41 protein-coding genes and 3 tRNA genes (1 of these 44 running past the window's edge) are annotated in these 57,671 nt (G+C 44.9%); 20 read left to right on the top strand and 24 right to left on the bottom strand.

Features of this window, described 5'->3' with window-relative positions:
* The first annotated feature begins 779 nt into the window (after positions 1-779).
* Positions 780-1,469 carry a hypothetical protein gene (locus H3S94_RS11050; protein WP_198241107.1) on the top strand — a complete coding sequence of 230 codons (690 nt, stop codon included), beginning with the start codon at positions 780-782 and terminating at the stop codon, positions 1,467-1,469.
* Between the two features lie 299 nt (positions 1,470-1,768).
* On the opposite strand, the gene H3S94_RS11055 is transcribed toward H3S94_RS11050, so the two are convergent.
* Positions 1,769-1,906, bottom strand: a complete 138-nt coding sequence (locus H3S94_RS11055) for a hypothetical protein (RefSeq protein WP_198241109.1) — start codon at positions 1,904-1,906, stop codon at positions 1,769-1,771.
* Between the two features lie 532 nt (positions 1,907-2,438).
* On the opposite strand from H3S94_RS11055, the gene H3S94_RS11060 reads away from it, so the two are divergent.
* Both H3S94_RS11060 and H3S94_RS11065 read left to right on the top strand, forming a co-directional pair.
* Positions 2,439-5,936: a DEAD/DEAH box helicase gene (locus tag H3S94_RS11060; protein ID WP_198241111.1), complete on the top strand. Its 3,498-nt coding sequence runs from the start codon at positions 2,439-2,441 to the stop codon at positions 5,934-5,936.
* A gap of 1,374 nt (positions 5,937-7,310) precedes the next feature.
* The gene (locus tag H3S94_RS11065; protein WP_198241112.1) at positions 7,311-7,613 is read left to right on the top strand and encodes a hypothetical protein; all 303 of its coding nucleotides are present in this window, start codon (positions 7,311-7,313) and stop codon (positions 7,611-7,613) included.
* Positions 7,614-8,437: 824 nt separating this feature from the next.
* On the opposite strand, the gene H3S94_RS11070 is transcribed toward H3S94_RS11065, so the two are convergent.
* From H3S94_RS11070 to H3S94_RS11080, 3 genes are read right to left on the bottom strand one after another with little or no spacing between them, the layout of a single operon-like run.
* Positions 8,438-9,397, bottom strand: coding sequence for an alpha/beta hydrolase (locus tag H3S94_RS11070; RefSeq protein ID WP_198241113.1), 960 nt, complete (start codon positions 9,395-9,397; stop codon positions 8,438-8,440).
* A 3-nt stretch (positions 9,398-9,400) separates the two neighbouring features.
* On the bottom strand, positions 9,401-10,870 hold the full coding sequence (locus tag H3S94_RS11075) for an NAD(P)/FAD-dependent oxidoreductase (protein WP_198241114.1): 1,470 nt from the start codon (positions 10,868-10,870) through the stop codon (positions 9,401-9,403).
* A gap of 22 nt (positions 10,871-10,892) precedes the next feature.
* Positions 10,893-11,507 carry a hypothetical protein gene (locus H3S94_RS11080; RefSeq protein WP_198241115.1) on the bottom strand — a complete coding sequence of 205 codons (615 nt, stop codon included), beginning with the start codon at positions 11,505-11,507 and terminating at the stop codon, positions 10,893-10,895.
* A gap of 781 nt (positions 11,508-12,288) precedes the next feature.
* On the opposite strand from H3S94_RS11080, the gene H3S94_RS11085 reads away from it, so the two are divergent.
* Positions 12,289-12,636 carry a hypothetical protein gene (locus tag H3S94_RS11085; RefSeq protein ID WP_198241116.1) on the top strand — a complete coding sequence of 116 codons (348 nt, stop codon included), beginning with the start codon at positions 12,289-12,291 and terminating at the stop codon, positions 12,634-12,636.
* A 322-nt stretch (positions 12,637-12,958) separates the two neighbouring features.
* Here H3S94_RS11085 and H3S94_RS11090 read toward each other — a convergent pair.
* A tRNA-Phe gene (locus H3S94_RS11090) sits at positions 12,959-13,034 on the bottom strand.
* A gap of 163 nt (positions 13,035-13,197) precedes the next feature.
* On the opposite strand from H3S94_RS11090, the gene H3S94_RS11095 reads away from it, so the two are divergent.
* A tRNA-Glu gene (locus tag H3S94_RS11095) sits at positions 13,198-13,272 on the top strand.
* 160 nt (positions 13,273-13,432) lie between these two features.
* Here H3S94_RS11095 and ureG read toward each other — a convergent pair.
* The 9 genes from ureG to H3S94_RS11140 form a co-directional block, all read right to left on the bottom strand.
* Positions 13,433-14,059, bottom strand: a complete 627-nt coding sequence (gene ureG, locus H3S94_RS11100; RefSeq protein ID WP_198241117.1) for an urease accessory protein UreG — start codon at positions 14,057-14,059, stop codon at positions 13,433-13,435.
* Positions 14,056-14,715, bottom strand: a complete 660-nt coding sequence (locus H3S94_RS11105) for an urease accessory protein UreF (RefSeq protein ID WP_198241118.1) — start codon at positions 14,713-14,715, stop codon at positions 14,056-14,058. The genes ureG and H3S94_RS11105 overlap by 4 nt, the downstream gene beginning before the upstream one ends.
* Positions 14,715-15,179: an urease accessory protein UreE gene (locus H3S94_RS11110; RefSeq protein WP_198241119.1), complete on the bottom strand. Its 465-nt coding sequence runs from the start codon at positions 15,177-15,179 to the stop codon at positions 14,715-14,717. Before H3S94_RS11110 ends, H3S94_RS11105 begins: the two co-directional genes overlap by 1 nt.
* A 7-nt stretch (positions 15,180-15,186) precedes the next feature.
* Positions 15,187-16,896 carry an urease subunit alpha gene (gene ureC, locus H3S94_RS11115; RefSeq protein ID WP_198231738.1) on the bottom strand — a complete coding sequence of 570 codons (1,710 nt, stop codon included), beginning with the start codon at positions 16,894-16,896 and terminating at the stop codon, positions 15,187-15,189.
* Complete coding sequence (locus tag H3S94_RS11120; protein ID WP_198231746.1) at positions 16,896-17,201, bottom strand: urease subunit beta; 306 nt, start codon at positions 17,199-17,201, stop codon at positions 16,896-16,898. Before H3S94_RS11120 ends, ureC begins: the two co-directional genes overlap by 1 nt.
* Before the next feature lie 44 nt (positions 17,202-17,245).
* A complete protein-coding gene (locus H3S94_RS11125) occupies positions 17,246-17,851 on the bottom strand; it encodes a HupE/UreJ family protein (protein WP_198231737.1) in 606 nt (201 codons plus the stop codon).
* Between the two features lie 39 nt (positions 17,852-17,890).
* Complete coding sequence (locus H3S94_RS11130; RefSeq protein ID WP_077993865.1) at positions 17,891-18,193, bottom strand: urease subunit gamma; 303 nt, start codon at positions 18,191-18,193, stop codon at positions 17,891-17,893.
* A 13-nt stretch (positions 18,194-18,206) separates the two neighbouring features.
* A complete protein-coding gene (locus H3S94_RS11135) occupies positions 18,207-19,001 on the bottom strand; it encodes an urease accessory protein UreD (protein WP_198241120.1) in 795 nt (264 codons plus the stop codon).
* 150 nt (positions 19,002-19,151) lie between these two features.
* Entirely contained in the window at positions 19,152-19,589 is a 438-nt protein-coding gene (locus H3S94_RS11140; RefSeq protein ID WP_198241121.1) for a hypothetical protein, read from the bottom strand.
* 107 nt (positions 19,590-19,696) lie between these two features.
* Between H3S94_RS11140 and H3S94_RS11145 the strand changes: the two genes are divergently transcribed.
* The 4 genes from H3S94_RS11145 to H3S94_RS11160 all read left to right on the top strand — a co-directional run bounded on the left by H3S94_RS11145 (position 19,697) and on the right by H3S94_RS11160 (position 24,066).
* Positions 19,697-20,563: an NmrA family NAD(P)-binding protein gene (locus H3S94_RS11145; RefSeq protein ID WP_198241122.1), complete on the top strand. Its 867-nt coding sequence runs from the start codon at positions 19,697-19,699 to the stop codon at positions 20,561-20,563.
* 109 nt (positions 20,564-20,672) lie between these two features.
* Complete coding sequence (locus H3S94_RS11150; RefSeq protein ID WP_198241123.1) at positions 20,673-21,836, top strand: phosphoserine transaminase; 1,164 nt, start codon at positions 20,673-20,675, stop codon at positions 21,834-21,836.
* A 75-nt stretch (positions 21,837-21,911) separates the two neighbouring features.
* Complete coding sequence (serA, locus tag H3S94_RS11155) at positions 21,912-23,516, top strand: phosphoglycerate dehydrogenase (protein WP_077993856.1); 1,605 nt, start codon at positions 21,912-21,914, stop codon at positions 23,514-23,516.
* Positions 23,517-23,541: 25 nt separating this feature from the next.
* The gene (locus tag H3S94_RS11160) at positions 23,542-24,066 is read left to right on the top strand and encodes a GNAT family N-acetyltransferase (protein WP_198241124.1); all 525 of its coding nucleotides are present in this window, start codon (positions 23,542-23,544) and stop codon (positions 24,064-24,066) included.
* Between the two features lie 902 nt (positions 24,067-24,968).
* On the opposite strand, the gene glpT is transcribed toward H3S94_RS11160, so the two are convergent.
* Positions 24,969-26,312 (bottom strand): glycerol-3-phosphate transporter, encoded by a 1,344-nt coding sequence (glpT, locus tag H3S94_RS11165; protein WP_077993851.1) that lies wholly within the window; start codon positions 26,310-26,312, stop codon positions 24,969-24,971.
* A gap of 1,995 nt (positions 26,313-28,307) precedes the next feature.
* On the opposite strand from glpT, the gene H3S94_RS11170 reads away from it, so the two are divergent.
* Positions 28,308-29,600, top strand: a complete 1,293-nt coding sequence (locus H3S94_RS11170) for an adenylosuccinate synthase (RefSeq protein WP_077993850.1) — start codon at positions 28,308-28,310, stop codon at positions 29,598-29,600.
* A gap of 194 nt (positions 29,601-29,794) precedes the next feature.
* On the top strand, positions 29,795-31,762 hold the full coding sequence (locus H3S94_RS11175; RefSeq protein ID WP_198241125.1) for a hypothetical protein: 1,968 nt from the start codon (positions 29,795-29,797) through the stop codon (positions 31,760-31,762).
* 349 nt (positions 31,763-32,111) lie between these two features.
* On the opposite strand, the gene rpoH is transcribed toward H3S94_RS11175, so the two are convergent.
* The 6 genes from rpoH to H3S94_RS11205 all read right to left on the bottom strand — a co-directional run bounded on the left by rpoH (position 32,112) and on the right by H3S94_RS11205 (position 38,906).
* Positions 32,112-33,041, bottom strand: a complete 930-nt coding sequence (gene rpoH / locus H3S94_RS11180; RefSeq protein WP_077993848.1) for an RNA polymerase sigma factor RpoH — start codon at positions 33,039-33,041, stop codon at positions 32,112-32,114.
* Positions 33,042-33,207: 166 nt separating this feature from the next.
* The gene (locus tag H3S94_RS11185; RefSeq protein WP_198241126.1) at positions 33,208-34,206 is read right to left on the bottom strand and encodes an RluA family pseudouridine synthase; all 999 of its coding nucleotides are present in this window, start codon (positions 34,204-34,206) and stop codon (positions 33,208-33,210) included.
* Between the two features lie 85 nt (positions 34,207-34,291).
* The gene (locus H3S94_RS11190) at positions 34,292-35,722 is read right to left on the bottom strand and encodes an aldehyde dehydrogenase family protein (protein WP_198241127.1); all 1,431 of its coding nucleotides are present in this window, start codon (positions 35,720-35,722) and stop codon (positions 34,292-34,294) included.
* A 509-nt stretch (positions 35,723-36,231) separates the two neighbouring features.
* On the bottom strand, positions 36,232-36,429 hold the full coding sequence (locus H3S94_RS11195) for a hypothetical protein (RefSeq protein WP_198241128.1): 198 nt from the start codon (positions 36,427-36,429) through the stop codon (positions 36,232-36,234).
* Positions 36,430-36,515: 86 nt separating this feature from the next.
* Positions 36,516-37,946 (bottom strand): aldehyde dehydrogenase family protein, encoded by a 1,431-nt coding sequence (locus H3S94_RS11200; RefSeq protein WP_077993846.1) that lies wholly within the window; start codon positions 37,944-37,946, stop codon positions 36,516-36,518.
* 327 nt (positions 37,947-38,273) lie between these two features.
* A complete protein-coding gene (locus tag H3S94_RS11205) occupies positions 38,274-38,906 on the bottom strand; it encodes a hypothetical protein (RefSeq protein ID WP_198241129.1) in 633 nt (210 codons plus the stop codon).
* Between the two features lie 494 nt (positions 38,907-39,400).
* Here H3S94_RS11205 and proP point away from each other — a divergent pair, with 494 nt between their 5' ends.
* Positions 39,401-40,891, top strand: coding sequence for a glycine betaine/L-proline transporter ProP (proP, locus tag H3S94_RS11210; RefSeq protein ID WP_077993844.1), 1,491 nt, complete (start codon positions 39,401-39,403; stop codon positions 40,889-40,891).
* A 113-nt stretch (positions 40,892-41,004) separates the two neighbouring features.
* Here proP and H3S94_RS11215 read toward each other — a convergent pair whose 3' ends face one another.
* A complete protein-coding gene (locus H3S94_RS11215; protein WP_198231726.1) occupies positions 41,005-41,475 on the bottom strand; it encodes an Lrp/AsnC family transcriptional regulator in 471 nt (156 codons plus the stop codon).
* 176 nt (positions 41,476-41,651) lie between these two features.
* On the opposite strand from H3S94_RS11215, the gene putA reads away from it, so the two are divergent.
* The 3 genes from putA to H3S94_RS11230 all read left to right on the top strand — a co-directional run bounded on the left by putA (position 41,652) and on the right by H3S94_RS11230 (position 51,631).
* The gene (gene putA / locus H3S94_RS11220; RefSeq protein WP_198241130.1) at positions 41,652-45,320 is read left to right on the top strand and encodes a trifunctional transcriptional regulator/proline dehydrogenase/L-glutamate gamma-semialdehyde dehydrogenase; all 3,669 of its coding nucleotides are present in this window, start codon (positions 41,652-41,654) and stop codon (positions 45,318-45,320) included.
* A gap of 160 nt (positions 45,321-45,480) precedes the next feature.
* Positions 45,481-48,780 (top strand): DNA translocase FtsK, encoded by a 3,300-nt coding sequence (locus H3S94_RS11970; RefSeq protein ID WP_246791218.1) that lies wholly within the window; start codon positions 45,481-45,483, stop codon positions 48,778-48,780.
* 298 nt (positions 48,781-49,078) lie between these two features.
* Entirely contained in the window at positions 49,079-51,631 is a 2,553-nt protein-coding gene (locus tag H3S94_RS11230) for a PAS domain-containing sensor histidine kinase (protein ID WP_198241131.1), read from the top strand.
* 343 nt (positions 51,632-51,974) lie between these two features.
* Here H3S94_RS11230 and mscL read toward each other — a convergent pair whose 3' ends face one another.
* Both mscL and H3S94_RS11240 read right to left on the bottom strand, forming a co-directional pair.
* Positions 51,975-52,388: a large conductance mechanosensitive channel protein MscL gene (gene mscL, locus H3S94_RS11235; protein WP_077972829.1), complete on the bottom strand. Its 414-nt coding sequence runs from the start codon at positions 52,386-52,388 to the stop codon at positions 51,975-51,977.
* 158 nt (positions 52,389-52,546) lie between these two features.
* Positions 52,547-52,942, bottom strand: a complete 396-nt coding sequence (locus tag H3S94_RS11240; RefSeq protein ID WP_198241132.1) for a hypothetical protein — start codon at positions 52,940-52,942, stop codon at positions 52,547-52,549.
* A 109-nt stretch (positions 52,943-53,051) separates the two neighbouring features.
* Between H3S94_RS11240 and H3S94_RS11245 the strand changes: the two genes are divergently transcribed.
* The 5 genes from H3S94_RS11245 to H3S94_RS11265 form a co-directional block, all read left to right on the top strand.
* Positions 53,052-53,399: a DUF952 domain-containing protein gene (locus H3S94_RS11245; protein ID WP_198231722.1), complete on the top strand. Its 348-nt coding sequence runs from the start codon at positions 53,052-53,054 to the stop codon at positions 53,397-53,399.
* Complete coding sequence (locus tag H3S94_RS11250; RefSeq protein ID WP_198241133.1) at positions 53,396-54,484, top strand: quinone-dependent dihydroorotate dehydrogenase; 1,089 nt, start codon at positions 53,396-53,398, stop codon at positions 54,482-54,484. The genes H3S94_RS11245 and H3S94_RS11250 overlap by 4 nt, the downstream gene beginning before the upstream one ends.
* Positions 54,485-54,992: 508 nt before the next feature.
* Positions 54,993-55,069, top strand: a tRNA-His gene (locus H3S94_RS11255).
* A gap of 698 nt (positions 55,070-55,767) precedes the next feature.
* Positions 55,768-57,195: a glutamine synthetase family protein gene (locus tag H3S94_RS11260; protein WP_198241134.1), complete on the top strand. Its 1,428-nt coding sequence runs from the start codon at positions 55,768-55,770 to the stop codon at positions 57,193-57,195.
* Between the two features lie 11 nt (positions 57,196-57,206).
* On the top strand, positions 57,207-57,671 hold the start of the coding sequence (locus tag H3S94_RS11265; RefSeq protein WP_198241162.1) for an FAD-binding oxidoreductase. The gene runs 813 nt beyond the window's last position; only the first 465 of its 1,278 coding nucleotides appear in the window; it begins with the start codon at positions 57,207-57,209; its stop codon lies off the right edge, out of view.

Here is a 57,671-nt window from a genome sequence, read left to right on the forward strand (position 1 = left end):
GCTTCAGGAAAAACAAGTTCCGTCACTTTTTATCGAAACGCACGTCAAAAATATCCTGCCAATTGCCCCTCTTGGTGATAATCCCATTGCGGGGTATCTGCATTTAAAATGGTTGCGTGATATCTCCCTCCTCATCCGTCGCTAGTCGATAAAGTAGTTGTGGGTATCAGAACGGTAACAGACTTTACGCTGTTCATCTACTGTTTGGAGAAAGCTCTCTAGTGGGAGTTAGTCTCTTTGCCTCAAGTTTAAATTCGTCTGCTTAACGTCATTAGAAAGAATGGTTTTAGGCGTCATACAAATAGAATAGACAATATCCGGTTTCTCGCCGATGTCGTTTAAAGCCTTGCTTAAACGTATCAGAGATACGAAGGAAAAGAATCGGATGCAGCGCCGCTTCTCTCGCATCATCTGTTGCCTGCATGACTAGGACGATTGAACTGATATTTTCTGCACTGTGAGAAGTTGGAATAGTTTTGTTGCTGGTTAGTGGGGCACTATCCATGGCAGGGCGCATAGGTTGTTAGGCAACAACTGACGTACAGCTCGTCAATGATGAAATGATAAATGCGTTTCTTTGATATCGGATATCTAGTTGGTTTAGTCGTCCCAAGAGCGATAATCTGAACCGAATGAGCTTTAGGTAAAAAAACGCAATTAGGCAAGTAGTAGTCTTAGCATGAAAGGCTGAACCTTGCGGATTGAAACAATTTCGAATTGTATACATAGTGACGTTTTACTCCTTAACGGAAGATATACGTCACAAGGGAGGTATTTATATGTTTTTATTAGAAAACATCTCAGAAATTGGTAAGTGTTTATTAGAAAAATTTTCAAGCGGAGATGCTGTAGTAACGCTAATTGTGGCAGTCGTAAGCGCTGTTGCGAGCGTTGCTAATTGTTTTTTTACCCGTCTTCTAAATCGAAAAAGCGAAAAGATAAAATACAGTTTAGAACTCACCCATATTGAAATAGATAACAATAATAACCGTATTAATGAGCGGTTCTCACAATTGAATACAGAATTGAAAAGGATGGAAGTGGACCAAACAGCCCGATTCAATTTCTCAAATCTCTTATTGCAAAGACATCAACAGTTGCAAACAGCGTTGGCTGAGTTCCAGGCATATTTATTTACATATCATGATATGGAGCTTCGAGCTGATAAAAAAGTTATGCTACGTGTCAATCATCTAAAAAGTATTATATCGCTTTATTTAACACCAAAAGGTGAATTTGCTGAAGAATTCAATATCGAAATGAACCATATATTGGCGTTTTTTGAAACCGGCAGAACTTATTGGGGGAGGTTTGGCGGGTATACCAACTTCATAGTCGCATTTAATCTTAATTGTTGGACGCTGATAGATGAGGATTATAAGCGTATTATTGATCTTTTGGAGACTGGCGTAGAATTTCGACCATCGGAACGAAAGCCACAGCGCCCACCTTTGCGTATGGTTCGATGATGAGCAGTCTCAAGTAATAACGGACGCTATTCGTCACAGGACTTCTTTTCTATATCAAAATACCATAGTTGTTGTTTTTAGAGATAATCAATCGTTAGAAGACTGCCGGTTTCCGCTTTAATTGGTAATTTCGACACCGCTTTTGCGTAAAATGAGAAGCAAATAGGTTGGTTTCGAATGTGGCTTCATAGCCTGCTTTGTTATTTTTGAGTGGCAACAGTTAGCGTCAATTGTTGATAAAAGAGCGGCACTGACTGACTAGAAGCTTTCACTCTTTTTTAGGCGCGTCATTATGTTTATTAGCTCCGCCACCTTGAAAGATCAAAAGGCAATTCTTTGCGCGAGAATGTCCTATTTTCACGTTCATCATGGGCGAGCGAGAGAGAATTGTGAATATTCATCAATGCTTCATTACTGTAGTAGCTCCAGCCATTCATGAAATCATGCGGCCATTTTTGGCTGATTGCCTCAAGCGACTGGCAACAATGCCGTTTTTAATCGTTGAAACCATGCCTGAACGTCTTAACTTAAAAACACCCTTTTAAAGCTATATCAAAAACCTTTGGATCAGTTCCAATTTTGTTGCAAATAATCCCATGTTACATTTCGGTTATGAAATTGCCCAAGCTGTTTTTGTAATAGGTGCTTAATTGTTGCAATATGTCTTTTACTATGGCGTTGCTTTTTTGGCAGTCTCGTCAAATGTTTTTTTGTAAAAAAGGGCGCTCGAACATTAAAGACAACGAAAAGCTGCGTTAATTTTGAAGCGCGTCCCACACGACCCCGATTTTGAATTTTATTTATTTCATTTTAAAAAGATATTGTAAATAATTTTAACAACCTAGAATGAAACACAACTCCTTTAATTTAAATAAATGTTTTTAAAATATCTATCTTTAAAGTTAAAAAGAATTGTGTTTTGATACGATACTGGTTTTTAAAAGAAAAGAAAATTCGATTATAGTTCATATGTCCACAAGACCATTTTTTAGAAAAGGAATAGCCGAGCTTGAAAAACTGTTCAAGGATAACTGTAACGATGCGGCATTTCTTGATCTTTTGTTGGCCGAGCTTTCGAACAGAAAAACCCAGCGGTCGCAATTATTGAAAAGAAAGGTTCAATTAGCGCGTTTAACGACGAATAAAGGATCTTATGTTCAGCCGAATGAGCCGGAGCCGATACAAGAAAAAAATGCGATGCCTTTATCTGAACCAGAAAAACAGCCAGTAACTTCACAATCTTTAAAACCAGCGTTTAAAGTGCCACGTAAAATATTGCGTCATCCAGCTATTGAAAATGATCCAAACGATGTACTTTTGTCTTGGACCGCAATGGAAGTTCTTTCTCCTCCTTCTTTTCGCCAACCGAAAGATCTTGCGGGCGGGGATCAAAAAGCAATAGCACAACTAAATAAACAATGGATGCCTTGGGAACGTGGTGGAGAAAAGAGCCGTCCCAACTATAGGCTCTATTATCAGATTGTCCTTGGTAGCATTGATATGCTTAAGGCAACTTCGGCTTTGTTGGAAGTCTATGGGGACAATAGAGCCGAGATGCCGCGAGCTTATGGAGAAGCAATTCTTGCGACAATTATGCTTGATCGCGACGGGCGTCCGGTTGAAACGGATCCTGTTGCAATTTCCAGTTTTGGATGGGGGCTTTCTGTTGCTTTAAATGGTAAATTAGAAGAACTCGGGCAATGGTCGGAAGTTGAACAACCACTTATGGAGGGATTAAAAGACAAAATAGTCAAGTTTGATGACGAAGATGGAGAAGTGCTTCCGCTTGATCATGATGGGATTATCGACGCATATAACTGGCTACTAGGACAAATAAAATTACCCGACCATTTTACCAAAGCACCATCTTTTGCAGTCAGAGTCTACCAATATTATAAAATACCGGACCCTCCGGAAGCATTGATATTAAATTCCTTTTTTCTAGACGATTTGGACTGGGCAAGAAAGATGATCTCCGCCCAACAGACGACTCCCAATCTTGAACGTTATTTGGGTATCGTAAAGCCTGAAAACCGGAAAGATATGTTGAACGACAAAGCTGCAATTGTCGAAGCCCTAGAGCCACAAAATTTTCCGTCAGGCTCATGGCCGGGAAAAGGGCTCTTTCCACTTGCTCTTCTTCAACAATGTGCTGTTAACCTCGCACTTAAAGACTTGGAAACCGATGGCATCATGGCGGTCAATGGCCCTCCAGGAACGGGTAAAACAACTCTGCTTCGTGACGTTATTGCAGCACTTGTGACAAATCGTGCAGTGGCGCTCTGCAAATTTGATGACCCGGAGGAAGCTTTTATAGATTCAGGAGATCGTATAAAGAAGAATCAGGCATCCGTAAAAATTTATAAATTAGCTCCTGAAATAAAGGGGTACGAGATGATCGTTGCCTCTTCCAACAACAAAGCCGTTGAGAATGTCAGTGCCGAGCTACCCGCCCAACAAGCCATTGCTGAAAAAAGTACATTACGATATTTTAAAACGGTGTCTGATAAATTGTTGGAACGAGACAGTTGGGGCGCCATTGCTGCAGTTCTCGGCAATAGTAAAAATCGTAGTGAATTTCGCCAAAAGTTTTGGTGGAACGAAGACCACGGGTTACAAAAATACTTTCAGGAGGTTTCCGGCAATCCCCAATTTATTCGGGAAAAGACTGAGGCTGGAGAGATTGAAAGAAAACCACGTGTCATAGTTGATGAAGATGCTCCTGAAGATCATGAAGAAGCATTACAACGATGGGATGATGTTCGATCAGAATTTCTGGAATGTCTTGAAGCTGAACAATCTGCTTTGGGCGATTTGGAAAAGATACATCATTTGTTGCAATTGTTGGAACAGAAGCAAGCTGAAGCAAAACAGATTTCCCAGATTATTTCTAAGGAGAAATTGCCTCTAAGCGGCCTTCTTCAAGAAGTGGAAAAACTACAACAGAAGCTGGAAGAGCAGAAGTACAGAACCAATAAAGCTCAACAGGAGTATGATAGCACTTGGGCAAAACGACCGGGCTTTTTTTCCCGTTTATTCGGCACGCAAAGTTATAAGATATGGAAAGAATCATTTAATCCTAGAAAGAAAGAACTCGTTTCCCAAAAAAAGCTATTCACCGATTTATCGAATGAGTTGGAAACAAAACAGCTCAAAGTGTCTAAAATACAAGACGTAATAGCGGAAAAACAGATATTACTTGATAAAATCAATGACGTAATAAAAAATAATAAAAATAGCTTGAAGGAATTGCAAGACCAATATCCCGGAACTGTTATTTCAAAAGAATTTTTCAAAAAATCACATAATGAACGTCAAAAAAGCGCGCCTTGGTTGGATAATGTAACAGCGGGTTTACGAAACGAAGTTTTTGAAGCCGCTATGGAGCTTCATAAAGCGTTCGTTGATTGTGCCGCTAAACCAATTCGTCATAATATGAATGTGTTGATGGATTGTTTTGGTATGCGATCATTGGGAAGTGATGAAAAAGACGCCCTCATTCCTGATCTTTGGTCTACATTGTTTCTATTGGTACCTGTGATATCCACGACATTTGCATCGGTTTCCCGTATGTTCAAGAAAATCGGGCCGGAAGCCTTTGGGTGGTTATTAATTGATGAAGCCGGGCAGGCCTTACCCCAAGCTGCTGTAGGGGCTTTAATAAGAACAAAAAGGGCAATTATTGTTGGCGATCCAATGCAGATCGAGCCAGTTGTTGTTTTGCCAAAACAATTGACGGAAACAATATGTCGCCAATTCGGCGTTGATCCTGTAATTTATAATGCTCCGGAAGCTTCAGTACAAACACTTGCCGATAGTGCAACGAAATATTATGCGACTTTTGAAACGACTGATGGTGAACGTCAGGTTGGAGTGCCACTTCTGGTACATAGACGATGCACTGATCCAATGTTTCGCATTTCGAATAGCATTGCATATGACAATATGATGGTACAGGCCAAGATTGATAAATCATCGGACATCAGAGATATTCTTGGTCCATCTTGCTGGTTTCACATTGAAGGTCAAGGTGAGGACAAATGGTGTCAAAAGGAAGGACAAAAAATACTGTCCTTGTTGCAGGAGTTAAAGGAACATAACGTTAAGCCCGACTTCTATATTGTTACTCCTTTTGTTGTTGTGCAAGATAATATGCGTAAAATGCTTATTGAAAGTCATTTGCTTGCAGATTGGGTCACGGATTTGGATCCGCGCCGATGGGTCTATGAACATGTCGGAACAGTTCATACGGTCCAAGGGCGAGAAGCGGAGGCTGTATTTTTTATTCTTGGGGCACCCAACGCCGAGCAGACAGGTGCACGAAACTGGGCAGGTGGCAGACCTAATTTGCTCAATGTCGCAGCAACGAGAGCCAAAGAAGCATTATATGTTATAGGTAACAGAAAACTTTGGAAAAAAGCTGGCGTGTTTCAAACACTTGATAAATATATGGATGCTCAAAATTGATTTAAAAATATAATTTTTAATTTATATAGTAAGATACATCATGAATATTTGTTAGTTTGTTTCAAAGTAAATTATTGTTTTAAAATTTTAAGATAATAATTTTTAAAATTATATACTTAAACATGTAGAAACGTATTTCTTGTTCATATTATATGAATATTTTTCCGGTCACTTTTTCCCATGTGTAAAGAGCATTGAATTTTAGGGGCAAGCCACATCAATTAAGATAGAAGATGACTTCAAGCGGCGATGTATATGGTCGAGAAAAAGCGAGTGTACATCTGTCGTAGCGTTTCGCAAAAAGCCGCCGGTCTTCGAGTTTTGCAAAACAGATGTTCGATTTTGCATGGTGGTTTAAAGCCGCTTCCAAATCACACTCATTTGGCCGGAGAGGAAAGTTTGACAATCATAACGTTACTGCTAACTGCAAAACTATCGTAAACTGACAATCTTCATCCAACCGGCAGCAGAGAACTTTTACGGTGGGGGCGGAATGACGACAGAATTTTCTACATTATATTCTATAAAACCGGCGAAAATTTCTTCGATATAATTTTCTTCTATAACGTTTCGATCGAATGTTCGATTACCAAAGAGAGAGGCTCATTTCGGGCGAATAAGAATAGTAATATCTCGATTAATTTCATTCCGGATCAGAATAGGCGTCAATATAGAGACTTGTTCAAGCGCAATTATTGTTTAGTTCAACAGTTGTTGTCTGATGTTATATTCGAAACTTGTTCTGAGATTTAAGGAAAACTTCTGGAAAAAGGTTTTAAAAAAAATGTGTCAAGTTCCGGAGCGTAATGGATCATTGTGTAAGCGTTCAATCCAACAATGTGCGTAAAATTCTGAGACAATATATTCGATTTTGTGTTGTTGATATCGAGTTATAATTTGGAAATACTTTTTAATGTTTATGAATTAATTTTTAAATACATACAATCTTGTTGAATTTTTATTAGCGTATTTTTCGAAAAAAAGGCAGATAAAAGGTGCAGCTAAACAATTTTTTTAAAGCTATAGCATTTTTGTTCTTTATGATGTTTTTCGTTATCTGTCAGCTGTGCAGAAGATTCAAAGACACTTGATTTACCCAAATTGCCTCAACGCAGCGAAAAGCTTGAAGACTTTGTTCCCTACTTTTGGAACATAGAATTTATCCGGCAAGACGATCTCAATAAAGATGGCCAATTGGATACGGTCATGGTTGTGAAAGATCGGAACGATTCAAATTTTATTCGGCCTGTGAATTGTGACAGTTGTGCGCCGATTGATACCAATCCAAGAATATTGATCGTTTTATTCGCTGACGGGAAGAGCTGGTGACTTATCAAGCAGAACACTACTTTCATTCAGCGTGTTACCGCAAGTATGGATAGCCAAGACCCGTTTAACGGCGTAGTTTATGGTGAAGTTTATGCGGGTAATGGCACCTTTGTTATCAGAATTGGCTGGTTCAGCAACTCATTGGGTTATAATGTCTATACATTTCGCTGGCAGGATAATGATTTTTATCTGATTGGATATGATCCTTCTGAATTGAACAGAGTATCGTTGGAAGTAACCACTTATAGCTATAATTTTTTGACTTGGCGCCAAAATATCATCACGGAATCTGCGAATGACGAGAATTCGGATAAAACGAAAAAAATCGGTTTGGAAGCGCCTGCATAAGCAGCCGCTTGTGACACTGGATCAATTGACTAAAAGAAATACCGTCATTTATCTTCTGTTCGGAGTTGACAATGAATGGAGAAACAACTTGCAATAGTCGCATCGCCAAAAAAAGCGTTCATAACAGACACCGTTCAACTCAATCTGGTAACGTTACTTCTTCTTGAAAATTACGTTTTGTTTTGGTCAATATAGCTTGAGAAATGCATCAAACGCTGCATTGATTGGATCCGCTGTGGTTAGCATGTACTAATCATCCATTTGATGTGTGGAATGTTTATCAAGCAGGCAAGTGGAAAAGCCGTTTCGCATAGTGGCTGACGAGCAGTACGTATCGTCAAAACCGATAAAATGTTGCTATTTTGTGCGCTGACTTGTTTGCGCATAGCTGCCACTTGAGACAGCTTTTGATTACCGACAAGTCTTCTATAGAAAATTAACGAGGTTACACCAATAAGCCGGCATATAAACGAAATCCGGAATTTTTTAAAATCGGACAAAGCTATATATGTGCCGCTTTAAGAGTAATATTAAAGAGCCGTTTCATCGTGATCTCGATCAGCATGAATGACGCTTCAATAACGGACTACATGAAAATCTGATAACAATATTACTCATATAGACTGGATGATTATACCTAAATTGTTACCTATACTGTTTCTGGAAATTTCAAGTGATGAGCAAAAATGAATTCACTTTTGTAGAGAACGATTGGCGACTTTAAGTTTATTAATAACACATTAAAAGAATATATATCATAAAAGCGATAATTGGGCGGTATTCAAAATACCGCCCATCTTGAATATTATCTTTCATAATACCAATCAGGATGAAAGCCGATCCTCAATAAAACGAGCGGCCATTTTTAGCATTTTTTTCGCGGTTTTCACTTTTCCGGCAGAGGTGAACATGCCATGCATATGATGAGGCAAATGGTGGTGTTCCAGTTCTGTGCCACTTTTTGCGGCAAGATTTGCATAATCACAACCTTCGTCTGCTAGCGGATCCAGTCCAACTGTAACAATGAACATCGGAGGTTGTTTGTTATGGTTATGAAACAGGGGCGAAAGACGAGGATCTTTCAAATCTGTTTTTTCCGGAACATATTTCTCTCGAAACCAATACATAGTTTTATCAACGAGTGAAAATCCTTGTTTTATTTTTTGATAAGAAGGTGACGATGCTGTCAAATCGGTGACAGGATAAAGCAATATTTGAGATATAATTTTTATATCCTGACTGATGTGTTTTTCGTTGGCAAGTATCGTTGCCATATTACCGCCCGCGCTATCTCCCATGATGATCGTTTTAGAACAATCGAGTTTTAAAGCTTGTTGATTTTGTGCAAGCCAATTCAAAGCATCAACGCAATCCTGATAAGGAACAGGAAAAACATGTTCCGGAGCTAGCCGATAATTGACGGCTACAACATTGGCAGATGTCTTTTTTGCCATATATCGACAAATTCCGTCATGTGTATCAAGATCGCCGATGACCCATCCCCCGCCATGCAAATAAAGCAATAACGGTCTGTGCTTGTCGTCGCCTTTTGAATAATGCCGCAATTTGATCGTAGCGCCCGTTACTTTGCAATCCACGTCAGTTACCGAGAGTTTTTCGTCCACTTGAAGTTGATATATGCTACACGACTGACGATAACCTTCTCGAACCTCTTCCAAAGGTAAATCCTGAAATGATATTTCGCCATTATCTCGAAATGCTTTGACAAGATCTCTCGCATCGGCAGCGACCTCTTCCAGAGGAATAAATGTTCCTTTTGTCATTTTTCAACCTGCTCTTTCGACCCAATCAAAATCGTTATCATTCCATTTTGCCAATTGACGATAATCTTCCACAGTTCCCGACCAGTTATTGATGACACGGCCGGCAGCATTTTTATACCAACTGCTGCATGACGATGAAAAAGCCGAGTCTTTCATCTCCTCCTGAATATTGTCATTATAACGGTTGAAAACATCAATTTTTACAGAAGCAGCTTGCCCGTTATCAATATGGTTCATTGCCTGAACAATGTAATTTTGCTGAATTTCAAGCATAGCAAGAATTGAATTATGGTTGAGATTTGTGTTTGGTCCATAAAGAACAAACATATTGGGAAAACCGGGTATATTCATGCCCAGATAAGCTTGTGCGCCGTCTTGCCATACCTGATCGAGTGTCACATTATCCTGACCCGTAATGACCAGATCGCCCTGAAATGCCTGACTTGAAAATCCTGTACCGAAAATGACGACATCGAATTTGTGTTCGACACCTTCTTTGGTGACGATACCATCACTGGTAAAATGGTCAATCGGCGCAGTTTCGAGATAAACATTTTTACGCATCAAGGCAGGATAATAATCATCGGTACGCAAGATACGTTTGCAAGCGAATTCAAATTCCGGAGTGAGTTTTTTTAGCAATTCTTCATCGCTAATTTGTTTGGCCAGGTGCGCCTTGGCCATTTTAATACCTTCCTTTTGTGCGACGGAATTATGTTTGGTTCGTTGGAACCCTTCTTCCCGCAATTTATACACTTGTCGCCGGCTCTCCCAAAACGTTTCCGGATGTTTTTCAAAATTATCCAGTTCTTCTTCGGAAAAGAAATATTGGTTACGCGGCATTATCCAATTGGCACTACGTTGAAAAACAGTCAGATGGCGAACAATTTTCGCAATTTCCGGAACATATTGCACGGCACTTGCAGCGGAACCTACGCTTGCAACGTTTTTTCCGTTAAGATCAATCGAATGATCCCATTCAGCGGAATGGAATATCGGATTTTTAAAATCGCTTAGTCCCTTAAATTCCGGAATTTTAGGCGTATTCAATTGCCCCCAGGCGGGCACAAAAAATGTTGAGGTAAAATGTTCTTTACCATTAACCTCAAATTCCCATTGATTGGTTTTTTCGTTCCAGACAGCCGACGTTATTTTATGATTACAAAAAATGTGTTTTTCGAGATCGAAATGATCGGCAAATCTATGCAGGTAGCCCATTAACTCGTCGCGCTCCGGAAACATACTACTGACACGCAAATAAGGAAAGTAGCTGTAACAATAGAGATGGGCTTCCACATCACACGCAGCACCCGGATAGCTATTGTCGCGCCATACACCCCCGAGTTCCCCGGCCTTTTCAAAAATAATAAAATCGTCGTCTCCGGCTTCCTTCAGAGTGGCTCCCATACCTAAACCACCGAAACCAGCACCAAGTATAACCGTGCGAAAGTGTTTTTTATTCCGATCAAACATGTCTATCCTCCCAAAAATAATTTTAACAATTTTCTTCCAAAAGCGGGCTAGCCCCACGTTTTCCAAGATATTTTTCGTCAACCATATTCAGTCTCAGGTGACGCGCCTCATGAAGGCAAAGCAATGCTACCGTAGATATTCCGCAGACAAAAAATAGATAAATAGTAACGGGAATTGTCGCGTTATATTTTGCGAGTAGAATTGCACCACCCCATTCGCCACTGAGGGTAAAGCCTTGTACGAACCCCAGCACTATAATTGTAAAAGGTGCACGCAAGCCGATCGACGAGAAAGTAGGGATACAACCCATAAGGAAAGTTGAAATACCGACCTGAAAAAGGCTGAACGGAAGCCAGTTTTTTCGCCCCGATCTGTTACCATAGTGACCAAAAATCAAATCCCCAAGGGGGCGGGCTGCAAAGTCTATCGTGTAAGTGGCAAATGCTGCCATAATTCCGGCAAGCGGGCTATCCACTTTCGCTAAAAACAGCGTTCCGACAACCGGTATAGTTGAAACACCATAAATAAGGGTTTCATACCATTCGGCAATTGTACCTGCCTTTGACGCTGTAATGACTTTTTTAATGTTGACGGGTGGCGCTGTTTCGCTTTTTCCCGTCGAAAATCCATGTGACATGATCTCTCCTCCCAAAGCGATCAAGTTGCATATAGGATATATTTCAAATTACAGTTTTATTATCAAATAAGTTACCTCCGACTTTTCGATAGTAAGATTTTTTGAATTTAAAATTCGTCTTGTTTATTTTTTAAATTCGGGTCTATGAACCGGATTTTATACAGCGTCGTTCCGCCACAGCAGAAAGATGTACAAGAAATTTTCTTTGCTGCCACAACTTCAATATTCAAATAACTAATTGAATTTGTATAATTATTTAAATTTCCCTCCACAATATTTTTAATTTAAAATTATTTCATTATAGTGAAATAATTCCGATGTTTTGTATATTGCGTAAGATATTTCAGTTTGTCAATAAAATGTATATCATGTGAATGTTATTAAAAATTACAATATCTAGGCCTTAAGCAGATCAGTATAAATTCTTGATTTACTGGAAAAAATACGCACAGTTTAACTGCTGCCGATATTGTGAAACGCCTGAGAATACCGAAAAGTACGGGACATGGTCTGTGTCCCATGTCATGCTGGAACCGGAGATGATCCAGAGAAACATAGACTGTATATTTACTTGAGGCCCACGATCAAAGAATGAGGGATCGTTTTTTTGGTTAACGTCGATTTACTTGAAGCGCTCAACAATATTGCTAGTGAGACGAAATGGCTGTTGGGCGATATGTTGAATTTATCGGTATCGGAAAAACATGACGACATCTATATAGCGTGCCGGAATAGCTAATCACCACTTCGTTTCACTTTCAAGATGGTTATGTAGTTACCGATGATTTTTACCGCGACCGATAAAGCGATGACGGTTACCTGTCCGGATTTTGAACTGGAAGTGTTTGAAAATACATATGCCTTGCCTGAACCATTAACAAAGCACAGCCGATATCAATGGATTACATTCATACAGGAGGTGGGCGCTACCCGTAAACGCGATTTTTATATCTATTGTTGCAATATCAGCCCATTTTTGAAAAAGCATCACGATGCTGTGGTTTTCGGTAGCCATCTCTATGAAAGATATTCAATATGTTCTATGTGTCCGACATGTGAGAGTTCTATGAGTATGGATCCTTTTGCAACCGGATTGGTAGCGCTTTTTATTGCGCTGCATCAACTTTGACCCTGTCGAATAACACGATCGATACATCACTGACGAAGTACAATTTCAAAAACAAAACAAATGGCGATTACATTACAACGTATAGAGAGTGTGTTTTCGCCGATCAGAATCGTGATGGAGTTACCCTTGGGGTTATTGTCAGGACAGCGACCAAGATAATTCGGGAAGCGATTGGTGCAATCCGGTTAAAGTTTGTTGCCGAGTTAGACTAGAGCGGGATTTTAAATGGAAAGCTATGAGCTTTTATCGAAATTGTTTAATTTGATAAAACAAGGGGTTAAAGCGATCTGCTTATAGAAACTAAACATATAAAAATTGAAGATGGTGCCCAGACGCGGAATCGAACCACGGACACGCGGATTTTCAGTCCGCTGCTCTACCAACTGAGCTATCTGGGCAAATCCGATTTTTTAACCGGAGCGCTTGGGTTTATAACATTAAAATTTTGGGTGTCTAGCCTTCAAAACAAAAATATTCAAAATTTGCCCCGATAAGTTCATTTTTTTGGGGATTTGGCATTGCTCTTTGAGTAAACAAGGCTTATTAGCGGCTTTACACCGTGCGCCTATCGTCTAGCGGTCAGGACGCCGCCCTCTCACGGCGGAAACAGGGGTTCAATTCCCCTTAGGCGTACCAGTTAATTTTTCTGAACATATCTCTCGTGAAAATGTCTTAGAAAAATTCCGGCAAATATTGTTTTGCCTTTGGATGAGCTCTTTGACACTATCAGCCTTGTTCATGTGTGAGTAAAATTTTTAAGCCGTGAAAAACATTTTTCGCGTGGGCGTTTGTTTATTTATCGGTTAAAGCCGCCTGCCAGTTCGATAAATCGAATAATATCCTGAAGCCCTTCGCGGCGCAGCATATCCGTGAAAACGAAAGGTTTGTCGCCGCGCTGGATTTTGGCATCGTGTTTCATCACATCAAGATCGGCGTGAACATATGGGGCAAGATCTTTCTTGTTGATGATAAGCAAATCAGAGCGTGTAATGGCGGGACCGCCTTTGCGCGGTATTTTTTCACCTTCTGCCACCGAAATAACGTAAAGCGTCAAATCGGCGAGATCAGGGGAAAATGTTGCTGCGAGATTATCTCCGCCTGATTCGATAAATATCATATCAAGGTCGGGATGCCGGTTTAAAAGCTCGTCAATAGCTTGCAAATTGACAGTTGCATCCTCGCGAATAGCCGTGTGCGGGCAACCGCCTGTTTCCACACCGATGATGCGGTCTTCTGGCAGTGCCTGAACGCGATTGAGGATCAGCGCATCTTCTTTTGTATAAATATCGTTGGTAACAACGGCGACCGAGTAATGATCGCGCAAGGCTTTGCATAGCATTTCCGTCAAAGTTGTTTTTCCGGACCCGACAGGGCCTCCAATGCCGATACGTAACGGACCGTTTGGTGAATAAGAAGATGTCATGAACGGAAAATCCTTGAATAAAGTGTTTCGTGGCGCATTGCCATGATGTCGGATAGAAAACAACATGAACCGAGATTATCAAGTGTGAGCTTATCGCTGTTATCGGTGATAGCAAGAATTGTCTTTTCGAGCTTTGCCATTATTTTGACCCCGTCGCTTTGGCCAAGCGGAACGAGTCTTATAGCTGCCTGCACCAGATTTGACAGAAATGTGTGGAGATAGGCCGTCAGGACAGATGGCAATGAAATTTCTATTTGATGTCCGAGAACGCCGACAGCAACCGGATAGGGAAGAGCTTTATAGATTTCTTTTGAAAAACCGGTTTGGGCAACCGAGGTACAAAAAGCACGGCCTTGTAAATCAATTTCCAGAAAGCGTTCTTTCGAGGCAGCATTCGCATTGGCTATTTCGACAAGGGCAATAATGGATTTTCCTTGATCGGTTGATCTCCACGCTTCGGCAATAAAAACCACATCATTATGGAGAGATCCGTAATTGGCAAGAGCATCAAGCCAATCAAACAAATCTTCGGCATTTGTGATAAAATTTTCATGGACGGCCTGTTCGAGACCATGGCTATAGGCAAAGCCTCCGACCGGAAAGACCGGCGAAAAAAGCGTCATCAAGCGCAGTAAAGAGGCGTCACCCTGCAACATTAATGATGGTGCCCCGCATGGTCGTGATATGCTCCGTGGAGAGGTTGAAAAGGAGCCTCGATCTCCTCAATGGTTGCGCCTAAACCTTCAAGCATAGCGCGAATAACCGGATCGCGAGACACGAAAATCGTGTTTTCTTTGATTTCGACTGCTTGATGACGGTTGCCCAAATGCCAGGCAAGTCGGGTAAGTTCGAGTGGAGTTGCCGCTTTGACAGAATAAAGTGGTTCATTGGCTGCGTGGATGAGAAAATATTCACCGTTTTCAGCTTCAAGAACATCGCCTTCTTTGAGATGGACGGGTTCTTTCAAATCCACCATAATCATATCGCCATTGGCAAAATGAAGTAATTTCCGGCGGATATGGCGCTCGTCATGGGAAAGTGAAAGCGCACCTGAAGTTTCAACCCCTTTGGCATCGGACACCGGTATATATTTTGTTGCTCGAAAAGTTTTATAGGACATTTAAACCTCAATAAAGGAAATAGCGCTGTGCCATCGGAAGTATCTTTGCCGGTTCGCAGGTTAATAATTCACCATCTGCGCGCACTTCATAAGTTTCAGGGTCAACGTCGATATGCGGCGTTGCAGAATTGAGTTTCATGGATTTTTTGGAAATTGTGCGGGTGTTTTTGACGGCAACGAGTTCCTTTTCAAGCCCTAGCTTTTCGGCTAGCCCATTATCAATGGCGGCTTTGCTCGTAAAGGTGAGAGATGTGTGTTTGACAGCCTTTCCGAGAGCGCCGAACATTGGCCGGAAGTGAACCGGTTGCGGTGTTGCAATAGATGCATTGGGGTCACCCATGGGTGCCGCCACGATCATTCCGCCAAGCAAAACCATATCCGGTTTTACACCGAAAAAGGCGGGCGACCAGATGACAATATCGGCACGTTTACCGGTTTCTATCGAACCGGTGACATGACCGATTCCTTGTGCAATGGCCGGATTGATTGTGTATTTTGCAATGTAGCGTTTCACGCGCTCATTATCGTTGAACCCGCTATCTTTTCCCAAATAACCACGTTGTTTTTTCATTTTATCGGCAGTCTGCCAGGTGCGGATAATGACTTCTCCGACACGTCCCATCGCCTGACTATCCGACGAGATAATAGAAAAAGCACCGAGATCATGCAGAATATCTTCGGCCGCGATTGTTTCCTTGCGTATGCGACTTTCGGCAAAGGCGACATCTTCGGGTATTTTTGCCGACAAGTGGTGACAGACCATGAGCATATCGAGATGTTCGGCAATGGTGTTTTCCGTATAGGGGCGTGTCGGGTTGGTGGAGGCAGGCAATACATTTTCAAACCCGCAAACACGGATAATATCGGGAGCATGCCCCCCGCCGGCACCTTCTGTATGGAAGGCGTGGATTGTCCGGCCTTTGAATGCCGCGATTGTATCTTCGACAAAACCCGCTTCATTCAATGTATCGGTGTGGATCATAACCTGCACGTCATAATCATCGGCAACGCTCAAACAATTGTCGATTGCCGCCGGAGTCGACCCCCAATCTTCATGAAGTTTGAGCGAAGAAGCACCGGCATTGACCATTTCGATCAAAGCAGCAGGGGAAGACGAATTGCCTTTACCGGCAAGGCCGATATTCATTGGCAAGCTGTCTACCGCTTGTATCATGCGCGCCAAGTGCCAAGGGCCCGGTGTGCAGGTGGTCGCAAGCGTTCCGTGCGCGGGCCCCGTGCCACCGCCAAACATGGTTGTAACGCCGGAATAAAGTGCTTCGTTGACCTGCTGGGGGCAAATAAAATGAATGTGTGAATCAATTCCGCCAGCGGTTACAATTTTTCCCTCCGCCGCAATAATTTCGGTTGCAGGACCAATGATAATATCGACATTTGGTTGAATATCGGGATTGCCTGCTTTACCGATTTTTTCGATAAGACCGTCTTTCAAACCGATATCGGCTTTGTAGATGCCGGTATAATCGACAATAAGGGCATTGGTGATAACTGTATCCATAGCCCCTTGTTCACGTGAATACTGGCTTTGTCCCATCCCGTCGCGGATAACTTTACCGCCACCGAATTTGACTTCCTCGCCATAAGTTGTCTTGTCATCTTCGACAGTTACAAAAAGGTCTGTATCGGCAAGGCGGATATGGTCACCTTTTGTAGGCCCGAACATTTGCGCATAAGCAGCACGCGAGATTTTGTGGCTCATTAAAGATCCCCCTGAATTTTTGCACGAAAACCGAAAATGCGACGTTTTCCCGCTAATGGTATGAGGAAAACATCTTTTTCCTGTCCGGGTTCAAACCGGACTGCTGTACCGGCCGGAATATCAAGGCGCATTCCACGGGCTTTTTCGCGGTCGAATTGAAGGGCAGGATTGGCTTCATAAAAATGATAATGTGATCCCACTTGAATAGGGCGGTCGCCGCTATTGCCGACTTTGAGTTTTATCGCGCTACGGCCGGCATTCATTTCAATATCGCCTGCCTCTGTAATCATTTCTCCGGGAACCATCATATTTCTTTCCGATTGTTAGAACGGGTGGCGGGAATTCGACGTCATGCGGCAGCAAATGCCAGATAAAGCCCTGCAAGAGTGGTCGCAACGCCGCCGATTCTGATTGCGGTTGCGCCATTTGACTGGCCAAAAATTTTGCCTGCTCCCAAGCCGATTGTAATACCGACGCCGTGAAGCAATGCTGTGGCAATAGAAAAACCGGTTCCGTAAGCATAGGCTTCCGAATTTTCGAGTTCGAGACCATGCGCATAACCATGAAAAACAGCAAAAGCACCGACGACGAGCATGGCGGGCATAATGGGAAGATGAACGGCCATTGCCGCAAAGAGCCCCATTGCAATAACGGAAGCAAGAATGACCGGTTCGACATAAGGTAGGGCAATGCCCTTTGTGGCAAGCCAAAAACCGATTGCCATACACACAACAAAACTTGCCGGAACTGCGAGGATCGATTTTCCACCGAGTTGAGCTGCCCATAGGCCGACTGCAACCATAACAAGAATATGATCGAATCCGGTTAACGGGTGTAAAAAGCCGCTTGTAAAAGAGCTATGGTCATGTGGAACACCGGTAAGGTGGGCAAAAGCCGGTGTCGATGTTAAAATCATCAAAGCTGTTATGATTGTCGATTTTGACAAGAGTTTCATGAGAGTTCCCCTAAGTTTTATATTTTTCAATTGTCAGGCTTAACGGATCGGATGGTGGACAGTGACAAGTTTTGTCCCGTCGGGAAATGTTGCTTCAACCTGAATGTCTTCAATCATTTCAGGAATGCCTTCCATGACCTGATCGCGGCGCAATACATAAGCGCCCTGTTCCATGAGATCGGCAACGGTGCGGCCATCGCGCGCACCTTCCACGACAAAATCGCTAATCAGTGCAACAGCTTCCGGATGATTGAGCTTCACTCCCCGTTCAAGTCGTTTGCGAGCAACCATTGCTGCCATCGAGATCAACAATTTGTCCTTTTCTCTTTCGGTAAGTATCATTATTCACCCATAGTTAAATTGACCAAAATTTCGGCACATCTGCACCTTTTGTTAGCAGTTTTACCAAAGGAGCAAGTTTTTCCCTCAAAGAATAGGAGTCCTTTTCAATCATCCTTGCAAGAAACTTGCCATTCCACGCAGAGACCCCTCCGGATTGTCCGATAATCTCTCTCGCAGCCGCTTCGTGCCTCTGATAATCATCGGCAATGTAGAGAATTGTGGCAATGGCCTGATTGGCGTTGAAAATTGCAGGGCGGGTTGATTGCTGTAAAATATTGCCATTGATTTTAAAGGCTTCAAAATGGACAAGCTCATCGCAAAAACGCACCTGCCACTCGTCATCAATAAAGCCGTTGACAACTTTCTCTCCCATTAATTTCCGGCCGAAAACAAAAGCTTCTACCAGAAGAAGAGCCGCACCTTCTTCCATCTCGACGGTGATTTTGCGTTTTAATGCGCCACGATTGAAAAAAATTGTCTCCTGCGGGAGCCAGAACAATGTCGAGTTTTTTCTTAAATTTAGCGAAATATCGATCTCGGCCGGCATACCATCAAGCGAGCGATATATTTTTTCGGCGGCTTGTGTGGTGATGGTTGCTTTTGTTTTTTCACCGAGTTCGCATTTCCAGAAAAGCTTGTCGCCGCCGGTCAAACCGCCTGCCGTATTGATTTGCACAGCCTCGAAATGGTTGTCGGAATAAAGCGGAAAACGTAATTTCAACGAGCCGGATTGATAAAGTTTTTCCAAAGATGACCGTTGATCTTTATAAACCGTGCTGAACGAAGCGCAGCCTTCCATGCGCTGCATTACGGCTTTTTTTAAAGATGAATTTTGCAAATGATTGCCATCCCCGAGTTTTGATGAAATTATTGTTCTTCTCACCGCTATATGACAGCAGTTTTTCTATAAAACGCAATTTTTATCTTGAACTTGAAGTGACCAACTTGTTGAAAACAGCTATTTGGAAATAACCTCGGTTACATCATAAACTTTGGTCGATTGTGTTTCGGGCGTATGCATCATGGTGACAACCCAATGGATGCGACGAGTATTCAATGGTAAATCCATTGAAATTCCGCCCCCCGTACTGTCGGCACCAGGGTCAGAAAAGCCATAAGGATCACGTCCGTAATTAATGCCGAAAGTCGGCATTTTTGAAGTTTGTGCACCTTCGGACGTGTCATTGATTGTAAAATAACGATAGCCGCGACGTTCTGCCGTAAAAGCGGCACGCCTCAGAACATCGGCCGGAATGCCAACTTCATTTGTCGGGCGGGTGTTGAATTCGTAAATATTATCGGGTGATTTGAGCTTGGGAACCGATTGGCAACCGCTTAAAAACAACAGCGGAATGATTATAAGGCTTAAACTTTTTTTCCAATGCAATTGTTTCATTCTGTGCCCTTCCCGTTTGAAAGCCCATCATAGTTTTATTAGTCCTTTCCGACAAGAATGATTATCGTTATCTGATAGGCTAACGTTTTTTGAAAGAGAGGTGAATCATGTTTGTCGTGATGGGGGCAACTGGCCATATCGGTTCGGAGCTCGCTAAGAATCTGCTTCGTTCGGGGAGGGATGTGACAGTGGTAACCCGTTCCGGAAAACGCGCTGAAAACCTTGTCAAGCTTGGTGCGCAACTTGCGGAAATTGATATTTCCGACGATCGTTTGTTCCATGAGGTTTTGAAGCAGGCGAGCGGCGTTTATATCCTTAATCCCCCAGCCAATCCTGTTTATGATGTTGATCTTGAAGAGCGCAGAACAATTGCTGCGATGATGCGCGCACTCGAAAACACCAATCTTGAAAAAGTCATTGTGCAGTCGACTTATGGAGCTCAGAGAGGTGACCATATCGGAGATTTAGGCAGCCTTTATTTATTGGAAGAAAAAGTTAAAGAGATTTATCCGGAAGCGCTGATTGTTCGTGCAGGCTTTTATATGTCCAATTGGGATTTTGCTCTCAACGAAATTATCAAAAAAGGATGTTTGACCACTATTTATCCCTCCCATTCTATCATTCCAATGGTCGCTCCCCGCGATATTGCCGATTATCTGACAAGGCTTGTCGAATGTGGAAAGGCTGGCATTCATTATGTTGAAGGGCCGGAACGTTACACGGTTCAAGATGTCGCATCCGCTTTTGAAACGGCACTCGGAAAACCGGTAAAACTTAGAGGAGTGAAGAGGGAAGATATTGAAAATTATTATCTTTCCCTTTCTTTCTCGAAATCAAGTGCAATGTCATTTACAGCGATGGCGTTAAAGACAATAAGTGGTGATTGGCCGCCATTGAATAAAATAGAGAGAGGAAAAATAACACTTCAACAATACATTGAAAAACTCTGTCTAAAAGCGGCTCAGATTAAATAATTTGTGATAATCTATTTTTTTACTTGTGTTGAAAGTGCCTTTCGGATAATCACGTCAGCGGGCCACCTCTTCCCAACGAGAGGCGAGCTATCTGAAAGGGTAGAATATTATGACAAATCTAAACGAGCCGGGCGTGCGCCCGAACAATCCCAATTTCTCTTCTGGTCCCTGTGCAAAGCGTCCCGGTTGGACGGTTGAAGCGCTTGCTGATGCGCCGGTTGGCCGTTCACATCGTGCAAAAATTGGTAAAGCCAAGCTGGCAGAGGCAATCAACCTCACCCGCGAAGTGCTGGAAGTTCCTGCAAATTATCGTATCGGCATTGTTCCAGCATCCGATACCGGTGCTGTTGAAATGGCACTGTGGTCACTGCTTGGAGCACGTGGCGTTGACATGCTGGCATGGGAAAGCTTCGGTTCGGGCTGGGTAACAGATGTTGTCAAACAATTGAAATTGACCGATGTGCGCAAGTTGGAAGCGCCTTACGGTGAATTACCGGATTTGACCAAAGTCGATTTTGATCGTGATGTTGTTTTCACATGGAATGGAACAACCTCCGGCGTGCGCGTTCCTAATGCCGATTTTATTCCGGCTGATCGTAAAGGGCTTACGATTTGCGACGCAACATCGGCTGCATTTGCACAAAATCTCGATTTCTCGAAACTTGATGTTGTAACATTCTCCTGGCAAAAAGTGCTGGGTGGCGAGGGTGCACACGGTGTGCTTATTCTGGGGCCACGTGCGGTAGAACGTCTTGAAACCTATACGCCCGCATGGCCGCTGCCAAAAATTTTCCGCATGACAAAAGGTGGAAAACTCATTGAAGGTATTTTCGAGGGCGCAACAATCAATACGCCATCTATGCTTTGTGTCGAGGATTACCTTGATGCATTGAAATGGGCAAAGTCGATTGGCGGTCTGAAAACTTTGATGAAACGGGCTGACGAGAATTTTGCTGTCCTTGACAAATTCGTTGCCAAAACGCCGTGGATCGAATTTCTGGCGAAAGAACCGGCGACCCGCTCGAACACTTCCGTGTGCTTCAAAATTGTCGATCCGGCTGTGGCTAAACTTGATGCCGACAAGCAGGCGGCATTTGCCAAGGCTATTGTCAACCGTCTGGAAAAAGCCGGTGTTGCCCATGACATAGGGGCCTATCGCGATGCACCGTCAGGTTTGCGTATCTGGGCTGGTGCCACAATCGAGGCCGCCGATCTTCAGGCATTGACGGAATGGCTCGACTGGGCTTTCAAGGCTGAAAAAGCAGCTCTTTAAAAATTAAGATTCCCTTGTAGCGGCTTGTTTCAAGGCCGCTCTTTCCCCCATTTTACAAAATTTTTGGAGGCCATAATGGCACCTCGTGTACTCGTATCTGATAAATTATCCCCGACCGCTGTCCAGATTTTCAAAGATCGCGGCGTTGAGGTCGATTACAAACCGGAACTCGGTAAAGACAAAGAAAAGCTTCTCGAAGTTATTGGCCAATATGATGGTTTGGCTATCCGTTCGGCAACCAAAGTAACGGAAAAACTTATTGCCGCTGCGAAAAACCTGAAAGTTGTCGGTCGTGCCGGTATCGGCGTTGACAATGTTGATATTCCGGCCGCTTCACGGCGCGGTATTATCGTTATGAATACGCCATTCGGCAATTCGATCACAACCGCAGAACATGCCATTGCATTGATGTTTGCTGTTGCCCGTGAATTGCCCGCCGCCGATAAATCGACCAAGGCTGGTAAATGGGAAAAAAGCCGCTTTATGGGGGTTGAAATCACCGGCAAAACTCTCGGCATTATCGGCTGTGGCAATATCGGTTCGATTGTTGCAACCCGCGGTGTCGGCTTGAAGATGAAGGTGATTGCCTATGACCCGTTCCTTTCGGATGCCCGTGCCAAAGAACTCGGAGTCGAAAAGGTCGAATTGGACGATTTGTTGAAGCGCGCCGATTTTATTACATTACACACACCACTCACCGATAAGACACGCCATATCATCAATGCCGAAACGATCGCCAAGATGAAGAAAGGCGTAAGACTTATCAATTGTGCACGCGGTGCGCTGGTTGTCGAAAAAGATCTTGTTGACGCTTTGAAGTCGGGCAAAATTGCAGGTGCTGCGGTTGACGTTTATGAAGTCGAGCCACCGGCTGCCGATGATCCTCTCTTCAGCCTTGATAATGTCGTTTGTACGCCGCACCTCGGTGCGTCAACAACCGAGGCACAGGAAAACGTTGCTATTCAGGTTGCCGAACAAATGTCGGATTATCTTATCAATGGTGCCGTTAGCAATGCAATCAATATGCCTTCAATTACGGCAGAAGAAGCACCGCGCTTGAAGCCGTTTGTCAAACTTGCCGAAGTTCTTGGTGCATTTGTTGGCCAATCAACCGAGGAAGATATCAAGGAAGTCGAGATTCTGTTTGACGGTTCAACCGCTACCATGAATACGCGTGCGCTCATCAGTGCCGCATTGGCCGGTCTCATCCGCCCGCAACTTGCCGATGTCAACATGGTATCGGCACCGGTTCTCGTTAAAGAACGCGGTATTATTCTTTCCGAGGTCAAGCGCGATAAATCCGGTATTTTTGACGGCTATATCAAACTCACAGTCAAAACATCGAAGCGCACACGTTCCATTGCCGGAACCTGCTTTGTTGACGGCAAGCCGCGCTTTATCCAGATCAAGGGTATCAATCTTGATGCCGAGGTCGGCCCGCATATGCTCTATATCACCAATACCGACACACCGGGAATTATCGGTACAATCGGTACAATTTGCGGGAAATCCGGCGTGAATATCGCAAACTTCGCTCTGGGACGTAATGAACCGGGTGGTGACGCGATTGCGCTTCTTTATCTTGATGCTCGTATTCCCGATCAAGTGCTTGATGAATTGCGCAAGATAAAGGGTATCAAACACACCCAACCTCTGGAATTCGATGTCGCTAACGGTTGATTGAACCGTGAAATATTGGCGTCCAATGAAAGAAAGCGATCTGGCAGGTGTCTGCCGGATCGCTTTAATTTGTCATCCGGATTTTCCGGAAGAGGATGCGGTGCTTGAAGAAAAATTCAATCTTTCTCCTTCTTCATGCTTTGTACTTTCTGACGAAAATCCTGCCTCCGGAAACATTTCAGACTTGAGCCCGGTCTCCCGAACAAGTGCAATCTATGGTTATTGCCTTGCCCATCCTTTTAAAACCAATTCCATTCCTGCTCTTGACCGGCTGCTTCATAAACTTCCGGAAAAATGTGATACGCTCTATATTCACGATCTTGCTTTATTGCCCGAAGCGCAAGGCGGGGGAAATGGCAAAAAAGCGGTTGAACTTCTGGTCGCTGTCGCTGAGCGGGAAGAACTCGAAACACTTTCCCTTGTTGCTGTTCATGGGTCACAAGTCTTTTGGCAAAAGAACGGGTTTAAAACGGTTGATGTGTCAAAGGAAATGAAACAAAAATTGCTGACTTATAGCGAAGACGCCAGTTATATGACACGTAATATCTGAATTTGCATTTCCTTTCCGGAAGACAGGTGATGTTGAGGAGCGGCTATCGGCTTTGCCCAATCAACCTATCTAACAATTACGCTCTCTTATTTCTATGAAACGGAATTTGCCAAAACGAAAACTCTGACGATTGTTCAACAAAATGCAAACGTTGTGAAATCGTATAGTCGTCGGTTTTCCGATATTCGGGATGATAATCTCGATTCACTCTTCAGAGTGTTAAGGCTTTCATCATTATTGTGAATTGCTATTCCAAATGCCGGATGGTTATTCTTTTGATGCAACGAATTTTTGCAATGAATTGCATTTCTCCCGCCATTATCAGCTTCGTTGGGAAATCGGGTTATTTTATCAAAAGAGCACGCAGGTCTTTTTGTGAGCTTGATGAATGCGGTGCTTTAGAAAAATTGTCGGGAAGGAATGAAGTGGAACGACGGGGAGAACCGCCCAAAAAGCCGACATATTGAAGGCGCAAGATTTGCATTAAAAACGATAATGCGATGCGCCGAACTTCGCATGTAAGACAACCAATGACCCGAAGCCGTTAGAGACAATTTGGTAAATTGATAACCGGTTAAAATCCCGCGCCATTTGGCAACTTGAAATAACACGAAGAAGGCGGCCATCCTGATTGTTTGAAGGGGTGATTATTCTCTCTGCTATAGGCCGATGTGTCCGGTTATTCATATCAATCAAGAATATAAATAGGCCTTGATGACAATCAGGTTTTGCACACAACATAGATATGTTCTGTACATATCACAGAAGACAAATGAAAAGCAGCAACGGTGTGTAGAAAACGGTCATATAAAACGCTCCTATCAAGAAGCGTTCATGGGGTACAAAAAACGCGCTGAATCAGAATAAATCCAGCGCGTATATTTTTTAAAGTCTATAACGACTTATTTTTCGGCATGGGCATGTTGTTTGCGTTCTCCCACCATTTCGATGGCAAGAAGCAATACAGAGATAACGCCACCACCGATCATGAGGAGGAAACCACCGTTCCAGCCGAAATAATCGACAGTGTAACCGACGATCGCGCTAGCAGCAACCGAACCGCCAAGATAACCGAAAAGACCTGTGAAACCGGCAGCCGTACCGGCAGCTTTCTTCGGCGCCAATTCGAGAGCGTGAAGACCGATCAGCATAACCGGCCCGTAAATCAGGAAGCCGATAACGATCATGCAGATCATGTCGACATTGGGATGTCCTTCGGGGTTGAGCCAGTAAATAACAGTGGCAATGGTCACCAATGTCATGAAGAAAACACCGGTTGCACCACGATTGCCCTTGAATACCTTATCAGACATCCAGCCGCACAGAAGTGTGCCGGGAATACCTGCATATTCATAGAAGAAATACGCCCAGGAAGACTGGTCAACGGCAAAATGCTTGACTTCCTTCAGGTAAGTCGGTGACCAGTCAAGAACGCCATAACGCAAGAGGTAAACAAAGACATTTGCAAAAGCGATATACCAGAGAAGCTTGTTGGGCAAAACATATTGGGTGAAGATCTGCTTTGTGGTGAGCTCGACTTCGTTCTTTTCCGAATAGTTTTCCGGATAGTCGTTTTTATATTCTTCAATTGGCGGTAAACCACATGATTGCGGTGTATCGCGCATCATTGCAAAGGCGAAAATTGCCACCAGAATGGCCGCAAAAGCCGGCATATAAAAGGCTGCGTGCCAGTCATTGAACCAGGCCATACCAAGCATGAACAGAATTGGCGGAAGACCACCGCCGACATTATGTGCACAGTTCCATAAGGAAACGATGCTCCCGCGTTCCTTTTGTGACCACCAATGCACCATTGTGCGTCCGCAGGGAGGCCAACCCATTCCCTGAAACCAGCCGCAAATAAACAACAGCACGAACATGACAGCAATGCTGGATGTAGCCCAAGGGACAAAGCCCATAATCAGCATGACAACAGACGCGAGAATCAAACCGACGGGGAGAAAAACACGCGGGTTGGAACGGTCGGATACCGCTCCCATAATAAATTTTGAAATGCCGTAAGCTATAGAGACAGCCGATAGCGCAAAACCCAGATCACCACGTGTAAAGCCTTGCTCGACCAGCGAAGGCATTGCCAGAGCAAAGTTTTTACGTACGAGATAATAGGCGGCGTAACCGAAGAATATCCCAAGGAAAATCTGCCAACGCAGACGACGATAAAGCGGGTCGATTTCCGCTTCGGGTACACGCGGCTTGTTAGGCGCGTGTTGAAAAATGTTTAGCATGAACTGCCTCCCATAGATATCGACAGAACGCAACCTGAAAAAATTTGGCGTTTCATGCGCAAATCGGTGAAATTTCCACCGCAAGGACAAGAAAACGTCGCATAGCTGTTACATTCCAATGATAATATGATCCAATTTGTGCACAGTAACACGTTATGTTTTCGTTGTGAGTTCAATTAATTTCAATATTGAACAATCCACAATTAAATACGAATAAATGGTTAAGACGAAAAAGACAATGTTAACCGGCGGCATTCGTTTTTAAAAAGAAACACCAAACAACATTGAATGCCAAGGCAATAGATGACTAACCAATTGTTTTTAAAAAATAATTTTTTTTAAATAATTTAAATTTTTTCATTTCTTTTTAAATAAACAAATTAAATAAACAAATGTTTTTGTCGTCTTTTTTGGCTTTTGACTGCACTATTTTTGACCTCGTATTTTGCCGATTAAATAATTTATAAATCAAAAAAATCATTAAAAACAATAGGATAATAAAACTTTTTTGTGTCGTCCTACAATTATCACCGATTGTTGAACAATGTTCAGTTTTTTAGCCTGTGCAAGCGCGCAAAAATACCCTTTTCAAAAATTTTTTAACAGTGAAACCGCAGTTTTGAAAAATATTGTCCCAATAGGGAACAATTGAACAGGGAATCACTAAAGTTACGTCATTTATAATTTAAATCGATTTAAAAAGATTGAAAGAATAAAACGGTCTTCATAGCCGGTCTTCTTTATCAGATGGAAAGTTTCATATCACCACGGTTAAAAAGGCCACTATTACCAGCAGGCGCGAAGAGGCGGGTATCATCGGGTAATGCAGAAGGAGCGGTGTTAAAGGGCGATACAGAACAAGTGGTGTTACGGGTGAAACAGAAGATGCAGCGTTATAAAGCAAGAAAGAATGAACGATTTTTTGCTCTTAAAAAATCGAATGGAATTCCGTGATGGGCGTTTACGGGTGTTGAAGCGGCGAGGTTTAAAAGAAAAGCAGAAACGGGAACGGAAAAACGGACCGAATGAAAATGTGAGGATAGGTTAAGGGGAGGGAAAAACAAAACCGTGGATGGATGGAGTTGGGCGTCACCAGTTAGACGCAGACGCGGATAGCTTGAGTTAGACTGCGATAGATAGACATAGATAAACAACGGCGCGGATAGTGGAACAAAGAGGGATGCAGCCACGGATGGAAAGACGTAGATTGATAACAGCGCGGTTAGAAGAACAAAGACGCGGTTATCCGGATATATAGACAAAAAGAGTGGATGGAGGAGAAGCCGTCGCCGTCAGATAGATGCCGACGCGGATAGCTGGATTTAGGCTGCGATAGATGGACAAGGAGGCCGAAAGAGGGACAAAGAGGCGGAGACAAGACAGCAGCCACGGATAGAAAGACGTAGATTGATAACAGCGCGGTTAGAAGAACAAAGACGCGGTTATCCGGATATATAGACAAAAAGCGTAGATGGAGGAGAAGCCGTCGCCGTCAGATAGATGCCGACGCGGATAGCTGGATTTAGGCTGCGATAGACGGACAAGGAGGCGGAAAGAGGGACAAAGAGGCGGAGACAAGACAGCAGCCACGGATAAGATAACGGCACGGATAGCGGAACAAAGACGCAGAAAGGAGGAAGCAGATAGAGGGACGAAGGCGCGGATAGAGGGACAAAAGAGGGGATAGAGGGAGAAAATCGAGGAAATAAGGAGGACGATGTCGGGTTATCTTTTCGGCTTTTCCTGTTTTTCTCCCTGATAAAAAATCACGGGCTTAAAAAGCGGTTCTAGCAAACCCGATTTTTAAGCGGAATCAATATGGGGCGATTATCCGGAATAATTCATTCTCCGACATAATTTTCCGGCATAAAAGTACAAAATTTTTTGGCGTAAAAGCACAAAAGAGGAGTCGCACTCGCCAATAGAGTTCGGTATAAGAAAACCGTTTATTTCTGAAGGAAGGTAAAAGAACCTTCACATAGGACGGAGAAAATTATGGCCAATGTAGTGGTTGTCGGCGCACAATGGGGCGACGAAGGAAAAGGCAAGATTGTTGACTGGTTATCCGAGCGTGCAGATGTTGTTGTACGCTATCAAGGCGGACACAACGCCGGACATACATTGGTTATAGATGGAACAAGTTACAAGTTGTCACTTTTCCCGTCGGGCGTTGTTCGTGGAAAACTGTCAATTATCGGCAATGGCGTTGTTGTTGATCCGCACCATTTTGTTGAAGAGCTGAAAAAACTCAGAGATCAGGGGATTAAAATTACACCTGACAATTTGCGTATTGCTGAAAATGCACCGCTCATTCTTTCGCTTCATCGCGATCTTGATGCAGCGCGTGAGGATGCCACATCGAGTCTCAAAATCGGTACGACAAAACGCGGCATCGGTCCGGCCTATGAAGATAAGGTCGGCCGTCGGTCCATTCGCGTGATGGATCTTGCAGAACCTGATACTTTGATGGCGAAAATCGAACGTCTGCTTGCCCACCACAATCCGCTTCGCCGCGGCATGGGAAAACCTGAAATCGACCCGAAAACACTTTATGACGAACTGATGGAAGTCGCCGCCGACATTCTTCCCTTTATGGATCGCACATGGAAGTTGCTTGATGAACAGCGTCGCGCCGGTTCGCGCATTCTTTTTGAAGGCGCCCAGGGCGCGCTTCTTGATAACGATTTCGGCACATATCCATATGTGACTTCATCCAATACGATTGCCGGTCAGGCTGCGACAGGATCGGGCATGGGGCCGGGGGCAATCAACTATGTTCTGGGAATTGCCAAGGCTTATACCACGCGCGTTGGTGAAGGCCCGTTTCCGACCGAACAGAAAAATGAAGCAGGCGAATATCTCGGAACACACGGACATGAATATGGCGTTGTAACCGGACGCAAGCGTCGTTGTGGATGGTTTGATGCGGTATTGTTGCGCCAGATGATTGCTGTTTGCGGCATTAACGGCATTGCTTTGACAAAGCTTGATGTTCTTGACGGGCTTGACGAGATCAAATTGTGCGTCGGCTATGAGCTTGATGGCAAAAAGATCGACTATATGCCTTCCTCCATGGGCGCACAGACCCGCCTGAAACCTATTTACGAGACAATGGAAGGCTGGAAAGAAACCACTGCCGGCGCAAGAAGCTGGGCAGAATTGCCTGCAAAAGCCGTAAAATATGTTCGTCATATTGAAGAATTGATCGGTGCTCCGGTAGCACTTTTGTCAACGAGTCCGGAACGCTTGGATACAATTCTTGTGACGGATCCGTTTGAAGACAGGTAAAATGACGTTATTTTTCTTGACTTTATGCGAAGATGTCAGAAATTGACGATTGTTTTATAAGGCTATATTTATTTAGTCTCAAAATATAAGCTTACCGGATAGAGTTGTTTAAGAACAATATTGGTCAACAATCGGTAGCAACCGACCGATTAATCGGTTGCCGGTTGTTGTAAATATGAGAAAGCAAAAAACCGATGGCGAATTTCGCAGGTTTATTGAAAAAGACGATCGACGCTCAGGAAAATCCCACACCACAGTTGCGGGCGCGGGTTTATGCCCGCGCACGTGAAACGGTCGAGCGGAAACTTGCCGAGACCAATGTTCCTCAAAACGTTGCTGAAGCACAAATGAAAGCACTTGATGATGCTATCAAAAGTGTTGAAGCCGACTATGTCGCGGTTGAACAGGAATTGCTTTCTACCATCATGGTAAGGAAACCGGATGAACATTCACCGGCACCTGATACCGATTTTGCAAAACCGGCAATAAACAATCCGGAAATCGAAAAAAATATAACGTCAGCACACCCGTTTCCGTTTTCGCATGAAAATGCGGGCAATGATGTCCACGGGCAGGTTCCTGAACGTTTGGAACGGGAAGAACAGTCTGCCGCTTCTCTAACAAATCATGAAAGAGAAATTCCGGTCGGGGGGGCTGATAACCGGTTTTATGCTTCACGAGGAGAAGCCCATCATGAAAGCAGAAATGAAAATAAAGAACATGTGAGCCATAGGGAAACACCCGTTGCTTCCGGCGAAGCCGTTTCCCGAAATAGTGAAATCCCGTCGTCAGGGTCGGGTAAACAGGAAGAAGCGTACAGCAGGTCGGAAGACGCTTCCACTGTGGCAGCACAACAACCCGACAATTATCGCGCCTATAAAACAGTGCCGGATGCCGAACCGGTCAACATGGAAGCCATTATTGCGGCTGAAAAAGAGGCTTTGGAAGAACAAGCCGAAAAAGAACAACAATCGGCGAAAGCCTTGGGCAATAATCAACAAAATGGCGATTATGATATTGTTTCGGATATTTTTGTGCAAGCTGCCCGCCGTACGGAACGTCGTGCTGCGCGAAAGCGGGCGATTGTGATCGGTCTGTCAAGTGCAGCAGTCATTATTGTGGTGGCCGGTGTTCTTTTGACAGCCTGGAGTTTCCTTTCAGGCAAAGACAAATCACATGAAGCGGAAAAACATGTTGCCGGAAACAGTGTGAGCGAACAACCCAAAGAAAAATTCACACAGCGATTGCTGGAGGATGGCAGCGAAGTTGATGAAGGCCCTGCGAAAGCGGCAGCCAAACCGGGCGAAGGCACGTCAACATCGGCTGGCACAACCGGAACCGCAAACCAGCAGGAACAAGCCGGAGAGGCAACATTCTATCAGGCGCGCACCTATCAGAAGGACGAAAAAGTCGAGACAGGTACAGTTCAATGGTCTTTGGTCAAGGACAAAGCCAATGCGCAAAATCCGGAAGAACTTGCGGTGCGCGGCAATGTTACAATTCCCGACGAGAAATTATCTTTAAGGTTGACGATCCGGCGCAATACGGATCCGTCATTACCTGCTGCCTATCTTATTGAAGCTATTTTTATTGTCCCCGATGATTTTGAAGGCAAGGCAATCGACAATGTTCATGAATTGACATTCAAGGATAGCGAACAGGCTCCCGGACAACAGTTGACTGGAACAGTCGAGGCGAAGATCGACGATGATTTCTTCCTCTTTGCATTAAGTGGTGCCAATCCGTTCAGGGATCGCAACTTGCAACTTATGAAGCAATTGGGGTGGATCCGGCTGGTTATTACCGACAAAAACAGCCGTATTTCGGAATTGACTTTTTCCAAAGGACCAAATGGTGAAACTATTTTCAATCAGGTTATCGATAGCTGGTTGAACCAGAACAACAAGCCTACCCTCTACGATCAGAAGCAGAATTCTACCACTAAAAATACCGATAATCAGGGAGGTGAGGAAGGCGGAAATGGTGGAGTTGCGCCACAGGGCAATTCCGGTGAAAACAGCGAAACCGGTCATAATGGGGAAGGTAATCCTGATAGTCAGTCGCAGGATAATCAATCGAATTTGAATATTGAAGGAACAAATAGCGGTAAGACACCGGATAACGGTGAGGCAACCGATGGAGGGGAAGAGGATACCGAATAATATCTTCTATTCGTTTTCCTCTTAATCCCGACATCCAGCTCAATTCTTCATGGCCTGTCGGCAAACAATTGACCTTACAGTTCACTCTTCCGGCAATTGGTAGAAAGCAAAGAAAAGACAATAACCGGATGCGGGCGATAAAATTCCGGTTACAGCTTTAAGAATGGCAATAGTATCTTTTGCTGTTGCTTTCACGATGATTGGTTCACTCCCGTCACGGCTGAACATTAAAAACAGAAAGGCTCTTGCGAGCCTTTTTGATTTGCCGGATCGAGAGGAAATTCTACCGTTTTTATTCTTATTGCTTTAAAAGCGAAATCAAAAAGCTTGAAACGCTGTTCAAGCCATTTTACTTCGCAGTTGCCGATGCAATTTTCTTTTGTGTGGTCGGTAAAAGCGCATGTTTTTGGGCAATAGCTTCTGCTTTGACTGCGTTTTGCACTTTTTCAAAAGCACGCACTTCAATTTGACGAACACGCTCACGGCTAATTCCGAACTCGGTCGAAAGCTCTTCCAGAGTGACAGGATCATCGGACAGACGGCGGGCTTTAAAAATCTTTTTTTCACGATCGTTCAGGCTATCCATAGCCTTTTCCAACATGGCACGGCGATTTTCAAGCTCGTCCTCTTCGATCAATAGCTGTTCCTGGCTTCTTGAATCATCAACCAGCCAATCCTGCCATTCTCCGCTTTCACCTTCGCTGGCACGGATCGGTGCATTCAACGATGTGTCGCCCGACAGACGACGGTTCATCGAGATGACATCATCCTCGCTGACATTGAGGCGGGTTGCAATTTCTTTCACTTGTTCAGGATTGAGGTCTCCATCGTCCAGAGCCTGAATTTTGCTTTTGACTTTTCTTAAATTGAAAAACAGCCGCTTCTGATTGGCGGTGGTGCCCATTTTAACAAGGCTCCACGAGCGTAAAACATATTCCTGAATGGAAGCCTTGATCCACCACATAGCATAAGTGGCAAGTCTGAAACCGCGTTCCGGCTCGAAACGTTTGACAGCCTGCATCAGGCCGACATTCCCCTCGGAAATAACCTCGCCGATCGGTAACCCGTAACCACGATAACCCATTGCAATTTTCGCAACGAGTCTTAAATGACTGGTAACAAGTTTATGTGCTGCCTTCGGGTCGTTATGCTCGCGATAGCGCTTTGCAAGCATATATTCTTCCTGCGGCTCCAGCATAGGAAACCTGCGTATCTCTTCCAGATACCGGGCAAGTCCCCCATCACCGTTGGCAACTGATGGTAAATTTGTCTGGGCCATAAAGCACCCTCCTTTAGCGCGTTCTCCCGTCATAGGCGAAAACGAAAAATATCCTTTTAGAATAGGATGTAACAAGCATATTACACCTTCTATATGGCCTTTTTAAGAAACAAGCAGATGTCAGGTTGACGTTCCATCAAACAAACCCGCCAAAGCCAGAATAGTTTCACCTAAATTTCCGAAATGCCCCGATAAGGTCGAGCATATCAGTTGGCAGGCCACTCGTAAAGCGCATGATTTTCCCGCTGGATGGATGTTCAAAGGCAAGTGTCGCGGCATGAAGAGCCTGTCGCGGGAAAGTGCTGACAATTGCTTTCAATTCTTCGGGTAATATGTTGGCTTTGGTTTTGAAAGCACCACCATAAACCTGATCGCCGACCAAAGGGTGGCCGATGTGGGCCATATGCACACGGATCTGGTGTGTGCGGCCTGTTTCCAAACGGCATTCGATCAGACTTGCAATCGCTTCTTTTTCATTGTTGCCCCCGAATGTTTCTATGACCCTATAATGCGTAATCGCATGGCGGGCATCCATCTGTGTTGGCGAGACAACAGCTCTTTTCGTGCGATCACGCGATGAACGTCCAAGATAGGTGTCAACCACGCCGGTTTGTCGCTCGAAAGCACCCCAAACGACAGCCTGATAGCTCCGCTCAAGCGCACCCTGTCGGCCATGGTCGGCAAATTGGCGGCTCAGCATATTATGGGCATGGTCATTTTTGGCGACCACCATGACCCCGCTCGTATCCTTGTCCAGCCGGTGAACAATTCCGGGGCGTTTCACGCCACCAATACCCGAAAGCGAAGAGCCGCAATGGTGAATGAGAGCATTGACCATTGTTCCCGTCTCGTTCCCGTTGCCGGGATGGACAACAAGGCCTACAGGCTTGTCGATAACTATAAGATCGTCATCCTCATAGAGAATATCAAGATCTATTGCTTCACCTTGTGGGCGCGCAGCAACCGGTTCCGGCAAAGAAAACTCGATTGAATCGCCACTTTTCAATCTGGTTTTCGGCTCCAGAACCGGAATCCGATTAATTTTCAATTGTCCTTCGCGAATGAGTGCCTGAAGGCGCGAACGCGACATTTCCTGACATTTTTTTGCCAGCCATTGGTCGACACGTTGGCCTTCGGCTGTATCGTCACTTACCAGTCTGATCAAATTTTATCCTGCTCATATGCGAAAGTCGTCATTTGCATTTCCGGCAAAAAGTCATCTCCTTCTTGCCGGAAACAGTCACTTTATTTTACCATTCCGAGATGGCTTTGGTATCAAGAAATTGCTTGATTCCCCAGATACTACCTTCACGGGCATGGCCGGAATATTTGACACCACCGAAGAAGCTTTCCTTCGGCAAGCTCAAACCGTTGACTTCAACCATGCCGGAACGCAATGCTGTGGCAATACGGTGGCATTTTTCCTTGTCTCCGGATTGGACATAGTTGGTCAGCCCATAATCCGTGTCATTGGCCATCGCTATGGCTTCTTCTTCACTGTCAAAAGGAATCATCGACAGAACCGGCCCAAAAATTTCCTCACGGAAAATTCTCATATCCGGTTTGACATCGGCAAAAACGGTCGGGCGGACAAAATAGCCGTGCTTGAAACCGTCAGCCAAGCCCGTTCCACCGGCAAGAAGCGTTGCACCTTCGTCGATACCCGATTGGATAAGGCCCTGGATTTTTTCAAACTGGGCTTTGGATACAACCGGTCCGAGATGGTTCCCGTGTTCGCTTGCCACAGCAAGTTTGACGTTATTCGCTACTTCTTTCGCCGTTTTTTTGGCTTTTTCATAAATGGAATGCTCGACAAACATACGTGTTGGTGCATTGCAACTTTGTCCGCTATTGTTGAAGCACGCTAGAACGCTCCATTTGACAGCATCTTCACGGGCATCGGCAAAAACCAGATTGGCACCTTTACCACCAAGCTCCAGATCAACATGTTTTAATGTGTCGGCTGCATTTTTGGAAATTGCTTTGCCAACGCGGGTCGAACCGGTAAAGCTTATCATTGCAATGTCAGGATGTCCGGAAAGACATGTTCCAACACCGGCACCATCACCATTGACGAGATTGAACACGCCCTTGGGAAGACCCGCCTCATCAATAATATCGGCATATAATAGGCCGGAAAGCGGAGCAATTTCAGACGGCTTCAAAACCATCGTACAACCGGCAAGCAATGCCGGAATAACCTTCAGGTTGATCAGGTTCATTGGCCAATTCCATGGTGTAATGAGACCGACGACCCCGACTGGTTCATATTGAAGCGCGCTATCCTTGTGACCTTTGACAAGTTCTGTCTCAAACGAAAAATGCTTAAAGCTATCAATAAAGCCTTCGATAAAGTAAGCGCCGCCTCCGACTTGTTGTTCCAAGGCCATATCAATGGGGGCACCCATTTCGGTTGAAATGGCTTTTGCCATTTCACCTCTGCGCCGGTTATAGATGGCCAATATTTTTTCAACAAAAGTCAAACGTTTTTGCGGGTCGGTGTGCTTCCATCCCTCAAAGGCTGCTTTTGCAGCTGCAACTGCACGATCGACATCCTTTGACGTGCCATTGCTGATGACAGCACAAGCTTCTTCCGTGGACGGGTCAATTACTTTGAGGTCATGGGCCTCGGCTGGTTCAACCCAGGCGCCATTTATATAAAATTTGCGTTTATCTAACATATTTATCCTTTTAAGGCCCACTCAGGGCAATATCTTATCGGCTTTCCTTTTCCCGAAGCCCCAAGACATCCACATTGGAAAAACGTCTGTCGTTCAAAAAAATAGAAGAGCCGGTATTTCCGTGCAAACGGCTTTTTAAAAAATACGATTGCTCCTATTATTTAGACTGCGATCATAGCTATTAAAGTGTTGTCGTTTGTTTTTTAAAAAAGCCGCGAGAAGACAAGATACAAGAAAGCCCCGTTAAAACACTATAAATACGGTAAATTTTTAACGGCCTTATAAGCCGAACGACCTTTTAAAGAGGGGCTATATCGGAAAGCGAAAAACCAGAGGGGGGAACCACCGCATTGGCGATTGTTTCTGTCTCGTTGCTCTTGCCGGAATGGATAACAAGGCCTTTCTGTTGATAACTATAAAATCATCAGTTTCATCGAACATATCAAGGTCTGTTGCTTCGCCTTGCAAGCGTGCGGTAATTAGCTTCGGTAAGCCTAACTTCGATGATATTACCATTTTTCAATATGGTTTCCGGTTTTGGTTTTCAATCGGGTTTTTGTCCCTAAAACCAGATTTTGATTGATCTTCAACTGCTTTTCGCGAATGAGTGCCTGAAGGCGCGAACGCGACATTTCCTGACATTTTTTTGCCAGCCATTGGTCGACACGTTGGCCTTCGGCCGAGTCATCACTTACCAGTCTGATCAAATTTTATCCTGCTCATATGCGAAAGTCGTAAATTTGCATTTCCGGCAAAAAGTCATCGCCTTCTTGCCGGAAACAATCATTTTATTTTACCATTCCGAGATGGCTTTGGTATCAAGAAATTCTGTAATTCCCCAGATGCCACCTTCGCGGGCATGGCCGGAATATTTGACACCACCGAAATAGCTTCCCTTCGGCAAGGTCAAACCGTTGACTTCAACCATGCCGGAACGCAATGCTGTGGCAACGCGGTGGCATCTTTCCTTGTCTTCGGATTGGACATAGTTGGTCAGGCCATAATCTGTATCATTGGCCATCGCTATGGCTTCTTCTTCGCTGTCAAAAGGAATCATCGACAGAACCGGCCCGAAAATTTCCTCGCGGAAAATTCTCATATTCGGTGTGACATCGGCAAAAACAGTCGGGCGAACAAAATAGCCGTGATTGATGCCTTCGGGCAAACCCGTTCCGCCAGCAAGAAGTGTTGCACCTTCGTCGATACCCGACTGGATAAGGCCTTGGATTTTTTCAAACTGGGCTTTGGATACAACCGGTCCCAGATGGTTACCGTGTTCGCTTGCCACAGCAAGTTTGACATTATTTGCTACTTCTTTCGCCGTTTTTTTGGCTTTTTCATAAATCGAACGCTCGACAAACATACGGGTCGGTGCATTGCAGCTCTGGCCGCTATTATTGAAACACCTTAAAACACTCCATTTGACAGCATTTTCACGGGCATCGGCAAAAACCAGATTGGCGCCTTTGCCTCCAAGCTCCAGCCCCACACGTTTCAATGTGTCGGCGGCATTTTTGGAAATTGCCTTGCCTGCGCGGGTAGAGCCGGTAAAGCTTATCATTGCAATGTCAGGATGGCCGGAAAGACGTGTACCGACACCCGCACCATCGCCGTTGACAAGGTTGAACACACCCTTCGGAACCCCTGCCTGATCGATGATGTCGGCAAAAAGCAAAGCGGAAAGAGGTGCAATTTCCGACGGCTTCAAAACCATGGTACAACCGGCAAGCAATGCCGGAATGACCTTCAAAGTAATCTGGTTCATTGGCCAGTTCCATGGCGTAATGAGACCGACGACGCCGATAGGCTCATATTGTAAAGCACTATCTTTATGACCTTTGACAAGTTCGGACTGGAATGAAAAATGTAAAAAACTGTCGATAAATGTTTCAATATGGCGACCGCCTGCACCGACCTGCTGTTCAATAGCCATATCGATAGGCGCACCCATTTCGGTCGAAATTGCCTTTGCCATCTCGCCTTTGCGCTGGTTATAGATGGCCAATATCTTTTCGACAAAAGTCAAACGTTTTTGCGGGTCGGTGTGTTTCCACCCTTCAAAGGCTGCTTTTGCTGCTTCGACGGCCCGATCGGCATCCTTTTCGGTGCCATTGCTGATGACAGCACAAACTTCTTCGGTTGAAGGATCAATGACCTCCAAATCGCGTGCTTCAACCGGTTCCACCCATGCACCATTTATATAGAATTTGCGTTTATCCAACATAGTTTATCCCTTCAAGTCCTCGCCAACTCGTTTATATCCGTTTCACCTCTATCCAAAGCGATAAGACGCTGATGTCGGCAAAACTTTTATGTTAAAAATATGCCATTCCGGTATGTGCGAACAAACCGGCTTTTTGAAAATTCCGGTTTTTGAAAAATCAAGCCGGTTTGTAGGAAACCCAATTTTTCAGAATTATCGGTGTCAGACAAGCACAAAACCGGACAAGTCCAAAAATGCGCTTATTTAAACCTTAACGTCCTGAAATCCGTTTTCATAAAATCCATGCCTGCAATTTCCGGATTTTCAATTTCCGGTTTTTGGCAAGATCTATTTTCCGGTTGTCGGGCCTGTTCCGGTTGTCGGGCCTGTTCCGTTTGTCGGGCTTGTTATTATCCTGTTCTCACAACTTGATACGGGAATTTCCATATTTGCAGTTCGGTTTGCGTCGATAAATTTGACGTAATAGGAATTGATCGTCAAATCAAAATATCGTTGATTGGTTTTACGGTAGGGAAGCGCCTGTTCGGCCTTGAGAATTCGGCAATATTGGCCGAGATTTTTATTGAGATAACTGTTGGCATAGGCCTCAAGATCGTCTTTTGTGGAACCTTCGGCAAGAGGCTCGTTCGTTTTCAAAGTCAGCGTAAGCGAATGCGCGCGCACTTTAACATGGGTCAAGGTTACAACGTCGAACTTCAGCACGCTGTGTTTGAATTGCCGATCAAGCTGTTTTTGGCGTTGGGCAAGGTTGATTAATGGCTGGATCGGGCTTGGCCCTTCGGTCTGGAAAGCCATATAGGCACTCATTGCAAGAGCACCGGTGGCAATCACCATGAGTTTCTGTGGTACTTTCAGGAGCCTCATGACGATAGAGAACAATACCAACGCGATTATGAGTATCGTAACGACGATCTCGATACCGTGCAGGTCAAATGGCAATATATAGATCAGTTCTTCCATGGCTTGGTCATCGTCAATTTCATTCGGGCCGAATTATAAAACAGAATTCTTAATTATAAGATGATAACAGACGGAATATGCTTTTCCACACCTCACAGTTGAAAGGATATATCCACATCAAAAGTTCCTTCTTAAGCGGTCGGGTTGTTATTTTTAATTTATGTTATTATACTATACCCCTCATATATGTGATTTTGGTTGACGGTTATTGATCCGACCCTAATTTTTACGATAAACTTTATCGTTGTTGTGGGCAATTATCCAATCGTCTTTAGCCCTTTATCAAATTTTCGGTTTTGTTTGACGGAAGATTTGATTGAAGCGAATCTGTTTGTTTTTATTCGGGAAAAGGGCAAACCTCAACATCGTGAGATTTGGTAATGCAACGGTCTTCATTTGCGCGTCATTCGCACGCTTATTGATGAAGAGATATGTTTTGCGCGCAGAAAAAATGCGGGCTTTAAAAAAGACATATCAGGAAGAAGGAAGAACATATGTCAGAAACGACACTACAACCACTCACTGTCAAAGATATTCCAATTGTCGGAAATAAAGAGCTGCGAAAAGTTATATGCGCCGCCGGTCTTGGAAATGCCATTGAATGGTTCGATTTTAGTGTCTACGGTTTTCTGGCAGTCATTATCGGACACACGTTTTTTGCTTCCGCTCCCCAATCGGTTCAGTTGATTGCCTCGCTTGCAACCTTTTCCATTCCTTTTCTGTTCCGGCCGATGGGCGGCGCCATTTTCGGTTATCTTGGCGATAAATACGGTCGCAAAAACATTCTCTCTTTTACAATCATTTTGATGTCGGCAAGCACATTTGCCATCGGCCTCATTCCCTCTTACGCGACAATCGGGGTATTTGCGCCCCTTTTGCTGCTGCTCGCTAAAATCATACAGGGGCTTTCCGTTGGTGGCGAATATGCCGGTGCGGTGGTTTTTGTCAGCGAATATTCACCGGATAGAAAACGCGGCTTTATGGCAAGCTGGCTTGATTTCGGTTCCATTGCCGGTTTTCTCGTCGGTGCTCTGGTGGTGTCGACGATTTCTCTTGTGATCGGGCAGGATGCAATGGGCGATTGGGGTTGGCGTATCCCCTTCTTCATTTCACTGCCGCTGGGGTTAATCGGTCTTTTTTTGAGAAAATCACTGGATGAATCGCCCACTTATGAAGCCCAAAATAACAATTCGATCGAGGCAGAAGAACAGGAAAAAGTCGAGACAACATCTGTCGGTACGATCATCAAGGAAAACCTCAACGGCATTGTTATCAGTTGTCTTTTGGTGGTTGCGGTGAACTCGACCTATTATATGTTGCTCACCTATATGCCGAACTTTTTATCCGTCAATCTCGGTTACAGCTATGACCATGGTGTTCTTATTATCATTGTTGTTATGGCTTTCATGCTTCTGGTGCAACCGCTTGTCGGTTTTTTAAGCGATAAAATCGGTCGCAAACCGTTTCTGTTTATAGGTTCTGTCGGTCAATTCTTTCTCGCAATTCCCGCTTTTTATATGGTTATGCATCACAATGTGTTTATGATTGCAGGGGGAATTGCCATTCTTGCGGTTCTTCTTTGCTGTTTCATTGGTGTTATGGCTTCTATCCTTCCGGCACTTTTCCCGACAGATGTACGCTTCAGAACGCTTGCAATCTGCTTTAATATTGCGGTGTTGATTGCCGGTCTTACGCCTCCCATTGCAGCCTGGCTTGTTGAAACTTTACAATCTCTTTATATGCCGGCCTATTATCTTATGGTGGTTGCGGTTTTCGGCTTTATTGCAGCAGTCAAAATGCCCGAAACGGCCAATCGCCCGTTAAAAGACGCAACGCCGGTTGCTTCATCCAAAACCGAAGCAAAAGAAGTTTTGCAGGAACATTTCGATTATATCGAAGATCAGGTCAACGAGATTGAAAACAAAATCTCCGACCTTGAGGAACAGAGACAAAATCTTGTCGATCAACACCCGAAACTCAATTGATTGAAAAATGTGTTTGTTGCGGTCTGTTGACGACCAACCGGCTTTTTGCCCTCCAAGCCCGTTGGCCGACCTGACAGATACAGGGCAGGTGCCGGAGGTTTCCGGCTTATCATTCAGCGTCTGAAACCGGCATCAACCACATTTTCCATAACGACGAAGGTGGATGTACTTGCCACATAGGGCAAGGTCGAAATTTTTTCGCCAAGAACAATACGGTAACGCTTGATGTCGCTGGTTCGCACTTTCAAAAGATAGTCGAACGAGCTTGCAATCATGTGACATTCTTCCACTTCCCGTATTTTTTTAACGGCGGCGTTGAAAGCCCGCAAAGCTTCTTCTCTTGTGTCGGAAAGTTTCACTTCCGCAAAAGCAATATGTTCAAGTCCCATTTTTGCAGGGTTAAGAACGGCACGAAAGCCGGTGATATAGCCTTCATTGACAAGCCTTTTCAAACGCAATTGGCAAGGCGTTTTGGATAGGCCGACTTTCTCGGAAAGTTCGGTAATAGATATACGGCCGTTTTCAACAAGCGCATCAATAATACGATTATCAATGCGGTCAATTTCACTATTTTTTTCTTCCATTAATGTAAAAAACCCCAATAGATAGCTATAAAATAAGAAAAAACGCTAAAAAATACCGTTTTTTATGCAAGAAGTAAACTATAGCCGGTGCTATGATCGCGGCATAACAAGCTTTAAATACATATCCCCCAATCTTTTTCAAGTTCTCGAAATCTTATTCAGAGTGGAATGAAATAATGACCAGAACACAAAAACCTTTTGCCGAATTTGCGCCTCCGATCTCCAAGCAGAGCGAACTACGCAAAAAAATCACTGCGGCCTATCGCCGTCCGGAAACCGAATGTTTGAAGCCGCTTCTCGAAGCAGCAACAATTGACGAAAAAACCAAAAAAGACATTGCTGCCACAGCCCGTCACCTTATCGAAACAATGCGGGCAAAATATAAGGGCAATGGCGTTGAAGGTCTGGTTCACGAATATTCCTTGTCGTCGCAGGAAGGTGTGGCGCTTATGTGTCTGGCAGAAGCGCTGTTGCGCATTCCCGACAAAGCAACCCGTGATGCTCTCATTCGCGACAAGGTAGCAGGCGGTGACTGGAAAGCGCATTTGGGTGGTGGAAAATCGCTTTTTGTCAATGCTGCGACCTGGGGACTTGTGGTTACCGGCAAATTATCATCGAGTGTCAGGGAAGGGGAACTGTCTTCCTCTTTGACAGGTCTTATCGCGCGTTGTGGCGAGCCGGTTATCCGCAAAGGAATGGATATGGCCATGCGCATGATGGGCGAACAATTTGTGCGCGGCGAAACCATTGACGAAGCGCTGGAGCGCTCGAAACCGCTGGAAGCACGCGGGTTTCGTTATTCTTATGACATGTTGGGAGAGGCCGCCACAACGGCTGACGATGCCGATCGCTATTATCGCGATTATGAAACGGCTATCCACGCTATCGGCAAAGCCTCGAACGGGCGCGGCGTCTATGAGGGGCCGGGTATTTCCATTAAACTGTCGGCACTTCATCCCCGTTATTTCCGCTCGCAAGCCGACCGTGTGATGGGCGAACTCATGCCGCGCGTCAAACAATTGGCTTTGCTGTGTAAAAATTACAATATCGGCCTCAATATAGATGCCGAGGAAGCCGACCGGCTCGAACTTTCACTCGATATTATGGATAGCCTTTGTTTCGATCCTGATCTTGACGGGTGGAACGGTATCGGCTTTGTTGTGCAAGCTTACGGCCGTCGCTGCCCGTTTGTACTGGATTATCTCATTGATCTTGCCCGCCGCAGTCATCATCGGTTGATGGTGCGCCTTGTCAAAGGTGCCTATTGGGATGCTGAAATCAAACGCGCTCAGGTTGACGGGCTTGAAAGTTTTCCCGTCTATACGCGTAAAGTCTATACAGATGTTTCCTATGTTGCCAATGCCCGAAAACTTCTTTCCGCTCCCGATGCTGTTTTTCCGCAATTTGCAACGCATAATGCGCAAACCATGGCAACGATCTATCATCTGGCGGGGCCTGATAAATATACTGTCGAACAATTCGAGTTCCAGTGTCTCCACGGCATGGGGGAACCGCTTTATGACGAGGTCGTAGGCAAAGATAAAATGCAGCGTCCCGCGCGCCTTTATGCACCGGTCGGAACACATGAAACTTTGCTTGCTTATCTGGTGCGGCGGTTGTTGGAAAATGGTGCCAATTCTTCTTTCGTCAACCGCATTACCGACAAGTCTATATCGGTTGATGAACTTGTTGTGGATCCGGTGGATGTTGTGCGTAATATGCCTGTTCCCGGTGCCCAGCATGACAAGATTGCTTCGCCTGCCGATCTTTTCGGGAAAGACCGCCGCAATTCCGACGGCTATGATTTATCGAACGAAACTGTGCTTGCAGAACTCTCGAAAGAATTTGAGAAAAGTTCAGCATTAAGCTGGCAAGCAGCACCGGCGAATGTCGGAAAGGGCGCAAAATCACGCCCAATCGTTAATCCCGGAGATCATCGCGACAAAGTGGGCGAGGTTATCGAGATTGATGAAAGTGAAGCCAGAAAGATGGTCTCACATGCTGAAAAAGCGTTTTCATCATGGGCAAAGACTTCCCATCAATCGCGCGCCGAAATTCTTGAAAAAGCAGCCGATCTTATGCAGGCACGTATGCCTTCACTTCTGGCGCTTGCGGCAAGAGAAGCCGGAAAATCTATTCCGAATTCTATTGCCGAAGTGAGAGAAGCAATTGATTTCTTGCGCTTTTATGCCGGACAGTTGCGCACCACTTTTAAAGGCAATGAAGAACCTTTGGGGCCGATAGTTTGTATCAGCCCGTGGAATTTCCCGTTGTCGATTTTTATCGGTCAATTATCGGCTGCATTGGCGGCGGGCAATACCGTTCTGGCAAAGCCGGCCGAAGAAACACCGCTTATTGCTGCTGAAGGTGTGCGCATATTGCATGAAGCGGGAATCCCGAAGGACGTTTTACAATTTTGTCCGGGAGATGGAAAAATCGGTGCGGCACTTATTGGCGAGAAAGCGACTTCAGGTGTTATGTTTACCGGCTCGACCGAAGTTGCACGTCTCATCCAGAAAGAACTTTCAACCCGCCTTAATAAGGATAAAAAACCCATTCCGTTTATTGCCGAAACCGGCGGGCAGAATGCCATGATTGTCGATTCGTCAGCACTTGCCGAACAGGTTGTGGGAGATGTTATCGCCTCGGCTTTTGACAGTGCAGGCCAACGTTGTTCGGCTTTGCGGGTTTTGTGTTTACAGGAAGATGTGGCCGACCGCATTCTGGACATGCTTAAAGGCGCAATGCAGGAATTGCGTATCGGACGCACCGATTTTATCGGTACCGATATTGGCGCGGTGATTACCGCAGAAGCCAGGGATAATATCGAAACGCATATCGAAACAATGCGCGCTATGGGCCATAAAGTGACCCAAGTTTCCCTTCCCGATATTGCAAAAGAGGGAACATATGTAAGCCCCACTCTTATCGAGATCGATTCGATTGGCGAATTGAAGCGTGAAGTCTTCGGGCCGGTCTTGCATGTTGTGCGTTATAAACGCAAAGATATTGAAAAGCTCATCAACGAAATCAATGCAACAGGATATGGTCTGACATTCGGGCTTCATACAAGACTGGATGATTTTGTCGATTATGTTTCAAGCCATATTCAAGTAGGCAATATTTATATCAACCGCAATATCATCGGCGCGGTGGTCGGCTCGCAACCATTTGGCGGAAGGGGATTATCCGGAACCGGCCCCAAAGCCGGTGGGCCTTTATATATCGGCCGCCTCGTCAAACAGGCTCCCGATCCGCAATTTTCTGTTGGGCAAAGCAAAAATGAACTCATCGACAGTTTTGCCGATTGGCTTCAAAAAAACGGAGAATCATCCGATGCAGCTTTTGCAAAATTATTAAGCGGCAAGTCACCGCTTGGCGTCGCCATCAATTTGCCGGGGCCGGTTGGGGAAAGCAATGTCTATTCCCTTCATAGCCGCGGAAAAATTCTCTTGTTTCCGCAAACAAAAAGCGGGCTTTACCGGCAGCTTGCAGCGACATTTGCAACCGGCAATATTGCCGTGATTGACGCGGCTTGCAAATTGCAACAATCGCTTTCGGATTTGCCAAAGCAGCTTTTACCGAATGTCAAATGGACAGAAAATTTGAATGCCGACGGGCCTTATGCGGGTGCGCTCATTGAAGGCGATGAAAATAGCATTATAGAAAAACAGAAAATTATAGCAGCCCTTTCAGGCCCGATAATTCTGACACAAGCGGCAACAAGCGAGGAGCTTGCATCAGGTGAAGTGCCCTATAACCCCGGTTATCTCGTTGAAGAAGTTTCGACTTCGGTGAACACAGCCGCAGCAGGGGGCAATGCAAGCCTGATGACAATCGGCTGAAGACCGGCAATGATTATTGCTGATTGCAGATATAGTCATTACCACCGGAATATCCGTTCCGGTGGTTTTTTTGTTGATAAAGCGACTTTGGAAAAAGGTTATTAACTTTCGCACTTTAACGTTGAAAAAATGAGTTTCGTTAAAAGGCAATCTTTAAAAATTGCCGCAATCCAGTTTGAGTGCCATGCGTAATCTGAAAACAAATCCGGTCTCTTTAAATCCTGTTGCCAAACCAGCTTCTGGCGCCACTACAAAGCCAGATGAAGCGGTTTCTGGCGCGCCATCACAAACGCAATATCCCACTATATGGAAAAAGGCTTTTGCCCTCGGCCAGAATGTACGTTTCACACGCACACCGGAAGTCGAGCTTGTGCGCAAACGGGTTGAAAATGATCCCGATTTTGCGGAAAAATTGAAGGCTTTCGAGCTTGAACAAAGGCAAAAGCGTGAAAACGTGGCCTTGAAAGAGGATCCTTCAGAAAATAAAGAATCGGTTACACTTGCCGGAACCACGCCCTTGGAGCAGGGAAAGACTCAAGTTCGCTCCTTGCAAGACGAAGTAATTGCTTCTGTCCAACGCAAAAATATCGAACAGAATTATAGCGTCAAATCTGTTTACACCCGCCCTCAAAATAGTGGTTCTGCTCAAATCCGGAATGAAACTTCTATGCAAGAAGCGGTGGCCGAAGTAGAAAAGGTGGTCGAAGTAGAAAAACAGGCATCCGAAATCAATGAGCCTGCCGATATAAAACCGTTTTATCTTTCCGATTCGGCATTTTTTGAATGCGGGCCGGATATTCTGGAAAAACTGGCAACGTTCATGCCGCAAAATGAAAGCGAGCCTCGAGCAGTTGAAACGCCGCTTAAAAGTGAAAACACCATCGCTCAGGAAACAAGCACGAACGTAATTCCGCCTATAATGGATACAACTCCTGTTGCGGTTGAAAAGAAGCCCGTTGTGACTGTACAAAAAATGTCACTTGACGGGGCGATCACGTCGTCTGCTTCCCAATTACCGCCAGTGGCTTCCACTTTAATGACGGGCAATGCAAGCGAAGAAAAAAGCGGCTTGAAAGTTGAGGAAAAATCTATTGCCGACCTTTATCGGGTGCTGGAATGCCGTTTCCCGAAAAAGCATGGAAGTGTTTCTGAAAAATCAACAGAAAAAGCGGAAGAACCATTAGAACAGCAGGTGGCAACACCCGATGTTACTCAGTCGACAAGTACTGAATCAGAGGCTGCAACTCCGGTTGCACATGATGCGGCGGTTCAGACGCCCGAAACATCGGCGAGAACCGGTGTAGAAAATACAAATACAGTTATCTTTGACGCGACACCGCAATCAATCATCAATCAGACAGCGGTAACGGAAAATGTATCCTTATCAAGTGTCAGTCCGGCAATCACTCCCCGATTGACTGAAACGCCTGTTCTACAAGTCGTAACACCATTGCCTGACAATTCTGTTGTCACCAGCTTCAATAATCAGGGGCAAGTGGTTATTGAAAATGCGGGTGTCGAGAAGAATCTGCAAAATACGGCCGGTGACGCGCAAACGAGTGAACCTGTTAGCGTTACTATATCCCAAGCAGCACCGCAAAATCCGGCTACCGCTTCCCCGTCGGCGCAGCAACAGCCAATTGCTCCATCTGCCGGAATTATTGAAGACATTGAACCGGTAAAAACCGCCGATGCTCCCTCCGGTCAATCGCTTTCACAGGCTGTAACGCCCCAGCAGAGCGGAGAAGAAAAGGCTCCCGAACAAAAGGAAAAATCGCAAGCTGTTGCGCCAATTGCAACAACAGCTCCAGTCGCAACGACCGCGCAAGATGCAACAACTGCGCCAATGGCAACAAAAGCGACGATTTCTGCGCCGTTCCGCACGCTCAATCCGGCTTTTATTCCGAGCCCGAAATCCCAAAGCGACGATTCTTATATTTTCCCTTCAATCGACCTTTTGCAGGAGCCGGAACATAAAGATGGTGCGGTGATTTCTCAGGAAACACTCGAACGCAGCGCCGGACTTCTTGAAAGCGTGCTGGAAGATTTCGGTATAAAAGGCGAGATCATCCATGTCCGTCCGGGGCCGGTTGTCACCATGTATGAATTCGAGCCGGCAGCCGGTGTCAAATCGTCGCGCGTTATCAGTCTTTCTGATGATATTGCCCGCTCAATGTCGGCCATTTCCGCACGTGTTGCAGTTATTCCGGGGCGCAATGTTATCGGCATAGAATTGCCGAATAAAGTGCGCGAGACCGTTTATTTACGCGAGATTATCCAGTCCAAGACATTTCAGGATAGCAATTACAAGCTTCCGCTTGCTCTGGGTAAAAATATCGGCGGTGAACCGGTCATTGCAGAACTTGCAAAAATGCCGCATCTGCTTGTTGCCGGTACCACGGGTTCGGGTAAATCGGTGGCAATCAACGCCATGATTTTGTCTCTGCTTTATCGTTTGAAACCGGAGCAATGCCGCCTCATCATGGTTGATCCGAAAATGCTTGAACTGTCTATCTATGACGGTATACCGCATCTTCTCACTCCGGTAGTGACCGACCCGAAAAAGGCTGTAACGGCGTTGAAATGGGCGGTGCGCGAAATGGAAGACCGCTATCGCAAAATGGCAAAACTCGGCGTGCGCAATATTGACGGCTTCAACCAGCGAGTCAGTGCGGCTGCCGAAAAGGGCGAAACCATTACCTGTCGTGTCCAGTCCGGCTTCGACAAGGAAACCGGCGAAATGCTTTATCATGAAGAGGCAATGGATCTTTCGCGCCTTCCTTATATCGTCATTATTGTTGATGAAATGGCCGATCTGATGATGGTTGCCGGTAAAGAAATCGAAAGTGCAATCCAGCGCTTGGCACAAATGGCGCGTGCTGCGGGAATTCACCTTATCATGGCAACGCAACGCCCCTCGGTTGATGTTATTACCGGTACAATCAAGGCGAATTTCCCGACCCGTATTTCATTTCAGGTTACCTCCAAGATTGATAGCCGAACGATTCTCGGCGAACAAGGTGCAGAAACATTGCTGGGGCAGGGCGATATGCTCCACATGGTAGGCGGTGGCCGGATTGTTCGTGTTCACGGCCCCTTTGTTTCGGATGAAGAAGTCGAACATGTTGTGGCACATTTAAAGACACAAGGCACACCCGATTATCTGGCAACGGTGACGGATGGCGAAGACGAAGAAGAATCTATCGAGGACGCCGATTCCATTGCCGATATTGTGGCCGCAGGCAGTGCGGGAGAAAATGTCGAAGAACTCTATTTGCAAGCGGTCAAAGTTGTCATGCGCGACAAAAAATGTTCAACATCCTATATCCAGCGCCGTTTGGGTATCGGTTACAACAAGGCCGCGACATTGGTTGAACGCATGGAGGCTGAAGGCATTGTTGGTCCCGCCAACCATGTGGGAAAACGTGAAATTCTGCTAAACCATGGTCATGAATTTTGATAATTCAGTGGCCGGAATAATTCGCGAGAAGGTGTAGACAGTGATGTCTGCACCTTTTTGCTTTTTAGAGATCAAATCCCGTTATTTTTAAAAAATGGATAGCACCGTTTTAAATATTAGAGGTGATTGATAATCTTCCAAAAAAAACGACGAAATTCGGCATATGTTTGAACGATAGCCGAAGAGCGAGGCAAAAATTTATAAACGCTGATAACGATATTTCCTGATTCCTTTTGAAACTCTCGGCTCTTTCCTGTAAAAGAACAAATTAACATTTCTTTAACCGGTGGAGCAATTCTTGGCATTTCTGGATTTTCTATCTGAAAGTACAATCAGAAACGCTTTTTTGAGCGGCAAGTGTTCTTTCGTGCTTGACCGCAATGCATCGGTTTTATTGTGGCTTGACGGTGCTGCTCTTTCGTTTTTCGGCTTTTCATCACTCACCGATGCACTTGATCGGGAAGAGATTTTCGATAGTGCAGTCAAGCGCCAGATCGAAAATGGCATCAAAAGCGGTCGTCCGGTTCATTTGCGCGGGAAAAGCGGAGCGGCACGCTCTTTCAATCTGTCACTCATATCCGGCGAAGCTCATGCATTAAATGAAACGCATGGGAAAAATGCGCGAGACAACCAGAAACAGTTTATCTTTGTCTCGGAAGTTCGTTCAACCGGAGCAGCAAACGGGTCAAGCGAAGCGGCAAATGAAATAAATCGGAATCTTTTAATCACTCAACCGGAAGCACTTCTTGAAGGACTGGAAGACAATCATATTGCGGCTGCTATTTTTGATGACGGAAACAAAATTCTTGCGAAAACGGAAAATTTTCAGCCGCTTGGCGATACATTGCAAATTTTTCTTTCCTCTATTGACGGTTTTTCACCTGTTAAAACCTTGATGAAAAATGGCGGGGGAAAAGTACAGGTCAATGCTATTCGCCTTTGTGAAACACCGCAACGTTTTCTCGTTCTTTGCTTCAATATCGCGACTATAGATGAAAACGCAGCCGACCGGAACAATCAGAAGACAAATGAAAAACCGGCCCGTTTTACATGGCAAATGGACAAAAACGGTGCGTTCAGCAATTTTTCCGACGCGTTTTATGATTGTGGCGGTGACGCCGAAAAATTGCTTGGCCGTTCGCTTGCCAATCTTGATAATGAATATAAGAATGCCGGTTTTTTAAGTCTTGAAGAAAAAATTTCGCAATGCATCGCCTTTCAAGACGAAGTTGTTCTTTTTCCAACTAAAGGGGGACAGGCGAATTTGGAAGTCTCTTTGTCAGGCCTTCCTGTTTTGTCGCTTGATGGAAAATTGGACGGGTTTCGCGGCTTTGGCACGGTGAAGGCTTCGGTCGACGGGCAGCTAAATCCACAGAATGGAAATCAGAATGCAGCTTCTGTTGCAACCGTCGAAAATAAGTTAACACTACGACCGGAAAAGCCGGTTGAAAACGAAACAATTCAATCGCAATTATCGACGGGAAGCGCGCCGGAGGACGCAGACAAAACGGCTCTTGGGGGCCAAGAAAAACAATCTAATCAAACGTTGAAAGAGCAAGATACCGGTTCGGCTTTGAACAGTTCGGAACGCTCGGCTTTTCGCGAGATTGCAGAACGTTTGCGCAGTGAATTACAACTGCCCGCCGTGGCGCGGCCGCTTTCAAAAGCTGTAAAAACCGATAAAACAGCTCATGATGAACAATTATCCGGAGAAAACAAGTTTATCCCCGAACGGTCTTCGCTTCTCAATTTGCTGGATACAGCAACAGACGGCTTTGTTTTTCTCAATAATGACGGCTCAATAGAAGGTTTTAGCGCAGCCGCTTCGGCACTTACCGGCTATGATAAAGAGGATGTGGCCGGTCGACCGTTTAAAAGCTTGTTCCGGACGACTTCCGAAGAAGCGATCAATCATTATCTTGCAGCACTTGAAAGCGGTGGTGCAAAACGATTGTTCAACCGCGGTCAATCGGCTGATATTCAAACAAAGTCTGGCGATGATATTCGTGTTTTTGTCACTCTTGTACCGCTGACCAATCAAAAAGGATATGCGGGTCTTTTGCGCGATATGACGAATGTATCAGTTCCAAGCCAGCCAATTTATGATAACGAGGTTTTTGCACAAACCATCCACGAGATCAGAACGCCGCTTAATGCCATGATCGGTTTTGCCGATATTATGCGGGAAGAACGGTTCGGCCGTATAGAAAACGAACGTTATCGTGGCTATTTGCGCGACATTGTTTCTTCAGGCAAACATATCTTGTCACTCGTCAACTCCTTTCTTGAAAAGGCAAAATCGCGTTACGAAGAAAAAACGCGCTCTGGAGAAACAAATAGCGAAACGGCAATAGACAACCGCCAATCTTCAGTGCCAAGTTTTGACGTTATCCAGCAATTGAGAAAATCGGTTGCATTATTTGAAAATCAGGCCAACGAAAACGGCATTATCATTCGCATTACCATGCCGCCCAAAATACCGGCAATCGGAATTGAGGCGCAGGAATTCAGGCAAATTATTTTCAATCTTCTGTCAAATGCTATCCGTTTCACCCAACGTGGCGGGCAAATCGTGGTGCATCTTTCAACGACAGACAAAAATTATGTAAAATTATCGGTGAGCGATAATGGTATCGGCATGAACGAGGAAGAAATGGCACGCGCTCTTCAACCTTATGGACAGGTTGCAAGAAAAGACGGACGTGCGGGAGATGCAGTCTTTACCGGTACCGGTCTTGGCCTTCCGACAACCAAAGGACTTGTCGAAAAAATTGGCGGAAGGCTTATCCTGCTATCAAGACCGGGACAGGGAACAACAGTAGAAGTGTTTTTCCCCGTTCACCGTTTGTGAAATAAAGCCGGAATTTTAAGTGCTCGTCCTGAAAAGCCTTTTAAAAATATAACCGGTTTTAAAAAAGCGCATTCAAAACCGCATTTTTTGACTCAGCATATGCGCAAATAAGATCTTCAATGCTTGCGTTATTTGATAAGGGGGAACTGCATCATTTTAAATCAAGCCGGAATTTTAAGTGTTTTTAAGCGGGCTGGCACACTCCGGTTTCTCGAATGGCCAGCACTTTGTATGATTTCTCAGGGCAATTCCAATGCCTGAACGATCGCTCCAATGAGCTTTTGAATTTTATTGTAAATTGCGCTTTATCAAAACGCGTATTCACAAATATTATTTTTCGGTATTATTTTTTGGCAGCCAGCAGATCGCGTATTTCGGTCAGCAATACCTCGTCACGGGGAACCGGTTTTGGTGCAGGGGCCTGCTGCTCTTTACGGTGCATTGCATTGATTGCCTTAACGACAATGAACAGCACCCATGCAATAATAAGAAAATTGATGAGCAAGGTAATGAAATGGCCATAGGCAATTGTAGCACCGGCTTCGCGCGCTGCTGCAAGAGTTGTCTGTTTTTGACCGGCAAGCTGGATGAACATGTTGGAAAAGTCTATGCCACCGGTAATAAGCCCGATGACCGGCATCAGCAAATCGTTCACAATAGAATTGACAAGACCGCCAAAAGCACCGCCGATAATAACACCGATGGCCAGATCAATCATATTGCCTTTTAGTGCAAATTCCCGAAATTCTTTCAGCATTAGCCTTTTCCTCGCCTATTCATGGTCGTTTTCAATTCTCACAATAATCAACGCTGATTATGCTACGACACTAAAATATGGCACAATAACAGTAAGAAAAGGCTTTTGTTATTATTTCCTCCCGGCTCACTCAAAAATATCGCGTATAATTTGGAAAATTAAAGTTTATTGCCACCGTTTTCGGGTGGATTATCGTTATTTTTAAAGTCGTTTTTAAATTTGTCGAAGAAATATTTCATTGTGTCATAAGCCTGATCCATCTCCTGTTTGCTAGGCAGACCGGTTGTGGCTTTATTTTGTTGAAGCTCGGCAATTTTATCTTTCAACGTCTTGATTTCCTGTTCATAGCGTGCGCGTTCGTCACCGGAAATAGCGCAGGTTATTTTTCCGTCTTTATCAAGACATTTGTCGATGCTGCCGGTATCCGTATCAAGGCGCAAATAACCGTCATCGACTTTTTGAAATTCAAAACGATGATCGGCTGCAGAACCGATTGTTGTCAAACCGATGGCACAGCAGGATGCGAGAACAAGTGTTTTAAGAAAAGTCGACATTTTTATCCCTTGGTTGAAACTCTCATATCCTCTATATAGGGATGAACAAAAATATTTCCCGTTCAATGGACTTTGATGTTCAACGAAATAGCATATTGGCTCGAAAGCTATGGCCTTGATTTATAAGATTGTGTCGAAAGACGAATGGAAAAAAGCCGAAGATTCAGGCGTTTTTTCTGGTGCTGCGGTCGATATTACCGATGGTTTTATCCATTTTTCAAGCGCCGAACAGGTGGCAGAAACGGCAAACAAACATTTTAAAGGTCAAACCGGTCTTTTGCTTATCGCCGTTGACGAAGACGAACTTGATGAAGAGGCACTGCGTTATGAAGTGTCTCGTGGCGGGGCGTTTTTTCCTCATCTTTATGGCAACTTGTCGCTTGAAGCTGTTGTCGGTGTCAGTCCTTTCGAGGCTGACGAAAACGGCCTATTCGAGTTCAGCGAGGTATTGCCATGAACCTTTATCGTTCTTATTTACGCCCGTTGATTTTTTGCCTTTCACCCGAAAAGGCTCACAAGCTTTCCATCCTTGCATTGAAGGCGGGCTTCGGTTCGGGGCCTACAATCCGTGACCAACGTTTGAGTGTGAACATAGCCGGACTGGAATTTCCGAACTTTTTAGGTTTGGCTGCCGGATATGATAAAAATGCCGAAGTTCCCGATCAAATATTGCGTTTGGGGTTCGGCTTTAGCGAAGTTGGCACAATCACGCCGCGCCCACAAGCGGGCAACCCTCAACCCCGTCTTTTTCGTCTTCGTGAAGACGAGGCTGTTATCAATCGCATGGGGTTTAACAATGAGGGTCATGAAGCTGCCCATAAACGCCTCGCCAAGCGTAAAAAGCAAGGCATTGTCGGGGTCAATATCGGCGCGAACAAGGATTCGGACGATCGTATTCTCGACTATTCGCGCGGCATTCATTGCTTTTATGATGTTGCAAGCTTTTTCACCATCAATATTTCATCACCGAACACACCGGGTTTACGGAATTTGCAAGCCCGTGACAGTTTGAAGGAGTTGCTCCTGTCGGTGAGCGGGGCGAGAGCGGAAGAAAAGCAAAAGACGGGCGTTCATGTTCCGGTCTTTTTAAAGATAGCTCCTGATTTGACTGAAGAAGGGCTTGATGATGTTGCCGCCGAGCTTCTCTCCTCGGATGTGGACGGGCTTATTGTTTCCAATACGACACTTTCCAGAACCGGTCTTCAAAATAAAAGCTTCAGCGGCGAATCGGGCGGGCTTTCCGGCAAGCCGTTATTTGAACGCTCGACGATTATTCTTGCAAAAATGCGCAAGAGATTGCAGCAACAAAAACCGATCATCGGGGTGGGCGGCGTTTATGACGCGAAAACGGCACTCGAAAAAATCAAAGCCGGAGCCGATCTTGTCGAACTTTATAGTGCGATGGTTTATGAGGGGGCAGGGCTTACGCGACACATTCTGAAAGATGTGCTTGTAACCATGGAAAAAGATGGAGTGGGGAAGATAGGGGAGTATCGCGACCTGTCGCTCGATGAATGGGCAAACCGCAAAATCCCTGATTAGGAGGACGTGTACTAAAAACCTGGTTTCCCAAAAGTGCCCAAGCAGTGCCTGAAAAGTGCGAAGCGGTTTTCAGAGAAAGCACTGCGACAAGTAAAAAGTACGGTTTTGGGATAAACCGCATGTCCATTCAAAAGTCGGTTCCCCGAAAGATTCACACCAGTGCCTGAAAAATGCGAAGCTTTTTTAGAAAAATATAACTCGAAGATAATCGCTATTTGGGGCTTAAACATTCAATAAAGTTGAAAGCCAATTTTTTAGCCATGATTCTATCAATGTTCCGTATGGCAAAGCGGCAATAACCCTCTTGGCCAGTTTTTAACTTCATCGCTATCGGCGGATTTCTTTGGCTCGGCTATTTGAAAAAACGGCAATCTTCACCATTTTTGCATTTTATAAAAAACAAAAACCCGACGAAAATACCAATAAATAGGGTTAAAATGCGTTAAGGCACTTGCAAAATTGTTCGATCTTCCGTATGTCACCGGTCGGAATGTTTAATTCTGCTGATGCGGTTGTAGCTCAGTTGGTTAGAGCGCTGGTTTGTGGCACCAGAGGTCGTAGGTTCAACTCCCACCAACCGTACCATTTTTTTTCAAGCTCCATTTCTTTTATTTGAGTCCGGCCTTTTGTGGTTCCGGAGTTAGCGTTTTATCCCTGTTGAAGATGGTTAAAAGCCAGAACATCCAATTTAAAAAAATGAATGATTAGGCTGCTGTTTTTCAAGACGCCCTATAAAGGCGGATGGATGGAAGGACGTAAAAAATAGCAAGCAGAACAGGCGACGTTAAATTCTTTTGAAGCTATATCCGGCTAAAGATAAATCATATCGACGGATAGGCATTTCATCGCATAAGCCTGTTTTGTGGGACTTTTGCGCGTCAGTGAAAGAAAAATGGCTGCCTTTTTTGCTAAGACAAGAAATTAAAGGGGCGTTCGTCATTGCGGAAATGGAAAGCCTGCTTTCAAATGATGGACATTGAAAAAAGAAATATTTTTAGAAGATATCTTCCTTTTGACTAACCTTTATAAGGCAGGAACTTGTATAATCTATATAATGAAAATGCGCGACACTGTTGTCGGAGGGAAAAACTCAACCGCTGCGATAAATTTAAGGCAAAACCGGAAAATGAATTCAAAACGGTTTTCATGATTTGGCAAAAAGCACGTGAAAAACGAACAACCGGTTGACAAAAGGCCAAGCCCGTCACAATTTTTGCCTGTCACATTTTTTGAAAGTAGATAATCATTCTCTGTTGACAATATAAATTTCGATTTGGTGTTTTATGACGGTAAAAAAAACAAAAAAGGCAAAAGATAAAAATACAAAAATACAGCACGCTTATCTCAAGAATATTTATGGCGTGAAAAACTGGAACGAAGCGTCGGAGTGGCTGGCTTTTCGCGGTATTGAAGACATTGAATGTATTACCCCCGATCAGGCCGGTGTCGCTCGCGGCAAGATGATGCCGTCAAACAAGTTTACCTCCGATACGTCACTTGCGCTGCCATCTGCTGTGTTTATGGCAACAATTTCCGGCGATTATCCCGAAGATGGCAACGGTTTCCATTATCCCGCCGATGATGGTGATTTGCGATTGGAACCCGATCTTGCGACTTTAAGCGTTGTCCCGTGGGAAGACGATCCGACCGCGCAGGTTATTTGCGATATTGTGTACCAGAGCGGTAAACGGGTTGAATTTACGCCGCGCAATGTTTTGCGCAATGTCGTTGAATCCTACACAAAATTGGGATTGAAGCCGGTCGTTGCACCGGAAATAGAGTTTTATCTTGTCCAGAAAAATCCTGATCCCGATTATCCGTTGACACCTCCTGTCGGCCGCTCCGGTCGCGCAATCGGCGGCGGGCAGGGCTATTCCATTGCCGGTGTTAACGAATTTGATGAATTGATTGACGATATGTACCATTTTTCCGAGGCGCAAGGCTTGGAAATCGACACATTGATTCACGAAGAAGGGGCAGGCCAGCTCGAAATCAATTTGCGTCACGGCGACCCGATCGAACTTGCCGATCAGGTTTTTCTGTTCAAGCGCACGATACGTGAAGCGGCTTTCAAACATGATATGTATGCGACTTTTATGGCAAAACCCATAGAGGGCCAACCGGGGTCGGCCATGCATATCCATCAATCTATTGTAGACATGAAGACCGGCAACAATATTTTTACCCGCGCGGATGGCAGTGAAAGTGAGGCTTTCCGGTATTTTCTGGGCGGTTTACAAAAACATATGGCAAGTGCAATGGTCATGCTTGCACCATATGTCAATTCCTATCGCCGTTTGGTTCCCGATCTTTCGGCACCTGTCAATCTCCATTGGGGATATGACAACCGCACAACCGCTTTCCGTGTTCCCCGTTCGGCACCTCAGGCACGACGGGTTGAAAACCGCCTTCCGTCGTCCGATGCCAATCCTTATCTCGCACTTGCGGCATCTCTTGCCTGCGGCCTCATAGGGCTTGTCGATAAACTCAAGCCTGATGAACCTTCCTCGCAAACTGTCAATGCCGATCATGTGGATTTGCCAAGGGGCCTTGTCGAAGCTGTAGCGCTATTTGATGAAAATAAACGGTTGCGTTCAGTGTTGGGGGATGCATTTGTAAACACCTATTCGGCAATCAAAAGGCAAGAATTTGAAACCTTCATGGAAGTTATCAGTCCTTGGGAGCGGGAATATTTGCTGCTCAATGTTTAGGATATTGGATGATGTTTCACGACAATACCATTTCGCCGGGTATATCATGGTATGAATTCAGCGTAGCCGAACGTCCGACATACCCCGTTCTTCATGAAACAAAAGAATGTGATGTTGCTATTATAGGCGGTGGCTTCACCGGACTTTCCGCAAGCTATTATCTGGCAAAAGCAGGGCTTCGCGTTGTGCTTGTCGACGGGGCGCGTTTTGGCGATGGCGCATCCGGCCGCAATGGCGGACAACTTGGAACGGGGCAGCGTCAATGGGTGGAAAAGCTTGAAAAAGCACTTGGGCATGAAAGAGCCAAAGCTTTGTTCGATCTGGCGGAAGAAGCCAAAAAAGATATATTGGAACTTGGTAACAAAATAGATCTCGACTATTTCCCCGGACAATTGTCGCTTATTCATAAGAAACGCGAGATTGCAGCTTATCAGGCGCATGTCGAAAACATGCTGCGCTATGGTTATGACCAATTG

It is taken from the genome of Bartonella sp. B10834G3 (assembly GCF_016102505.1).
Classification (GTDB): domain Bacteria; phylum Pseudomonadota; class Alphaproteobacteria; order Rhizobiales; family Rhizobiaceae; genus Bartonella; species Bartonella choladocola.

Coding starts and splice junctions, on each gene's coding strand:
- H3S94_RS11135 (WP_198241120.1), bottom strand. CDS start 19,001: ATGCAGCGCATGGAAGGCTGCGCTTCGTTCAGCACGGTTTATAAAGAT.
- glpT (WP_077993851.1), bottom strand. CDS start 26,312: ATGCTAAACATTTTTCAACACGCGCCTAACAAGCCGCGTGTACCCGAA.
- H3S94_RS11260 (WP_198241134.1), top strand. CDS start 55,768: ATGACGGTAAAAAAAACAAAAAAGGCAAAAGATAAAAATACAAAAATA.
- H3S94_RS11150 (WP_198241123.1), top strand. CDS start 20,673: ATGACAAATCTAAACGAGCCGGGCGTGCGCCCGAACAATCCCAATTTC.
- H3S94_RS11175 (WP_198241125.1), top strand. CDS start 29,795: ATGGCGAATTTCGCAGGTTTATTGAAAAAGACGATCGACGCTCAGGAA.
- H3S94_RS11110 (WP_198241119.1), bottom strand. CDS start 15,179: ATGTCCTATAAAACTTTTCGAGCAACAAAATATATACCGGTGTCCGAT.
- H3S94_RS11200 (WP_077993846.1), bottom strand. CDS start 37,946: ATGTTGGATAAACGCAAATTCTATATAAATGGTGCATGGGTGGAACCG.
- H3S94_RS11085 (WP_198241116.1), top strand. CDS start 12,289: ATGATTTTTACCGCGACCGATAAAGCGATGACGGTTACCTGTCCGGAT.
- H3S94_RS11215 (WP_198231726.1), bottom strand. CDS start 41,475: ATGGAAGAAAAAAATAGTGAAATTGACCGCATTGATAATCGTATTATT.
- proP (WP_077993844.1), top strand. CDS start 39,401: ATGTCAGAAACGACACTACAACCACTCACTGTCAAAGATATTCCAATT.
- H3S94_RS11130 (WP_077993865.1), bottom strand. CDS start 18,193: ATGATACTTACCGAAAGAGAAAAGGACAAATTGTTGATCTCGATGGCA.
- H3S94_RS11205 (WP_198241129.1), bottom strand. CDS start 38,906: ATGGAAGAACTGATCTATATATTGCCATTTGACCTGCACGGTATCGAG.
- H3S94_RS11160 (WP_198241124.1), top strand. CDS start 23,542: ATGAAAGAAAGCGATCTGGCAGGTGTCTGCCGGATCGCTTTAATTTGT.
- mscL (WP_077972829.1), bottom strand. CDS start 52,388: ATGCTGAAAGAATTTCGGGAATTTGCACTAAAAGGCAATATGATTGAT.
- H3S94_RS11070 (WP_198241113.1), bottom strand. CDS start 9,397: ATGACAAAAGGAACATTTATTCCTCTGGAAGAGGTCGCTGCCGATGCG.
- H3S94_RS11145 (WP_198241122.1), top strand. CDS start 19,697: ATGTTTGTCGTGATGGGGGCAACTGGCCATATCGGTTCGGAGCTCGCT.
- serA (WP_077993856.1), top strand. CDS start 21,912: ATGGCACCTCGTGTACTCGTATCTGATAAATTATCCCCGACCGCTGTC.
- H3S94_RS11140 (WP_198241121.1), bottom strand. CDS start 19,589: ATGAAACAATTGCATTGGAAAAAAAGTTTAAGCCTTATAATCATTCCG.
- H3S94_RS11250 (WP_198241133.1), top strand. CDS start 53,396: ATGAACCTTTATCGTTCTTATTTACGCCCGTTGATTTTTTGCCTTTCA.
- H3S94_RS11050 (WP_198241107.1), top strand. CDS start 780: ATGTTTTTATTAGAAAACATCTCAGAAATTGGTAAGTGTTTATTAGAA.
- putA (WP_198241130.1), top strand. CDS start 41,652: ATGACCAGAACACAAAAACCTTTTGCCGAATTTGCGCCTCCGATCTCC.
- H3S94_RS11120 (WP_198231746.1), bottom strand. CDS start 17,201: ATGGTTCCCGGAGAAATGATTACAGAGGCAGGCGATATTGAAATGAAT.
- H3S94_RS11080 (WP_198241115.1), bottom strand. CDS start 11,507: ATGTCACATGGATTTTCGACGGGAAAAAGCGAAACAGCGCCACCCGTC.
- H3S94_RS11240 (WP_198241132.1), bottom strand. CDS start 52,942: ATGTCGACTTTTCTTAAAACACTTGTTCTCGCATCCTGCTGTGCCATC.
- H3S94_RS11075 (WP_198241114.1), bottom strand. CDS start 10,870: ATGTTTGATCGGAATAAAAAACACTTTCGCACGGTTATACTTGGTGCT.
- ureG (WP_198241117.1), bottom strand. CDS start 14,059: ATGACATCTTCTTATTCACCAAACGGTCCGTTACGTATCGGCATTGGA.
- H3S94_RS11245 (WP_198231722.1), top strand. CDS start 53,052: ATGGCCTTGATTTATAAGATTGTGTCGAAAGACGAATGGAAAAAAGCC.
- H3S94_RS11055 (WP_198241109.1), bottom strand. CDS start 1,906: ATGAATGGCTGGAGCTACTACAGTAATGAAGCATTGATGAATATTCAC.
- H3S94_RS11125 (WP_198231737.1), bottom strand. CDS start 17,851: ATGAAACTCTTGTCAAAATCGACAATCATAACAGCTTTGATGATTTTA.
- H3S94_RS11105 (WP_198241118.1), bottom strand. CDS start 14,715: ATGTTGCAGGGTGACGCCTCTTTACTGCGCTTGATGACGCTTTTTTCG.
- rpoH (WP_077993848.1), bottom strand. CDS start 33,041: ATGGCCCAGACAAATTTACCATCAGTTGCCAACGGTGATGGGGGACTT.
- H3S94_RS11190 (WP_198241127.1), bottom strand. CDS start 35,722: ATGTTAGATAAACGCAAATTTTATATAAATGGCGCCTGGGTTGAACCA.
- H3S94_RS11065 (WP_198241112.1), top strand. CDS start 7,311: ATGGATAGCCAAGACCCGTTTAACGGCGTAGTTTATGGTGAAGTTTAT.
- H3S94_RS11060 (WP_198241111.1), top strand. CDS start 2,439: ATGTCCACAAGACCATTTTTTAGAAAAGGAATAGCCGAGCTTGAAAAA.
- ureC (WP_198231738.1), bottom strand. CDS start 16,896: ATGAGCCACAAAATCTCGCGTGCTGCTTATGCGCAAATGTTCGGGCCT.
- H3S94_RS11170 (WP_077993850.1), top strand. CDS start 28,308: ATGGCCAATGTAGTGGTTGTCGGCGCACAATGGGGCGACGAAGGAAAA.